Here is a 46,261-nt window from a genome sequence, read left to right on the forward strand (position 1 = left end):
CGAACGGTGCCTTACCGAACGGTGCCTTACCGAACGGTGCCTTACCGAACGGTGCCTTACCGAACGGTGCCTTACCGAACGGTGCCTTACCGAACAAGTGACTGAGCCAGGACCAGACCGAAGGGCGTGGCCGAATATTACGCAACACAAAGCGGCAATTTGGGAAAAACGTCCGGTTCCGTTTTAGTTGAGAGTGACCATCCCGAGCGGCCGAGAGACTTGGATCGATGAAGCCGCAGCAACCCTGGTCGCCGGAATCCGCCCTCGGACTCCGACGATAGCAAGGAAATGAGTCACGGGAACCGCCGGACTGACCACCCGGCGCAAAGGCTCTTTCCATAGGTGCTACCGCCAGGACCGATGGAGTATCCCTATGACTGCTGTCCTGTCCCCCTCCGCTCCGGAGACGTCCCCGGACGCCTCCGACGCGTCTTCCACCAGAACCTCGGCGCTGCCGGGTCCCGCTTCGGCGCTGCCGGTTTCCTTCCGCGCACTGCGGCGTACCTTCGGCACGGGCTCCGGGGCCCACACCGTCCTCAGGGACGTCGACTTCGAGGTCCGCTCCGGCGAAGTCCTGGCGATTCTCGGCACCTCGGGCTGCGGCAAATCCACCCTCCTCCGTGCGACGGCCGGACTCGACTCCCCCAGTTCCGGCAGCGTCGACATCGACGGCACCCCCGTCCAGGGCATTGACTCCCGCTGCGCCTTCGCCTTCCAGGAACCCCGCCTGCTGCCGTGGCACACCCTGCAGGCCAACATCGCGATCGGCCTGCCCAGAGGTATCAGTGCCAAGGACGGCAAGGCCAAGGTGTCCCGGCTGCTCGACCTCGTGGGCCTCAAGGACTTCGCCAAGCACCGGCCCCGCGAAGTCTCCGGGGGCATGGCCCAGCGCGCCTCACTGGCCAGGGCTCTCGCCCGCAACCCGGGGGTTCTCCTGCTCGATGAGCCGTTCGGCGCGCTCGACGCCCTGACCCGGATCAAGATGCAGGACCTGCTCCTCGATATTCACCGCGCCGAGCCCACCACGGTGCTGCTGGTGACGCACGACGTCGACGAGGCCCTCCAGCTTGCCGACCGCATCATCATCCTGGGCAAGGAACCGACGCCGGCAACTCCGGCCGACGGCGGCGCACCGGCCGCCGCGGCTCCCGGTGGGACGATCGTGCGCACCGTCGTCGTGCCCGGCGAGCGCCCACGGGACCGCGGTTCCGTGGAACTTGCCGGCATGCGGGCCTCGCTCCTGGAAAGCCTCGGCGTCGACGGCCACTAGCGGACCCCTCCACTTCCTTTTCACCCGGGCTGACGCGCAGCAGCCGTGCTGTCCGCACACTTTGCTGCAGCCCGCCATTTACCCACGATTCGCATCATTCGCCTTTTATCCTCAAAGGATTCTCATGTCATTCGCCCGCAAAGCCACCAGCCGTCCAGTCACCCGCCGCTCGGTGATGGGAGCTGCCGCAGTCACCGCCGCCCTCGTCCTCTCGGGCTGCGTCGCCGGTGAGGGTTCGGGCGGCGCCCCGGCGGCGAGCGGCGCCGTCGAGGGCGGCACCCTCAACATCGACTTCGCCACCTACAACCCGCTGAGCCTCGTCATCAAGAAGAAGGGCTGGCTGGAGGCCTCGCTCAAGGAGCAGGGCGTCACCGTCAACTGGGTGCAGTCCGCGGGCTCCAACAAGGCGAACGAGGCGCTGCGCTCGGGCGCGGTAGACGTCGGTTCCACGGCCGGATCCGCCGCGCTGCTGGCGCGTGCCAACGGCTCGCCGATCAAGACGATCGACATCTACTCCCAGCCCGAATGGGCGGCGCTCGTGGCCAAGCCCTCGTCCGGGATCACCACCGTGGCTGACCTCACGGGCAAGTCCGTGGCTGCGACGAAGGGCACCGACCCGTACTTCTTCCTGCTGCAGTCCCTCGCCGAAGCGGGCATCTCCGCCAAGGACGTCACCGTGCAGAACCTGCAGCACGCCGACGGCCGTGCCGCCCTGGAAAACGGATCCGTGGACGCCTGGTCCGGACTGGACCCGATCATGGCCGGCGCCGAGCAGAAGGGCGCCACGCTGTTCTACCGGAACCTGTCCTTCAACACCTACGGCTTCCTCAACGCCACGGAAACCTTCCTGAAGAACAAGCCGAAGCAGGCGCAGGCCGTAGTCAACGCCTACGAGAAGGCCCGTGCCTGGGCCGTGGCGAACCCGGACGAGACCGCGCAGATCCTCGCCGACGTCGCGGGCCTGGACCTCGCCGTGGCGAAGACTGTGGTGCTGGAGCGCAGCAACCTGAACGTCGACCCGGCACCGGGTGAGGCGCAGCGCAAGGTCCTCACCAAGATCGGCCCGACCTTCGTGGAAACCGGCGACGTGGCCAGCCAGAAGCAGATCGACGACGCGGTGGCCTCCCTTCTTGATGACTCGCTGGTGAAGAAGGCGGATGCTTCCGCCATCAAGGATTCCTGATGACCCACCTCGGAAATCCTTACCTCACCGGCAACAGTGTTGCGGACGGACGCGCTGCAGCCGTCCCCGCAACTCCGGCAGACGCCGCCCGGCCGGGCTCGCCCGATTCGGGACCGAGCGGCTCCCCGGCGAACGGATGGTCCCCCGCCGGGATCCTGGCCAACGGCTGGGCGCGTCTGCTCCTTGGACTGATCATTCCGGCGGCGGTGCTGGCGGCCTGGCAGCTGTCCACCGCCGCCGGGGTCTTCAGCGTGGTCCAGCTCCCGCCGCCGGCCATGGCGCTGGAGGCCGGGCTCGATCTGCTCGAGCGCGGACAGCTCGGCCAGCACATTGCCATCTCCACCCAGCGAGTCCTGATCGGTTTCGCCGCCGGCGCCGCCCTGGGTCTGCTGTTCGGGTCCTTCGTGGGCCTGTCCCGCTTCGCGGACGCCCTGCTGGCCCCGACCATCGGCGCCCTGCGCGCAGTTCCGTCGCTGGCGTGGGTGCCGCTGCTCATCCTCTGGATGAAGATCGGCGAAGACTCCAAGATCACCCTGATCCTGATCGGTGCGTTCTTCCCGGTCTTCACCACCGTCTCCCTGGCCCTGCGCCATGTGGACCGGAACCTGGTGGAAGCGGCACGGGCCTTCGGGCTCAAGGGCGTGAAGCTGCTGACCACCGTCCAGCTTCCGGCCGTGGTTCCGGCCGTCTTCTCCGGGCTCCGGCTCGCCCTGGCCCAGGCCTGGCTGTTCCTGGTGGCCGCCGAACTCATCGCCTCCTCGATGGGGCTCGGCTTCCTGCTGACCGATTCGCAGAACAACGGCCGCACGGACCGGCTCCTGCTGGCGATCGTGCTGCTCGCGGTGATCGGCAAGATCACCGACGCGCTGTTGGGTGTTGCCGAGAAATGGGCGGTGAAACGATGGGCGTAACAGTGACCGATACAGCCGTGGCTGCAGCCCCGGCCAATCACCCGGCCATCCCTGTCACCGAAGAGGAGCGTCTCTCCTTCTGGGAGTCCGCCGCCCTCCGCCTCGATTGGGAGGATGTGCCCGGGCAGGACAAGCCGTGGCACACGGCGCACCGCCTCATCCCGGCCGACGTCGAGGCCGGCACCGGCCCGGACATCACCTGGTTCGAAGGCGGCAAGCTCAACGTCGCCTACAACTGCGTGGACCGCCACGTCGACGCCGGGCGGGGCGACAAGGTGGCCCTCCACTTCGAGGGCGAACCCGGCGACCGCCGCACCATCACTTACGCGGACCTGCAGCGCGAGGTGTCCCAGGCCGCCAACGCGCTGCTGGACCTCGGCATTTCCAAGGGCGACCGCGTGGTCATCTACCTCCCGGTCATCCCCGAGACCGTGATCATCACCCTCGCCGTGGCCCGCATCGGCGCCATCCACTCACTCGTCTTCGGCGGCTTTTCCGCCGAAGCGCTCAAGTTCCGGGTGGAGGACACCGGGGCCAAACTGCTCGTCACCACCGACGGCCAGTTCCGCCGCGGCGCCACCGTGCCGGTCAAGGACAACGCGGACCACGCCGTCTCCGGCGAGAACGCCATCGAGCACGTCCTGGTGGTCAACCGCACCACCGCCCCCGAGCTGCTGGACACCGTCCCGATGACCGCCGGCCGCGACGTGTGGTGGCACCACGCCGTCGGGCCGGCCTCCGAGGTCCACACCCCCGAGGCGTTCGACGCCGAGACGCCGCTGTTCATCATGTACACCTCAGGCACCACCGGGAAGCCCAAGGGCCTGGTCCACACCTCCGGCGGCTACCTGACCCAGGCGTCCTGGAGCTACGAGCACCTCTTCAGCCATCCGGACCCGGACCTCCGGGACCAGGACGTGCACTGGTGCACCGCGGACCTCGCCTGGGTCACGGCCCACACCTATGAGCTGTACGGCCCGCTCTCCAACGGCGTCAGCCAGGTGATCTTCGAGGGCACCCCGAACACCCCGCACCCGGGCCGGCACCTCGAGATCATCGAACGCTACGGGGTCACGCAGTACTACACGGCCCCCACGCTGGTCCGGTCCCTGATGGGCTGGTTCCCCGACGGCGTCCCGGCCGGCTACGATCTCTCCTCCATCCGCCTGCTCGGCACCGTCGGCGAGGCCGTCAACCCGGAGGCGTGGCGCTGGTTCCGGAAGAACATCGGCGCCGGCACCGCCCCCGTGGTGGACACCTGGTGGCAGTCCGAAACCGGCGCCACCATCCTCTCCCCCGCGCCCACCGACACCGAGTTCAAGCCCGGCTGCGCGTCCCGGCCGCTGCCCGGCGTCGGCACCCGGATCGTGGACGACGCCGGCAACACCGTGCCGCCGGGCGTCCAGGGCTTCATCGTGGTCGACGCCCCCGGCCCCGCCATCGCGCGGACCGTGTGGGGGAACCCGCAGCGTTACTTCGATTCGTACTGGCGCAAATACGCCGAGCAGGGCTGGTTCCTCGCCGGGGACGGCGCCAAATACGACGACGACGGCGACATCTGGATCCTCGGGCGGGTGGATGACACCCTCAACGTCTCCGGGCACCTGCTCTCCACGATCGAGATCGAATCGGCCCTCGTGTCCCACCCGGACGTGGTGGAGGCCGGCGTCTGCCCCGTCGCCGACCCGAAGACCGGGCACGCGATCGTGGCGTTCGTCGTGCTCAAGCGGACCGCCGGCGCCGACGGGATCCAGGACCGGCTCAAGGCGCATGTCGCGCGGGAAATCGGGCCGATCGCGAAGCCGCGCGACGTCGTCGTCGTCCCCGATGTGCCGAAGACCCGCAGCGGCAAGATCATGCGCCGGCTGCTCACGCAGCTGTTCGAGGGCACCACGCTCGGTGACACCACCTCGCTCCAGAACGAACCATCCATCGCAGCCATCCAGGATGTCCTGCGCACCCGATTAACCACCCGGAAGTAAAGGAACACTCATGACCGAGATCAGCAACGTCGCACGCCTGTCCGAACCGCTCAAGTTCGCCTACTGGGTTCCCAATGTCTCCGGCGGCCTGGTGGTATCCACCATCGAACAGCGCACCGGCTGGGACTTCGACTACAACAAGAAGCTCGCCCGGATCGCCGAGAACTCGGGCTTCGAATATGCCCTGGCCCAGACCCGGTACGCCGCATCCTACGGCGCCGACAAGCAGCACGAGGCGACCTCGTTCAGCCTGGCGCTGCTGGCGGCCACCGAGCGGCTCAAGGTGATTGCCGCAGTCCACCCGGGCATGTGGCACCCGGGCGTGCTCGCCAAATACATCATCACCGCGGACCACATCTCCAACGGCCGCGCCGCCGTGAACATCGTCTCCGGCTGGCTCAAGAACGAGTTCACCAACTTCGGCCTCGACTGGCTCGAGCACGACGAACGCTATGTCCGCACCGAGGAGTTCATCAAGATCCTCCGCGGGCTGTGGACCGAGCAGGAGTTCAGCCAGGCCGGCAAGTACTACAACATCACCGACTTCACCCTGCAGCCGGCCCCGGTGGACGTGCCGGGCCGCGCGCACCCGGAAATCTTCTTCGGCGGCAACTCCACCGCAGCGCAGGCCACGGCCGGACGCGTGGCGGACTGGTACTTCTCCAACGGCAAGGACCTCGACGGCTTCAAGGAAAACATCGCCGGCGTCGTCGCCGCGTCCGGTGCAGCCGGGCGCGGGACTGACGGCGCACTCCCCGCTCCCAAGTTCGGCCTCAACGGCTTCGTCATCGCCCGCGATTCGGAGAAGGAGGCCCGCGACACCCTCCGGGAGATCGTCGCGAAAGCGCACAAGCCGGCAGTGCAGGGTTTCCGCGACGCGGTCCAGGAAGCCGGAGCGTCCACACAGGACGGCAAGGGCATGTGGGCGGATTCCTCCTTCGAGGACCTGATCCAGTACAACGACGGCTTCAAGACCCAGCTGATCGGCACCCCGGAGCAGATCGCCGAGCGGATCGTGGAGTACAAGAAGATCGGCGTGAACCTGATGCTGACCTGCTACCTGCACTTCCAGGAGGAGGTGGCGGCGTTCGGCCAGGACATCCTGCCGATCGTCCGCGAACTCGAAGCGGACCTGGCCCGCAAGCACGGTGCCGAGCTGGACCTCTCCAACACCCCGGTAGCAAACGCGGAGGTGGCCGCGTAATGGCTGACCGTAAGTTCGGATTCCGCACTCGCGCCCTGCACGCCGGCGGCACCCCCGACGCCGAGCACGGCGCCCGCGCCGTGCCGATCTACCAGACCACGTCCTTCGTGTTCAAGGACACCCAGGACGCCGCGAACCTCTTCGCGCTGCAGAAGTACGGCAACATCTACTCCCGGATCGGCAACCCCACGGTCGCCGCGTTCGAGGAACGCATTGCGTCCCTGGAAGGCGGCATCGGCGCGGTGGCCACGTCCTCGGGCATGGCCGCGGAGTTCATCACTTTCGCCGCGCTCACCCAGTCAGGCGACCACATCGTGGCGTCCTCCCAGCTCTACGGCGGCACCATCACCCAGCTCGATGTCACCCTGCGGCGCTTCGGCGTGGACACCACCTTCGTCCCCGGCACCGATCCGGCGGACTACGCCGCCGCTGTGCAGGAGAACACCAAGGCGATCTTCGTCGAGGTGGTGGCCAACCCGTCGTCGGAAGTCCAGGACCTGGAGGGGCTGGCAAAGGTGGCGCACGACGCCGGCATCCCCCTTGTCGTCGACGCCACCTTGAGCACGCCGTACCTCGTGCGGCCGATCGAGCACGGGGCGGACATCGTGATCCACTCCGCCACCAAGTTCCTCGGCGGGCACGGCACCACCCTGGGCGGCGTGATCGTCGAAAGCGGCCGCTTCAACTGGGGCAACGGCAAGTTCCCCACCATGACCGAACCGGTGGCCGCCTACGGGAACGTCTCCTGGTGGGGGAACTTCGGTGAGTACGGTTTCCTGACCAAACTGCGCTGCGAGCAGCTGCGTGACATCGGCCCCGCCCTGTCTCCGATGTCCGCGTTCCAGCTGCTGCAGGGCGTCGAAACCCTCCCCCAGCGCCTGGACGAGCACCTGAAGAACGCACAGGCAGTGGCGGAATGGCTCGAGGCGGACCAGCGTGTGGCCTACGTGAACTTCTCCGGCCTGCCCTCGCACCCGCACTTCGAGCGGGCCAAGAAGTACCTGCCGCTGGGTCCGGGCTCGGTCTTCTCCTTCGGCGTCAAGGGCGGACGCGCCGCGGGCCAGAAGTTCATCGAGTCCCTCCAGCTGGCCTCGCATCTGGCCAATGTGGGTGACTCGCGGACCCTCGTGATCCACCCCGGGTCCACCACCCACCAGCAACTCAGCCCCGAACAGCTCGAGTCCGCAGGTGTTCCCGAGGACCTGGTCCGGATCTCGATCGGGCTCGAAGACATCGAGGACATCCTCTGGGACCTCGACCAGGCCCTGGACGCCGCGTCTGTAGGCACGGCCGACGGTGTATCCGCGGAAGCGGCGCATCGCGCCGCCGAGGAACGAGGCGGTGAAGAGACCGGCTCGGGGTCCCCAGACGAGCTTGCGAGTCCGGGGAAAGCCGGGAACGCTAAGCCGCGTGCGGATGCACTGTCGGCCGACTCTTGCACGATCGGAGCGAACTGATGACTGTTGAAGAACGAACCTGGACCGGGCCGTCGGCGCCGGAGCGGCTGAACCTGCTGCGGCAGGCGAAGTCGATCGCAATCGTGGGTGCCTCGGACAAGCCGTCCCGGGCCAGCTACTTCGTGGCGACCTACCTGCAGTCCTCCACCCGGTACAAGGTGTATTTCGTGAACCCGGTGGTGAAGGAGATCCTGGGCCAGCCGACCTACGCGTCCCTGGCTGACCTCCCGGAGAGCCCGGACATTGTGGATGTCTTCCGGAAGCACGATGATCTACCGGGCGTCCTGGACGAGGCCATCGCCGTGGGCGCCAAGACGCTGTGGCTGCAGCTCGGATCCTGGCATGAGGACGTTGCCAGGGATGCGGCAGCCGCCGGGCTCGACGTCGTCATGGACCGCTGCGTGAAAATTGAGCATGCCCGCTTCCACGGCGGCCTGCACCTGGCCGGGTTCGACACCGGGGTCATCTCTTCCAAGCGGCAGGTGCTGGCCTAAGGGACGACGGCCTAGCCGGCTTCCTCGTCCTCTGCTGTACCGGGGGCGGGCAAGCCGTCCGCCGTCGTGTCCTCGAAATCTGCGCCCTCGGCGGGGTCTTCGGAATGGACCCGGATCTCCGACACGTCGGCGCTCGGATCACCCTCAGCCGGCGCCTCGCTATGGCGGCGTTCGAATGCCTCAGGCGTTTCGCTCATGTCGTGTCCTTTCGTGTCCCTGCCCTGGCGCCGCTCCACTGCCCGCTACCGGGAAGCCTGTAGCCGGGCCTGTCGATTTTTCCGGAACGGTACTGCTTTTCTCATGGTGGCTTGGACACGTTTCATGGTCAAGGCCTTCCTGAAGCCGGTGCGTCCTGGCCTCCGCAAGCGGGCCCGGATCCGGCACCGGACAGGGTTTCCTCGCCCGCGGGGAATCGCCTAAGGCCTGCCCGGGAGCTTCGTGGGAATTGCATCCGGGAGCGTGGGCGGCGCCGGAAGCGGGCTGACGGGGGTGCCCCTCCCATCCGGTGGGCCGGGCACCGCCGGCATACCGGGCACGCCCGGCGAAGCCGGATTGACCGGACGGCGGGGTGGGTATGGCAGGATTCCGCCACGTCCGCCGGCGGGCGGCGTGGCAGCGGGCGGCGTGGCTGCGGGCGCCGTGGCAGCAGCGGCCGGGGAGGCGGGCGGCGCCCCGGCGGACCCTGGGCCCGCCGGCGCGGCTTCCGCCGTCGGCGTCGTGCTTGCGCTGGCGGCTGCCGTTGGTACCGGAGCGGCCGGAACGTTGGAAGGTGAGGGACTGGCTGGCTTCGGAGCCAAGTCGGGTGCCGTGTCTGGGCGCTGGAGGATAACTCCCACGGTGTGGCTGACGCCCTGGCGGAAGTCCTCGCTGGAGGCAGCTACGGCGCCCGCGCCGAGGCTCATCGCACCGATGACTGCTCCGCCGACTACCGCCAGCCGGCGCTTCCGGCCACGGCGTTCCGCCAGGCTCCCGACGCCGGCAGGCAGCGTTTCGTCCCCGGAAGCACCGGCCGCCAACAGGGCTGCCAGGTCGGCCCGGGGAGCCGGGGCCTGGTCCGGGACCAGGGCGCGGAGCTGTTCGAGCGAGCCACGGAGTTCGGTGGCAGCTTCGAGGCCGGACTCGCGGAGCATCGCCTGGATGCTGTCATCCTGCTGGGGTTCGCGTGTGCCGGTCATGATGCTGCGTGGTCCTTTTCCGTGACGAGTTCGCGCAGGGCACTGAGCCCGCGCCGCTGAAGCTGTTTGATGGCCCCCGGTGTCTTGTCCATGATGCCGGCGACCTGCTCGATCGAGAGGTCCGCGACGATCCGCAGGACCAGGACCTCCCGCTGCTCCTCGTTGAGCTGTGAGAGGGTGCCGGAGATGCCGCCCAGGGAGCCCAGGGCTTCGTCCTCGGCGGAGGCGGAAAACCGCGTGTCATCCCGGGGATCGTATTCGGCCAAATACGGCGTACGCTCTGAGCGCCGCCGCTGGTCGACCAGCCTCGCGTGGGCGACGGAGAAGATGAAGGTCCGCAGACCGGCGTGACCGCCGCTGACATTGGCCAGTTTCGGCAGGACGTCCACGAAGACGTCCTGCGTGAGTGCCTCCGCGTCGTCCACGCCGCGGGCCCGGAAGTAGCCGAGGACCGCGGGCGAAATCGCGGTGTAGACAGCGCTGAAGCCTGACGGGTCGCCAGCTAAGGCTGCTGACAATTCGTCATCGCTTAGCTGTTCTGCCAAGAGGCTGTCCTTCCGTGACTGCCGGGGGTGCGGCCCCAGATAGTCTAGTGGCCGCACCCCGATGCCTCCGGTGGGAGGCGTGCGCTACCTACTTGTCGAGCTCAGGCAGCTCAACGGACGGCTGGGCAGGAACGGCAGGCACGGCCGGCACACGCTTGGCGCCCGGGACAGCGGGGACGGCCGGGACGGCCGGAACCGCGGGCTTCAGTTCGGCATTGGCGTGGGCGGCAGCCGCGGCGGCAGCACCGTGGGCGACGGCGTTGCCCTTGACGCTGGCACCGTCCTTGCCGGCCGTGACGGAGCCCTCGGCTGCGCCCTCGAGGCCCTCGACGCCCGCCTCGCCGTCAACCGAAGCGCCGGCCTTGCCGTCAGCCGAACCGTCAACCGAAGGCGCGGCCGGGACAGCGGGGGTTGCAGGAACGGCAGGAACGGCAGGAACTGCCGGCAGCTTTGGAGTTGCCGGGACGGCGGGCGTAGCGTGGGTCACGTCAGCCTGCTGGGTGCTGGACACCTGGGCTGCGTTGGCCAGTCCGATGCCGGAGAAGCCCCCGACTGCGAGGATGGCGGCGCCGACAGCAATCTTGGTGGTCTTGCTAACACTCTTCATAAGAAACGTACATCCTTTGGTTTGTTGGAAGGCCGGCCGGCGCCTGATGGGGGCAGGCGCCGGCCCGCACTTGCATTGAAAGGCCGGCCGGATCCCTGATGGGGGGCCAGGTTCCGGCGGCGCTTACAAAGGAGTAATCGCTGGGGCACCCCGAAAAGTTACGCAGCTACCCGATTTTCTTTTTTCTTTTCCGCAATGACTCCAGACAGGATTAACGACGACGGCGGCGGGCCACCTTTTCAGGTGACCCGCCGCCGTCGAGCGTCGGCTGTCAGTGAGTCAGTCAGTGTCAGTCAAGGATCAAATCGTTGATCACGATGGTCTGGTCGCGGTCCGGGCCGACGCCGATCGCCGAGAAGCGGGTGCCGGAGAGCTTCTCCAGGGCCAGCACGTAGTTCCTGGCGTTCTCCGGCAGGTCGTCCAGGGTGCGGGCGCCGGTGATGTCCTCGGTCCAGCCGTCGAAGAACTCGAAAATCGGCTTGGCGTGGTGGAACTCGGTCTGGGTCATCGGCATTTCGTCGTGCCGGACGCCGTCGACGTCGTAGGCCACGCAGACCGGGATCTGCTCGATGCCCGTGAGCACGTCGAGCTTGGTGACGAAGTAGTCCGTGAAGCCGTTGACCCGGGAGGCGTGGCGGGCCAGCACGGCGTCGTACCAGCCGCAACGGCGGGGGCGGCCGGTGTTGACGCCGAACTCGCCGCCGGTCTTCTGCAGGTACAGGCCCATCTCATCGAACAGTTCCGTGGGGAACGGCCCGGCGCCCACACGGGTGGTGTACGCCTTGATGATGCCGATGGAGCGCGTGATCCGGGTGGGGCCGATGCCGGAGCCCACCGAGGCCCCGCCCGCCGTCGGGTTCGAGGACGTCACGAAGGGGTACGTGCCGTGGTCAACGTCCAGGAACGTGGCCTGGCCGCCTTCCATCAGGACCACCTTGCCCTCGTCCAGGGCGGTGTTCAGGACAAAGGTGCTGTCGATGACCAGCGGGCGGAGCCGCTCGGCGAAGGAGAGGAAGTACTCCACGATCTCGTCCACCTCGATGTCGCGGCGGTTGTAGACCTTGACCAGCAGTTCGTTCTTCTGGCGCAGCGAGCCCTCGACCTTCTGGCGCAGGATCGAGGCGTCAAAGACGTCCTGCACCCGGATGCCCAGGCGGGCCACCTTGTCCATGTAGGCCGGGCCGATGCCGCGGCCGGTGGTGCCGATCGCGCGGCTGCCGAGGAAACGCTCGGTGACCTTGTCCAGGACCTGGTGGTAGGGCGCAACCAGGTGCGCGTTGGCGGAGATGCGCAGCTTGGAGGTGTCCGCACCGCGGGCTTCCAGGCCGTCGATCTCCTGGAACAGCGCCTCGAGGTTCACCACGCAGCCGTTGCCGATGATCGGGACCGCGTTCGGGCTCAGGATGCCGGCCGGAAGGAGCTTGAGCTCATACTTCTCACCGCCTACGACGACGGTGTGGCCGGCGTTGTTGCCGCCGTTGGGCTTGACGACGTAGTCGACGCGGTGGCCGAGCAGGTCAGTGGCCTTACCTTTGCCTTCGTCGCCCCATTGGGCGCCGACGATCACGATTGCTGGCATGGGATCCTCCCCCATTCGTTCGGGCCGAGCTGCATTTGATTCACCAGGTGGTTCCCGCAGCTCAGCGCCGTTCATGAGAATGCCCCGAATTCTGCCGCTGCTCTTTAACCAACGCCAGAGTTCCGGGGCTCTTACCACCCAAGTTTAGCCGATTACAGTGCCGGGCACTCATTCGACCATCCAAGGGGCGGGCGCGGTGGCTGCACAGTGGCGGTTAGGCCGCTGTGAACGCGAGGGCCGCCTCGGCCAGCACCGTCCACTCCTCCGCAGAGCTGGCCGGCACTTCGACCCAGTCCTTGAACGGCCGCCCCATCCCCGAGGGATCGAAGGGCCGTGCATCCGGAAGCCCGAGCGCCCGGGCATGCTCCGGCGAGTCCCGGCCCAGTTTGAACGCCATGCCGTCGCCGTTGAGGCAGGCGATGGCCTTGCGGTTGACCATCAGGGCGCGGGCACCAAAGGTCTGGCCGAGGGCGACGCCGGCACCGGCCAGGTCCGCGGCCACGCCCTCGAAGGCCTCGACGGCTGCTGGTGATGACTCTTTGTTCTTCATCACTGCATCATCCACCAGCTTCCGGGCAGGTGAGGTCCCGCAGCGACACATTGCACCCCCGACTTGCGGAACATTCCGCAGTGGAATTGAGTGAGAGTTGACCATCCCGAGCGGCCGAGGGACCTGGACCGTTGACGCCGCAGCAACCCTGAGCGGCACCCAACGGTGACCGGCCAGGGTGCTACCGCCAGGACCGATGGAAGGAAACGCCGCATGCTCCCGAACACAGACCACATCCGCGTCACCCACGCCGGCTCGCTGCCCCGCACCCCCGAGCTGATCGCCGCGAACGAGGCCAAGGAAGCGGACGGCATGACGCCCGAATTCCTGGACCTGCTGGAGACCTCGGTGGTGGACGTGGTCCAGCGCCAGAAGGACCTCGGCATCGACATCCCCAACGACGGCGAATTCGGTCACACCATGTCCAGCTCCGTGGACTACGGGGCCTGGTGGAACTACTCCTTTTCCCGCCTCGGAGGCCTGGAGCCGACCGACGTGGACCGCTGGGCCGACGCCAAAGTGCACCGCTCCAGCCCCGGGAACATCGTCCTGACGTCCTTCCCGGACCGCCGCGACCGGCAGAAGTTCGCCGAGGCGTACAGCGAGCCCTCCGCCGGAATCCTGGCGCACCGCAAGAGCGTTACCCAGCCCAAGATCGCCGGGCCCCTGACCTACACCGGGCAGGCACTCGTGGGTTCGGACATCGCCAATCTCAAGACCGGGCTGGCCGCCGCCGGACTGGCCGAGGGGTTCGTGGCGTCCCTGTCCCCCGGTTCCTGCGCCCGCGTCGCCAACGAGTACTACGCGAGCGACGAGGAGCTCCTGTACGCCTGCGCCGACGCCATGCGCGAGGAGTACAAGGCCATCATCGATGCCGGGCTCACGGTCCAGCTCGATGACCCGTCACTGGCTGAAAGCTGGGACCAGATCAACCCCGAACCAAGCCTGGCGGACTACCTCAAGTTCATCCAGCTCCGCGTCGAGGCCACAAACTGGGCCCTGCGCGACCTCCCGGCGGAGCAGATCCGGCTGCACGTCTGCTGGGGCTCCTGGCACGGACCGCACACTACCGACATTCCCTTTGCGGACATCGTCGACTCTGTCCTGCAGATCAATGCCGGCGGCTACTCCTTCGAGGCCGCGAACGTCCGGCACGAACACGAATGGCGCGTCTGGGAGGACATGACGCTTCCCGAAGGGAAGGTCATCATCCCCGGCGTGGTCTCGCACGCCACCAACGTCGTCGAACATCCGGACCTCGTAGCGGACCGGATCGTGCGTTTTGCGGAGCTCGTGGGTAGGGACAATGTGATTGCCTCCACAGATTGCGGCCTCGGCGGCCGGGTGCACCCGCAGATTGCTTTCGCCAAGCTGGAAGCCCTGGGCGAAGGCGCACGGCGCGCCACCCGGCGGCTCTGGTAGCCGACGCGAGCTGACACGGGGTCCCTGCCGGTCCCGGGACTGCACCCCGCTCGGGGCCTGCCGGGACCGGGCTGGGGCCCGCCTGACGTGGCCGCCGCCCCGGGCCTGCCCGTCATTTCGCAAGGCTTGATAGACTAGATAAGGATCGACCAGGAACCGGTCCACATCACATTTTCAAACCACACCGTATTTGGCGTGCCCGCGTACGGCCTGGCAGCGTTACCAATCCCGCAGGAGACTCAGCAATATATGACAGCCTTGGCCACCGAAAATTCCCGCGAACAGCTTCTGAGCCGTCGCTACGAAGCTAGCGTCGCGGCAGTCAACGAGCTGTGCGACACGCTGCAGGCCGCCAAAGCTGGCACCAATGTGCCCTACGTGGACCCGATCCACGACGTCGACGAGTGCCGCATCATCAGCCTCTTCTCCAACATCGGGACCGAGGACGAGTCCGGCTTCATCACCGCCGGCGACGAAGAAGCGGCCACCCGGATGCTCGGCGTCCAGTGGAAGCTGGGCCTTCGCCCGGAGTACGTCATGCCGTGGAACGTTCACCCCTGGCACATCGCCGGCGAGCCCAACGGCAAGTTCACGCCGGACCAGATCTCCGCCGGGCTCAAGCCCCTGCTGAAGTTCCTGGCCCTCGTTCCCCGCGCCTCCGTCATCGTTGCCCACGGCACCGAGGCGAACCGCCTGGCCAACCTGCTGCTCAAGACCGAGGTGCCCATGATCTGGCGCCGCGGCCTCAAGACCTACAAGGTCCGCTCGCTCAGCGGCCGCGCGTTCGCCGGCACCCCGGCCCGCCAGGAGCAGTACCTTGAGGAAATGCACACCGTCTACCAGGACGCCATGGCCCGCACCGGTCTGGCCAAGGCCAGCTAGTTTCTTTCCCAAACGACGACGGCGGGCGCTCACCGAAAGGTGGGCGCCCGCCGTCGTCGTTAATGCGGTTATTTTGCTTCGATCGCTGCCTTGGCGGTGGGATCGGAGTCCTTGAGGAACTTCTCGATCCGCTCCGGTTCCTCGGCTTCGCCGATCGCCGCGGAGGCGCGGCCCAGCGAGTACAGGGCGCGCAGGAAACCGCGGTTGGGCTCGTGCTCCCACGGGATGGGCCCGACGCCGCGCCAGCCGTTACGCCGCAGCGAATCGAGGCCGCGGTGGTAGCCGACGCGGGAGTAGGCGTAGGAATCGATGGTCCGGCCCTCGTCCCAGGCCTCCTCGGCCAGCACGGCCCAGAGCAGCGAGGACGTCGGGTGCTTCTCCACCAGGTCCAGCGCTTCCGCGCCCGCGTCCAGCGCCGCGTAGACCTCGGTCTCGGCAGGCAGGAGCGTGGGCTCGGGACCCATCAGGTTCTTGCGGAACTCGTCGGACACTACTTGAGCGTCTTGCCGGTGGAGCCAAGCTGCTGGGTGGCCTCGACGACGCGGGCAGCGAGGCCTGCTTCGGCGGACGTGCCCCAGACGCGGGGATCGTAGAGCTTCTTGCTGCCCACCTCGCCGTCGACCTTGAGCACGCCGTCGTAGTTGCGCAGCATGTGGTCCACCACCGGGCGCGTGTAGGCGTACTGGGTGTCCGTGTCGATGTTCATCTTGATGACGCCGTAGGAGACCGCGTCGGCGATTTCTTTCTCTGAGGAGCCGGAGCCGCCGTGGAAGACGAGGTCGAACGGGTTGGCCTTGCCGATCTTGGCCCCCACCTGCTCCTGGATGTCCTTGAGGATTTCCGGGCGGAGCTTGACGCCGCCGGGCTTGTAGACGCCGTGCACGTTGCCGAAGGTCAGCGCGGTGATGTAGCGGCCGTTTTCGCCGGTGCCGAGCGCGTCGATGGTGGCGAGGGCGTCCTCGACCGTGGTGTAGAGCTTGTCGTTGATGGCGTTCTCGACGCCGTCCTCCTCGCCGCCAACGGTGCCGATCTCGACCTCGAGGATCATCTTGGCGGCCGCGGTGCGCTCGAGCAGTTCACGGGCGATGCGCAGGTTTTCCTGCAGGGTCTCGGCTGAACCGTCCCACATGTGCGAGCTGAACAGCGGGTTGCGGCCGGCCTTCACCTCGGCCTCGGACGCGGCGAGCAGCGGCAGCACGAAGCCGTCGAGCTTGTCTTTCGGGCAGTGGTCCGTGTGCAGGGCGATGTTGACGCCGTAGTTCTTGGCGACTTCGCGGGCGAACGCGGCGAAGCCCAGCGAACCGGCCACCATGTCCTTGGTGGAGGCGCCGGACCAGTACGCCGCGCCGCCGGTGGAGACCTGGACGATGCCGTCGGACTCCGCCTCGGCGAATCCGCGGAGGGCCGCATTCAGGGTCTGGGAGGAGGTGACGTTGACAGCCGGGAACGCGAAGCCGCTGGCCTTGGCGCGGTCGATCATCTCGGAGTAGATCTCTGGGGTTGCAATGGGCATGCTGACTCCTAAAGTGAATGTCGTCTGCGGGCTGGGTTGGCCCTGGAGTGAACCTCGTCGGCTACGAACCATCCTAGCCATTCCTGCGCCGGGGCCGTGTTTCGGGTCACGCGGGCCGGTAACACTTAAGCTCACGGCGCCCACCGAGGTGGCAGTTCGCGGCAGTGTTGCCGCGCCGGCACTGCTGCGAAGTGTCATCTCGCGCGCCAGCCTCGGCTTTCCAGCGCGGCCCGAACTTTACGCACGACGGCTGGCCGGTCGCCGGCGAGGTCGTCTTTGGACACGCGCACCTCAAGCCAGCCGTACTCTGCTGTCACTGATTCGCGGCGGATGTCCCTGAGGTACTGCTCTGGACCGCCATGGCCGGCTCCGTCGTACTGGATCGAGATGCGCCACTCCAGATAGGCCGCATCAGGCCACAGGACCGGGGCACCATGCACGCCCCACAGCACATGGTTCAGCTCCGGCTCTGGCAGGCCTGCCCGCACCAACGCCAGGCGCATCGACGTTTCGGGCTGGGAGTCGGCGCCCACGCGGATCAGCTCCAACGCAGCCCTGGCCAACCTGGCTCCCCTGACTCCGGGATGCTTCGAAACCATGGCGCGCAGATCCTCCACCGTGCACAGCGGTTCACGTGGCGCGGGGAACTCGGGGCCGTGGGAGCAGACCAGGGAGTCTCCCGCTATGACAAGCTCATCCACGCCGGCCATTGATGCCAAGTCCAGCCACGTCCGGGCAGGCGAGGTGAGCCGGACGCCGTCGTACTCCACGAGCTCGCCGGGAAGGAAGGTCAACAGGTGACCCACCACGTTGACCCTGCGGGGCATGCTGAATCCCGGCCGACGGGACAGGTGGATGCGCCAGTCATCCTCAAGCCTCCATGAAAGGGCCGCCCGCCAGACACGGGCGGCGGAAACGTGGGTCAGCGCCGATGAGTCGTCCAGCTCTGTGTACGCCCGCAAAGCCGCACCATTTTTGGCCTCTGAGCCCAGGTCAACTCGGACGCCGCGGGAAACGGTGGAAAGGTCCTTGGCCACTGTGCGCGTCCTGCTGACGCCGGCCTTGTCGGACATACGAAGCGAGAACGATCCGGCCGTCAAGTGTTCAGGAAGGGGAGCCCTGTGCATCCCCAAATTCTTCCCGATCCGGACGCGCCGTGGAGAGTTATCCACAGGCAGGCGTCCCGCCCCGCGCCGAGATGGCATATCACGGCAGTGTAGGCGCGCAACACTGCCGTGAAATGCCATCTCGGTGCGCGCGTCAGCCCGGCAGCTGGTTGAAAACGTGCCGGCGGATCCAGGCGTGCATCGCGATGGCCGCGGCGGAGGCGGCGTTCATGGACCGGGTGGAGCCGAACTGCTCGATGGACAGGGTGTCCAGGGCGGCCTCATGGACCTCGGGCGTCAGCCCGGGCCCCTCCTGGCCGAACACCAGCACGCAGTCCTTGGGCAATTCGTAGGTCTCCAGCGGCACCGAGTCCGGGAAGATGTCGATCCCGATGATCGCGAGCCCTTCGCCCTGGGCCCAGGCGACGAAGTCGTCCACCGTGGGGTGGTGGCGGACGTGCTGGTAGCGGTCGGTGACCATGGCCCCGCGGCGGTTCCACCGGCGTCGCCCGATGATGTGGACCTCTTTGGCGAGGAAGGCGTTGGCGGTGCGGACCACGGTGCCGATGTTGAGGTCGTGCTGCCAGTTCTCGATCGCGATGTGGAAGTTGTGCCGCCGGGAGTCGAGGTCCGCCACGATCGCCTCGTGCTTCCAGTAGCGGTATTTGTCGACGACGTTGCGGCGGTCACCATCCGCCAGGAGGTCCGGATCCCAGTGCCCGCCGGGCGGCAACTCCCCTTCCCAGGGGCCGACGCCGACTTCCGCCTTGGTCTCTGCCCCCGCCTCTGGCTCGCCCGCATTCCCGGCCCCTTCATTCTCGGCCCCTTTGCCGGCCGGCGGGATGGCGGGGGCTTCGCTGGGGGTCTCGGGTTCAGTCACGACTCAACCTTAGACTTAGGACACAGGAAGCGGCACACTTACAGCGGAGGACACCATGGCGGACCAGCGCAAAGCCCAGCGGACAGATGCAGACCAAGTACGGTCCTCGTCGTCGGTGTACCGCAGCGGCCAGGACATCGAATGCTGGCTGACCGACATGGACGGCGTGCTGGTGCACGAAAACCAGCCCATCCCCGGCGCCGCGGACCTCATCCAGCGCTGGGTGGACACCTCCCGGCGCTTCCTCGTCCTGACCAACAACTCCATCTACACGCCCCGGGACCTCGCCGCCCGGCTCAAGAGCTCCGGCCTGGAAATCCCCGAGGAGAACATCTGGACCTCGGCGCTGGCCACGGCGCAGTTCCTCAAGGACCAGGTGCATGGCTCGGAATCCGGCAACCGGGCCTACACCATCGGCGAAGCAGGGCTCACGACGGCGCTGCACGAGGCCGGCTTCATCCTCACCGACCAGGACCCGGACTTTGTGGTGCTCGGCGAGACCCGCACCTACTCCTTCGAAGCGATCACGATGGCCATCCGCCTGATCCTGGGCGGCGCGCGGTTCATCGCCACCAACCCGGACGCCACCGGGCCGTCGAAGGACGGGCCGATGCCGGCCACGGGGGCGATCGCCGCGCTCATCACCAAGGCGACCGGCCGCGAGCCCTACATTGTCGGCAAGCCGAATCCGATGATGTTCCGCTCGGCGATGAACCAGATCGATGCGCACTCCGAGACCACGGCGATGATCGGTGACCGCATGGACACGGACATCATCGCCGGCATGGAAGCGGGGCTGCATACGGTGCTGGTGCTCAGCGGCATCACGCACCGGGACGACATCGCCTCTTACCCGTTCCGGCCCAACCAGATCCTGAACTCGGTGGCGGACCTGAAGAACCAGATCTGATCCGCAGGAACATCACTAGAACGCGGTTTTCCTGCCTCCACCGGAGGGCAGCGGGAACAGTTCATCCTGCAGTTCCTCGATGATCGGGCGGTAGACGAACGGGTTCCAGCCCGGGCTGGCGTGCGCCGGGCGGGCGCCGTCGGTGCGCAGCTCGTCGGAGACCATATTTGCCTTAAAGGTCAGCATCCAGGCATCCCGCGCAGTGTCATAGTCCACGGTGCGGTCCCGCGGGTTGCCGATGAACGCCATCCGCGTGCCGTCGAGCTTCCCGGCGAAGCGGCCGGCGTCAAAGTGATAAATGTAGGCGGACTCCGACTGGACCAGCACGCTGGAGGGGGCGATCGGCGAGAGCTGCTCCAGGGACTGGTCCAGGACCTGGCCCCAGCTGCGCTCGTCCTTGTGGAGCATCCGTTCACCGAGTTCATAGCCGCCGCGCAGCACCGAGGGAAAGCGGAATCCGGACTCATAGAGGAACACCACCCCGTCGAACCAGCTCTGGTCCAGCACGTCGTATCTGCTGTTGGGGCTGGAATCGAGCAGAATGAACGCCACTTCGAATCCGTGCAGCTCGCGGAGCCGGGCCGCGACCTGCGTCGCCACCATGCCGCCGAAGCTGTGGCCATAGAAATACAGGGTGGTGAGCTTCCGGGCGCGCACGTGCTCGATCACGGCGATCACGATCTGGTCGATGTCCAGGCCCAGATTGGAATACCCGACGGCGGCCAGCTGACCCCGCTTGGTCAGGGCGCCGCGCAGGGCGTTGAGGATCCACTGGGCTTCCTCCCAGCTGGTCTTGTAGCCGGGAAACAGGATCCAGCTGGCCGTGGGGAAATACATTTCGGCGGTGTCGTCCGGCACAGTGAGGATCTTGTTCACCCGGCGGGCGGCCTGGACCCGCCGGGTGAGCAGCATGTCCGCAGCCAGGAGCGAGGCGGAGCCCGTGCCAAGGAGGAAATTCCGGCGCGAAAACCGCTTCAGTTCTGCGGCGTGCCGGAGTATGCGGGCCTCGGCGGAACCGGGACCGCGCCCACTGTTTTCTTCCGTCTCACGCGGCACACCCCTACCGTATCCACTGCTGAACACGGATCAGAAACGCGGCCGGATAACAGCTCAGCCACAGTCTCCGGGCGGAATCCGGCCCAGTAGTACAAGGCCGGCGAGGGCCGCCAGCGTTGAGGCACATCAGCGGGGCACGCGAGGCGGCTGCGCGGCGAGCGGTAGGTGGCCCTCAAGGCTTGGGGGCCGGTCCGAGACAGTACTGGCCCAGAGCCGTGAGCCTCAGTGCTTGCAGCCCGTCATAGCGGCTGAGGCGCGGCAGCCAATCGGCGCCCCAGTGGTCGCGGAAATCGGTGCGTGCGCCGTCCGGATCGATGTAGCGGACATCGATCAGTCCCAGCGTGGCGGCATACTCAAAAAGCACCGCAAGAACATACCGTCCCTCGAGCAGTTCCCACTTGTGCGCACCGTCATAGCCGAAGCTGCCGTACTGCGGGTCCTCCACGTAGAGTTTCCAGCGCCCGCGTTCACTCCGGTGGACGGTAGGCTCCATACCCGCTTTCTGCATCCGGGCAAAGAGTTCATCGACCTCAACCCACTCACCGGCAGGCAGCAGGCGCAGGCTGTCGGCGGCGGTTGCACGCCGCCGTCCGGCCGCGCTGAGTACATTGGTGGACCGCTGTCCCTTCACCGCCTCGACACGGCTGAACTCGTCGATGACACCGTTTTTGATCCACCGCCGCCACAGCAGCCTCAGCACCTCTGCCGGCTCTTTCCGCAGCGCCGTACGCCCCCGCGGGGTCAGCTGCAGCCGGCTGCCGTCCGCAAGACCACCGGCCTGGATCAGCAAAGGCCAGGCGAGGCTCGCAATGGCCTCGTGGTCATAGAAGTCGCCGTTCGGAAGCGCTTCCGCCAGCAGCTTGACGGTCGCCGCAGAGGGCCGCCGCGTCTTCGCGCTGCACCGGAGCGCGCCGCCTTCAGCCAGCGCAAGCACGGCGGCGAGCTGCTCCGTGGCCCTCGTCTCGGTCAGGGCTTCGCTTGTTGCCGTGCCGGCGGCATGTGGCTTGCCGTTGCTCGATTTAGGTAAATGCGTCACTCGTTCTCTCCTTCGGACCTCGCGGCCGGGGCAGCGTCGAAGTGCCGGCCGTCAGCGCAGTGCGGCCAGCGCGGGCGGGGGTTCTTCGTGGACGTCGATGCCGAAGCTGTCCTCGAACGCCTCGGCGATGCACCTCACCAGGGCCGGCAGCACCCGGTAGTGCGTGTCCACCTGGATCAGCCCAAGCGCGGCCAGCTCCTCAATCCGTCCGTGGACCGTCTCGGAGACGACGGCGGCCATGGCTTTGTCCTCCGCCGGTGCACGGTCTGCGGCAGTCATCACCAGCTTCACCGCTGGAGGATCCGCCGTTGTAGCCGCCGCCAGGACCCCCACCTGCAGGACGGCCGCCTCCGCGCCCCACGGGTGATCTAGGAGGTCACCCATCACGGCCTGCCGCAGGAACTCGCTGGTGAAGTATTCCAGCTCCTCGAGCCCGGCGGCACCAGTCCCGGCCAGGATGTCCGCGGCATCGGGGGAAACAGCGGCTCGGGTCGACGAGATGGTGATCAGTTCCGCAGCCTCAAGTGTGGCCCAGACCCGGCGCAGGAGCGGCACGTCCAGCATGGACCGCACCTCGGGAACTGCCGTTGCCGGATCCTCCAGGCCGGGCAGCATGATGTTGTACTTCTTGGCCTTCGCCGATCCCCGGGCGGCTACACCCACGCAGGCGGCCGCCGCCTCAATATCCTTCAGCCGCAGCACAGCGGTGGACGTGACCTCCTTCCCCTCGCCAAGCCACCGCAGCAGCGCGCGGGCGTGCAGGATCAGCGGCAGCGAGTTGAGGACCGCCGTCGCCTCGGCGTCGTCGAGCGCGGGGACGTGGATCACCGGAAGGGCCTCCGAGGTCGGGTCCCGGTCGCCCATGCTGAATAGTGCATTGACATCAGCGAGTTCTTCTGCGCTGCCGGTCCAGCGGCCTGTTTCGGCCAGGAACCCGATGAAGACGTAGCAGCAATCGATGGTGAATACCGCGTCCTGCTCGTCCATTTCTTCAGGGATCAGCTCTTCCAGCACGTCATCGAGTGCGTCCGCCTCAAACGCGGTCACCGCCTGCGAGCCGGTCACTTCGCAGTACCGGCCGGCAACATCCCTGATAACTTCCAGGCATTCAAGGGCGGAGGTACCTGCGCCGGGCGAGCCGTCGTCGAACCAGCGGACAAAATCCGGGGTCAGCACATCCACTGCGTTTGCCGCGCGGGCCTTGGCCAGCGACGCAGCAGCCGGAACGCCACGGCTTCCGGTCGCGGAATTCCGGCCCGCTTTTCTCCCCGATTTCTTGCTAGCCATACGTATCCACCCTCTTCGCCCGATGTGCCAGTTGCCATAAATACAGTACGTGCCAGCATTGCGTCCTTCAATCGAGAATCCGTAGAGTCTTGTGCCTTTGTCCCGCGGAACTGAGCGGACCATCAGAGGAGCTTCCACCATTTCGCCAGAACGGAAGATCCTGGCCGAAGGCATCGACGTCGACCCTTCCGCCCCGCCGGGGCTCATGATCACCGAGCGCAAAACACCTGCGACGCAGGGTGTCAGCTACTACCGCACGGCCAGCGCGGGCTCGCGGATTCCTCGGCCGACGTCAATGAGCTGCCCTGCTTCCGATCTCCCCACCGGCTGCCTGCGCCGTTGGCCCTTGCTGGCGTGGCGGCCTTGGTGGCCGTCCCGCTGGGTGTTTGGTGACAGCAAGGACTCGGCTTCAGCGCTTATTGGCATGGCGGCAAAATCCTCCAGCAGGCGGGCCCGGCGGCGTCGGACCTCTACGGATCCTCCGTTGCCTGGGCCGGCGGACCGCTGGCCGTAGCAGCACCGGTCAAACTCAAGCCGGGCTGTGCCGACGCCCCCAAACATGCACGCCGACACAGCCCCGTCTTTTCCTGCGGGAGCCTTCAACAGATCCGAGACAATGGTAGATGATCAGTGTCAATAAAACAATACGGCCGTCCGGTTTATTGGATGCAGCCTGATGGCGTGGCTTTCCTGTTTCCAGAGCCTATTTCTGGGCCAAGGGAACGCGCCAGGAACTCACCGCTTTCCGCACCCGCCGCTACGCCGGTGACGCAGCCTAACCTTGCCATGGGCCAGGACATCCGGTGGAAACCAGTCCGGAGAGGGCCTGCGGGTCCTCGTGAAAATCTTCATGCATGATCCCGGGCAGCAGGATGGCCCACATCTCTTCAATCCGCTGCATGACATCAGCGCGCCCGGTCAGGACGCCGGAGACCATCTGAACCCCGGTGAACGATGCAACAAGGTATCTGGCGAATGCCGCCGAGTCGACGGAGGATCGCACCTGCTTTTCTCTCTTGGCCCGATCAGTCAACTGCTCCATGACGGTGATCCAGTCCTCGTAGGGACCTTGCACCGGCCGGCCAAATGCGGTCGCTTCCAGCGTGAGACGGATGCCCGCCCTGACGACAGGTTCGTGCACTAACTTGAGGCCGAATGCGCGGCACATGAGGATCATAGTTGGCAGGGCCGGCCGGTTCTCGGCGAGGAGAATTTCGCTCCCTGCCACCACGATCCGGTGCTGCTCCTCGATGACCGATCTGGCCAGGTCTTCCTTGGAGTGGAAGTGAAAGTACAGCGCCCCCTTGGTCACCTTGGCCGCATCGGACACCTGGGTCAGGCTGGCGCTGCCGTAGCCGTGCTCCTCGAAAACCGCGGCAGCCCCGAAAATTATCGCCTCACGGGTGGCCTTTGCGCGATCCTGAAGGACCATAAACGTACCTCAACTCAACTATTCGGCGTGCTGCGCGTACCCTCACCCATTCGCCGCCCGCAGCAAGCCGGCTTCATCGTTTCGATCCTAGCAAGACGGTCAACCGGTCTGATTCGCGGGCATTACCCAAGACTCCATAGGATGCGAGGGAAGAGCGGCACGCCAAGCTCCTTTTCCAGTCCGGCGATGGTCTGGGAAAGGGAGGGCTGGGCGATGAGGAGATGCTCGGCCGCGCGATTGAATCCGTCGTGGTCAACGACGGCCAGAAAATACTTCAGCTTTCGCGTGTCCACGCCAGCTCCTTCAGCGGCTCGGGCTGCGGTCTACGCGAGGCCAAGTTCGTCCTTGCCGAAGGCGAACAGGTAGGGAACGCCGGCCTCGGCTTCGATCTTTTCCTTGGCTCCGGTCGCGCGGTCCACGATCACTGCGACGGCAACCACGTTGCCGCCGGCCTTGCGGACGCCCTCGACGGCGGTCAGCGCGGAACCGCCCGTTGTGGAGGTGTCCTCCAGGACCAGCACCTTGCGGCCGTCGACGGAGGGGCCCTCCACCTGGCGGCCCATGCCGTAGGACTTCTGCGCCTTGCGGACGACGAAGGCATCCACGGGGCGTCCGGCGTCGGCGGCGGCGTGCATCACGGCGGTACCGACGGGGTCCGCCCCCATGGTGAGGCCGCCGGCGCACTCAAAGTCGATCCCGGCGTCGGCCAGCAGCGAGAGCATGACCTGCCCCACCAGCTTCGACGCCTCGTGGTGCAGGGTGATGCGGCGCAGGTCGATGTAGTAGTCCGCCTCGGCGCCGCTGGAGAGGATGACCTTGCCGCGGACCACGGCCAGTTCCTTAATGAGTTCCAGCAGGCGGGCGCGGGCAGCGGCAGTGTCAGAGGCAGAGTCAGGGGTGGCAGTCATGGCTCCCAGTTTAGTGCTCAGCGGGGTCCGGTTTCCCAGCCGGGCGCCAGTGCTACGTCGGCGTCCGTTGGGCGCGGCGGGCAAACGCGGGAGCATGCTCGGGCCGCGGTCCGAACGCGATGAACCGGGGCATGATGCGCCGGACCGCCGGGACGCGCCGGCCCACATACAGCACGGCCGGAGGCAGCCGTGACTTCTTACCGGTCATGATGGGTGCGAAGACCGTGCGGTGCATCAAGCGCTGGACGGTCTGCACGACAACGGTGGGCATGCGCCGCCGTCGTTCGACTTTCACCAGATCCTCAACGGTCACCCGGCCGCGGAGGAGCGCGGGGGCGAGGCACTCCGCGGCGGCCACGGCGTCCTGGACGGCGAGGTTGATCCCGACCCCGCCCGCCGGGGACATGGCGTGGGCGGCGTCGCCTATGCAGAGCAGGCCGTTGATGTGCCATGAACGGAGCCGGTCCATGCGGACGTCCAGCCAGTGCAGGTCCTCGAGCGACGCGATGGCGTCCACGCGGTCGGCGAGGTCCGGGCGGAGTGCCGCGATCCGCCGTCGGAAGCCCTCGAGGCCTTCGGCACGGATCCGGACGTCCGTGCCCTTCGGCGCGAGATAGCCCATCTGGTAGTAGTCGTTGCGGAGCAGGGCCACGAGGGCCTCGCCCCGGCCGAACGCCGGGACGATCCCTGCTACCGCTCCGTGCTCGGAGGCATGGCGGGGCAGCCGGAACCACCAGGCGTCGAACGGCACGGGGAACTCCTTCGGGGCGAGCCCGGCCGCGCTGCGGAGCGTGGAGTGCCGCCCGTCCGTGGCGATGACCAGGTCCGCCAGGAGTTCGTCCTCGGCGCCGTCGGGGGTCCGGACGCGGATTCCCCGGACGCGTCCGCCGTTGCGTACCAGTCCCGTGGCGGCGTGGCTCATGAGCAGGGTGAACCCCGGTTCCCTGGCGGCGGCGTCGGCAAGGAAGTTCAGGAAGTCCCATTGCGGCATCATGGCGACGTAATTGTAGGGGGCAGGCAGGGCGTCAAAGTCGCCCATGGTCACGGGCGGTCCGCCCGGCACCGGGAAGGCCACGTTGCTGAGGCGGCTCTGCGGCAGCCGGCGGAATTCGGCCCCCAGACCGAGCTCGTCGATCAGGCGGATGGTGGAGGGGTGCACGGTGTCGCCGCGGAAGTCCCGCAGGAAATCGGAGTGCTTCTCCAGCACTGTCACCTTCACCCCGGCCCGTGCCAGCAGCAGGCCGAGCATCATGCCGGCGGGACCGCCGCCCACCACAGCGCATCCGGTAGTTTCCATGGCCCCACGGTACGCCTGCGCGGGCAGGCGCGGGAGTGGTCTGTGCGCGACGTCAGTTAGACGGAGGGAAGGAGGCGGCCGCTGGAGCCGCGCAGCACGAGCTCCGTTTCCACCCGCAGGAGGGCTGTCGGATGTTCGATGCCCTGCAGGGCGTCCAGGAGCAGGCTTGCCGCTTCCGTGCCGCACTCCGTCATCGGCGATCGCACGGTGGTCAGCGGCGGAGTGGTGAAGTCTGCCCCGAAAATATCGTCGAAGCCGACAATGCTGATCCGGTCCGGCACCACGACGGCGGCGGCCTGAAGCTCCTGCATGAGGCCGATGGCCAGGAGGTCGTTGTAGGTCAGGACAGCCGTGGCTCCGCTGGCCAGGACGCCGCGGGCCACCTCCCGGCCACCGGAAACCGTCGGCCGGGAGGATTCAAGCCGCACGGCCTCCAGCCGGGACCATTCGCACGCGGTCTGCACGCCTTCCCAGCGGCGGCGTGACATCCACGACTCCGGCGGGCCGGCCACGTAGGCGATCCTGCGGTGGCCGTTGGCGGCGAGGCTGCGGATGGCTTCGGCGATTCCTGTGTTGACGTCTGGCACCACGCACGGCACGCCTTCCACCTCGCGGTTGATGACCACCACGGGCTTGCCCTTGGCGAGTGCACGGATATTCTCGTCATCCATGCGGGGGCTGGCCAGGATGAGCCCGTCCACGGTCGTCATCATGCGCCGGGCCGCGGTCAGCTCGGTTTCGGGCGACTCTGAGGATTCAGCGAGCATCAGCGTGTAGTCCCGCGCTGTGACCGTTGATTCGGCACCCCGGATGACGCCGAAAAAGGTCGGGTTGGTGATGTCGGCGACGATCAGGCCAAGGGTGCTGGTCCGCCCGGTGGGCAGGGCGCGGGCAAAGGGGTTGACGTGATAGTTGAGCTCGGAGGCGGCATTCTCGATCAGCTTCTGTGTCTTGACGCTGACCCGGCCCGGTTTGCTGAGCGCCCTGGAGACCGTGGACGGATTGACTCCGGCAACCCTGGCGACGTCGTAAATGGTGGCGCTGGACTTACCGCGCCGGCCATTCCTGCTGACCGGCCCCGTTGATGCGGCAGCTTCCGGATTCTTAGGTTCAGTCACCGCCCCATCCTAGCGATGAAACCCACCCAACTAGCTGGCAGTTGATGCCGTTTTGAGGGTTCAAAACGGCAACAACTGCGGGCCAGTTGGGCCGGGAGGCCGCCGCGGCGAAGATGCCACTGGTCACCGTCAACCGCGACGTCCCCGGAGTGCCTGCCGTCATCATCGACGACATCTTCGGCGCCGATTTCTGCAACCCGCCGCTGACCACCATGTCGTCACCGATCGAGCAGGCCGGCCGTGTGGCGGTGTCCATGCTGCTGGCCCAGTTGAACCCGCTCAGCGGAGCCGGCAGCCGCAGCCGCTCGGTGATGCCCACCCATCTGACGGTGCGCGGCTCCACCGGGGCTGTGCCGCAGGCTTTGTGATGGCGGGCGTGGTTTTCGCTGCGCAACCCCGCGGGCGCTGCGAAAAATACCCTGCGCTACGGGTATTCGCGTAGCGCAAGGTATTTTGCGCAGCGCCAATCAGAGCGACACAGTTGAGTCCGATTGACACCGCTGGCTAGGCTTTGAGTCATGCGTGAACTCCAGGCGAAGATCATTGAAGAATTGGGCGTGCAGCCCCGGATCGACCCCGCCGAGGAGGTGCGCAAACGCGTCACGTTCCTGAAGGAATACCTGACGGCGACCCACACCAAGGGTTTCGTGCTGGGCATCTCGGGCGGCCTCGATTCATCCCTTGCCGGCCGCCTTGCCCAACTGGCGGTCGAGGAACTGGAAGCCGAGGGAACGGACGCGAACTTCGTGGCCGTCCGGCTTCCCTACGGTGTGCAGCACGACGAACAGGATGCCCAGGCCGCCCTGGACTTCATCGGCGCGGAAACGGAATGGGTGTTCAATGTCGCGCCCGCCGTGGACGGCTTCGAGCAGGAGTTCGAGAAGACCACGGGCGAGCAGGTTTCCGACTTCACCAAGGGCAATATGAAGGCCCGCTCCCGCATGATTGCGCAGTACGCGCTCGCCGGGGAACACAACTACCTGGTGATCGGCACGGACCACGGCGCCGAGTCCGTGACCGGGTTCTTCACCAAGTTCGGCGACGGCGGCGTCGACGTGCTGCCGCTGTTCGGGCTCAACAAGCGCCAGAACCGTGCCCTGCTCGCCGAGCTCGGTGCCCCGGCGCGGATCTGGGACAAGGTACCCACCGCCGACCTGCTCGACGGCAAGCCCGGCCGCACCGACGAGGACGAGCTCGGGCTGAAGTACGACGAGATCGACGACTACCTTGAGGGCCGCGACGTCCCGGCCGAGGTGGCCGAACGGATCGAACAAAAATATCTCCGGACCCGGCACAAGCGCACCGTCCCGGTCACCCTCAGCGACACCTGGTGGAAGCAGTAGGGGCCCAATGGGGCGCCATCGCGGGGCACTTTGAGCCGTGATGCTGTGGTCCACCCGCACGTGGGCGGCGTGTCCGTGTCAAAGTGCCCCGCGACGGCATACGGGACACGGCATACGGGACGTGATCAGTCCCGGACTTCCACTGTGCCCACCATGCCCATGAAGTCGTGCAGGGCGCAGATGTAGTCGAAGTCCCCCGCTTTCTTGAAGGTCACGGTGTAAGTGGTTTTCAGCGGCATGAGCCCGGAGCTGAGGTCCCCGCCGGTGAAGTTGGTGGGATCGCCGAGCGATGCGAACGGATCGGCCGGCTCCGTGCCGAACGTGACGGTGTGCGGGGCACCCATGCCGTTATTCACGAACGTCACGCTCTCACCGACGTGGATCTTGATCTCCTGGTGCACAAACCGCATCACCATGGCGGTTCCGTTGTCCGTGCCGGCGATCACCGTATTGGCGGCCGTGTTCTGGTCCACATGCTCGCGGGCAGCCTCCCATTGCTTTTCGCCGTCGCGCAGGATCTTCCGCTCCTGCTTGTGGGCCTGGTGGTCATATTCGGACTGGCTGTAGGGGTACTCGGTTCCGGCCTCCCGGACGTGGACGGTCCCCTTCATGGCCATCCCGTGCACCAGGCAGTAGTAGGTGAATTCACCCGTGGCCGGGAATTTCAGCGAGTATTCCTTGGTCTGGTCAAAGCCGCTGTTTGACACATTCGTCATGACGCCGGAGTTGTAATAGGACTGCCCGTCATAGCTCTTTCCGCCCTGCTGATGGATGTTCGCGTCCAGCGCCGGGTCGAAAGGCTGGGTGGACTCCAGGGACTGACCGGCCGCCAGGAACGTGACCGTATGGATTTCCGCCGAGTTCGCCTTCCAGGTGATTTTGTCACCCGCATTGATGAAGACATTCTCGGGCAGGAACGCCATTCCCTGGATCGCCTGGTCGGAGGATTCGGAACCGACCTGCACAGTCCAGGTGCGGGCTGACCTACCGCCGTCGGCGACGGCGGCGCCGCTGAGGGCCACCGTCATCAACACGGCAGCAAGGGAGGCGACAAAAACGCGCAACAGACGTTGCATAGACAAGAGTTCTGGATGAGGAGCCACGGGACTCACTCCTTTGACGCTGGGCTAACGGCCGGCTACCGGCCTGGTATTTTTCACGGAAGCCGTCGACCACGACGGCGGCCGGGGCCGGAGGGGTCCGCTTCCGCCAGGCTTCATCCGCTCCCCCAACCGCCCAGCATCGGGTGGGGCAGGAAGCCGCCAGAAACGGGCCCGCTGCCGGGCATAAGCGTTAATGCGGTTTCACATGCATTTCTCATGGTGCTCCGCGGCCCACGTTTTGTCGAGATGATTCCCGGAGACTGCGGGCAATGGCCGGCCTACCCGGTGCCCTGCAGCAGGGTCGAGATCCGGTGGGCTTCGTCCATCAGCAGGCGGCCCAGTTGCGCCTGCCGCTCCGGCCGGAATCGCGGCTCGATGCCGGTCAGGGACAGGGCCCAGGCGGGGCGTCCGCGCTGGTCGAAAACCGCGGCGCCCATCCCCCAGCTTCCTTCCAGCACCAGCCCCGGATTGACCGAATAACCTGCCTGGCGCGTCGCTTCCAGGTTGGTCCGGACCAGCGCCACGGTGTGGGCCGCCGCGAAGCTGCCGGCGTGCTCGGCCCAGTGGGCCAGCAGCTCCTCCTGTTCCTCCGGGGGCAGGAACGCCATGATGGCGGTGCCGGCGGAGGCGACCCCCAGCGGGAAGCGCACCCCTTCGTGCAGTACGAAGGAACGTACCGGGAAGCTTCCCTCCTCCCGCAGCAGGCACACCGTTTCGGCGCCGCGGCGGATGGAGAAGAACGCGCTTTCCCCGGTCTTCTCGGCAAGCCGCCGGAGGCTGGGCCTGGCGATATCTTCCAGGGGAAACCGGGCCGAGGCCACGGAGCCCATCAAGAGAATCTCCGGCCCCAGCACCCAGTTGCCGCTGCCCGGTTCCTGGTCCAGCAGCCCTTCGGCCGCCAGGGAGCTGAGCAGCCGGTGCACGGTGGGACGGGTGAGGCCCGATTCCCGGACCAGCGCCACGAGTGGGGAGCCCTCCGGTTTTCGCCCGACAATGCGCAGCAGGGACGCGACGCGGCTGACGACTTGCGCGCCCTGGACCGGTGAAGAATTCATCTTTTCCTCGAGAGTTTGCGTCGGATTGGCCTAAACAATCCATATTGTGGATAGTCGCAAGTCTACCGTCCACACTGTAAAAACGGCACATCCCAAGCCAGAATCATTCGTTGACAGCCTCCGTTTCGGCACCGTAGGCTCCAATATCAGAGGAACGGTCCACAACGTGGATTGCGTCAAGAGCTCAACGAGGAGATGCAATGTCAAAGGTGAAATCCGGGGCGGCTGCCGCACTGCAGGACGTACTGCGGGACGGCATGACGCTCGCCGTCGGCGGCTTCGGCCTCAGCGGGATCCCGGCGGACCTGATCGAGGCCGTCCGCGATTCCGGCGTCAAGGACCTCACGGTGGTGTCCAACAACATGGGCGTGGACCGCAAGGGCCTCGGCGTGCTGATCGAGGCCGGCCAGGTCCGCAAGGTCATCGCCTCCTATGTGGGCGAGAACAAGCTCTTCGCCGAGCAGTACCTCGCCGGCAAACTGGAAGTGGAGTTCACCCCGCAGGGCACCCTCGCCGAGCGCCTGCGCGCCGGCGGTGCCGGCATCCCCGCTTTCTACACCAAGACCGGCGTCGGCACCCTCGTCGCCGAGGGCAAGCCGCTCGCCGAGTTCGACGGCGAGACGTTCGTCCAGGAACGCGCCATCAAGGCCGACGTCGCCCTGGTCCACGCGCACACCGCGGACACCGACGGCAACCTGATCTACCGCTACACCGCCCAGAACTTCAACCCCGTGGTGGCCACCGCGGGCGCCGTGACCGTCGCGGAGGCCGAGGTAATCGTGGAGCCCGGCGCGCTCGATCCGAACCACATCATCACCCCCGGCGTCTTCATCCAGCGCCTCGTGCAGGCCGGCGGCCGGGTCATGGACATCGAACAGCGGACGGTCCGCCCCCGCGCCGAAGCCGCAGAAGCAGCATCCGCCGCTTTGCCGGCCTGAACAGCACCGGCCTGAACCGCCGCCCCCACACCACCTGAGGAGAATCATCATGGCCTGGACCCGGAATGAAATGGCTGCGATCGCGGCCGAAGAACTGAACGACGGCGATTACGTCAACCTCGGCATCGGCATCCCCACGCTGGTCGCCAACAACCTGCCCGAGGGCGTCCGCGTCGTCCTGCAGAGCGAGAACGGTTTGCTCGGCATGGGCCCGTTCCCCTACGAAGGCGAGGAGGACGCGGACCTCATCAACGCCGGCAAGCAGACCGTCACGGTGCTGCCCGGCGGGAGCATCTTCGACTCCGCCACCTCGTTCGGCATGATCCGCGGCGGGCACGTGAAGGTCGCGATCCTGGGCGCCATGCAGGTCTCCGGCAACGGCGACCTCGCCAACTGGACCATCCCCGGCAAGATGGTCAAGGGCATGGGCGGTGCCATGGACCTCGTCGCCGGCACGCCCCGGGTGGTGGTCCTCACCGAGCACAACGCCAAGGACGGCACCGCCAAAATCGTCAAGGAATGCACCCTGCCCCTCACCGGCCTGAGCTGCGTTGACCGGATCATCAGCGATCTCGCGGTGTTTGACCTGGAGAAGTCTGACGAACGCGACGGCGGCCGGCAGCTCACGCTGACGCGCCTCGCCCCGGGCGTCACCGTGGCGGAGATCCGCCGGAAGACGGAGGCGGAGTTCACCGTCGCCCTTGAAGTACTTGAAGTACCCGAAGAGACAACAGAATTCGAAGGAGCCTCGGCATGAGCCTGCGCGAACAGTTCGGCAAGGATGTCCTGCTCACCGGCTGGGGACACAGCCGTTTCGGCAAGCTGACGGACGAGACCCTGGAGTCCCTCATCGTCCAGGTCGCCACCGAGGCGATCGGCAACGCCGGGATCGAACCCGGGCAGATCGACGAGATCTACCTCGGCCAGTTCAACTCCGGCATGATGCCGCTGGCCTTCCCCTCCTCGCTGTCGCTGCAGGTCTCCGACCAGCTGGCCAACGTCCCGGCCACCCGGGTCGAGAACGCCTGCGCCTCCGGGTCCGCCGCGTTCCAGCAGGGCACCAAGTCGCTGCTGGCCGGCACGGCCAAGACCGTGCTGGTGATCGGTGCCGAGAAAATGACGCAGGCCGGCGCCGACGTCGTGGGCGCCGCCCTCCTGGGCGCGGACTACGACATGGCCGGCAAGGCCTCCACCACCGGCTTCACTGGGCTGTTCGCCGAGGTCGCCAAGCACTACGAGAAGCGCTACGGGCCGGTCTCCGATGTGCTCGGCACCATCGCCGCGAAGAACCACCGCAACGGCGTGGACAACCCCTACGCCCAGCTCCGCAAGGACCTCGGCGAGGAGTTCTGCCGCACGGTCTCGGACAAAAACCCGATGGTGGCCGATCCGCTGCGCCGCACCGACTGCTCCCCCGTGTCCGACGGCGCCGCCGCCGTCGTTCTGAGCCTCGCCCCGACCGGTGGGGCCACCGCCCCGGTCCGGCTCGCCGGCTTCGGCCAGGCCAACGACTTCTTGCCCGCCGACCGCCGGGATCCCACCGCGTTCGCCGCCACCCGGGTGTCCTGGCAGCGCGCGCTGGCGATGGCCGGCGTCGGGCTGGACGAGCTGGACTTCGCGGAGGTGCACGACTGCTTCACCATCGCCGAACTGCTGATGTACGAGGCCATGGGGCTGACCGGACCCGGCCAGGGCGCCCGCGCGGTCCAGGAGGGCTGGGTCTTCAAGGACGGCAAGCTGCCCGTCAACGTCTCCGGCGGGCTCAAGGCCAAGGGCCACCCGGTGGGCGCCACCGGCGTCTCCCAGCACGTCGTCGCCGCAATGCAGCTCAGCGGCACCGCCGGCGCGATGCAACTGACCAACCCGCGCCGCGCCGCGGTGCAGAACATGGGCGGCGTCGGCATCGCCAACTACGTCAGCGTGCTCGAGGCGGTCTAGAGATATGAGGTGGGTTTCGCGTCTAGCGTCCACAGAACCACAAGCGTAGGGTCATAGAACCAACGTGTTCCCGGTGGAGGCCCGCCGTGACAGATTCGTTGCCAATTAGGCGCCGTTGGAGGCCGATGAGGACGAAGATCCCACGACTGCTCGATCCGCGGTGGCAGCCCTTCTGATCCACCGTGGGGTCCACAGGAACGGGCCCCGGAGCGTTGCCTACCGGATTAGCGTCAAAGGAGCCAGGGATGGCTGGATGGAATGCTGACACCGCGGCTGGCCCCCTGGGGGCCACCGTGACACTTGTGGATGGCTCGAACTTCTGCATCTCCGGCCTGGCCGGCGACATGTACTCCGACCGCCCCCATGGTGTGTTCCATGAGGACACCCGCATCGTCTCCCGCTGGAGACTGACGGTCAATGATGCGACTTTGGAGCCGCTGGCCGCCCGTGCCCTCGAACCGTACCGGGCCGTCTTCATCGGCCGTCCGGCCCGGGCAGCCGGCAATGCGGACAGCCCTTTGATCGTGGAACGAAACCGCGAGGTGGGTGCTGGCATCCTGGAGGAGATCACCGTCCGGAACCATTCCCGCGAGCCTGCCGTGTGCGTGCTGGACCTGGCGATGGACGCGGACTTCGCGGACCTCTTCGAGGTGAAGAACGCCCGGATCATCCGGCACTGGGACCAGTCCCGGCACCCGGAAGGCGACTCCCTCACCATCCAGGGCGTCTGGCGGGGAATTCACAAGGGGGTTGTCCTGCAGGCTCCCGACGCGACTTTCAGCCACGAAGGCCTGGGCTACCGCACCGTGGTGCCGCCGCACGGCCAGTGGCGCACAACGGTGACGGTGTCGCCGCTACTGGATGCAGCCGGAACGCCCGCGCCCTTCCAGCGCCAGGCAACCGGCACCTCGCCTGCGGAAATACGGCGCCAGGAGTGGATCCGGAATATCCCCGCGACGCACGTCAGCAACGTGTCGGTTGCCCGCACCCTGCAGCGCAGCCATGATGACATCGGCGCCCTCCAGATCGAGGACCCGCTGCATCCGGACCGGACCGTCGTCGCGGCGGGAGCTCCATGGTTCATGGCCCTCTTCGGCCGCGACTCGCTTCTCTCGTCCTATATGGCGCTGTCTGTGGACCCGTCGCTGGCCATGGATACCTTGCAGACGCTGGCCGAAAGGCAGGGCAACGTGGTGGACGCGCTGACCGAAGAGCAGCCCGGCCGGATCCTCCATGAGGTCCGGCTGGGCGTCAGCACGGGCCTGGCACTGGGCGGCAAGTCCGCCTACTACGGCACGGCCGACGCCACGCCGTTGTTCGTCACGCTGCTCGGCGAAGTCAGCCGCTGGGGCCTCGCCGCGGACCAGGTGGCCGCACTGCTGCCCAACGCTGACAGGGCGCTGGAATGGATCAGGGATTACGGGGACCGCGACGGCGACGGCTTTGTGGAGTATCAGCGGCTCAACAACCAGGGGCTGATCAACCAGGGATGGAAGGATTCCTGGGACGGCATAAATTTCGCGGACGGCCGCATGGCAGAACCGCCGATCGCCCTCTGCGAAGTGCAGGGTTACGTGTACGGCGCCTACATCTCCCGGGCGTGGATGGCGTACGACGCCGGGGACCTGGCTTTGGCACGGGAGTTGCGGGAACGCGCGGCGCGGCTAAAAAAGCAGTTCAACGAACAGTTCTGGCTGCCGGACCGCGGCTACTACGCCATCGCACTGGACCGGGACAAGAGACCGGTGGATGCCTGTGCCTCCAATATGGGGCACTGCTTGTGGAACGGGATTATCGACGCCGACAAGGCGCCCCTGGTGGCTGCCCGGCTGATGTCGCCGGAAATGTTCAGCGGCTGGGGGATCCGCACCCTGGCCACGGACATGGGCGCCTACAACCCGGCGAGCTACCACAACGGATCCGTGTGGCCGCATGATAACGCGATGATTGCTACGGGCCTGATGAGGTACGGATTCGTGGACGAGGCCCGGCGGGTTGCCCTCGGGCTTATTGAGGCGGCGGATTTCACGGACCACCGCTTGCCTGAATTGTTCTGCGGATTTGACCGCACTGATTTCCCGGAACCGGTGCCTTACCCGACGGCGTGCTCGCCCCAGGCCTGGGCTGCCACCACCCCGGTGCATCTGCTGCGCACACTGCTGCGGTATGACCCCCACGTCTCCATGAACGGTATGTGGATGGACCCGGTGCTGCCGGAGTCCTGGGGCCGGGTCCACATCACCAACTGCCCCATAGGCGATGGCCGGATCACCATCGACGTGACCGGCAGCCAGGCCACGATCGAGGGGCTCCCGCCGGGCATGACGTTCCACCGCGGGACACGTCCCCCCCTTGCCGATCTGGTTGAGCTCGCCGAGAAGCTGGACAAGACGGGCTAAACCCCGAGCAGGAGCGCGCATCTTGCGGATAGGACTGATATCTCCACCATGGCTCCCCGTCCCGCCGATAGGCTACGGCGGAACGGAGGCGATGATCCATGCGCTGGCCACCTCGCTGGCGGCGGCCGGGCACAGCGTGGTGCTTGCCGCGGCGGCCGACAGCACCTGCCCGGTCGAACGGATCGGCGGTTTCGCCCGGGCAGAGCGTGCCGCCATGGGCAGAACAAGCTCAGAGCTGCCGCACGTGATCAGGGCCTACGCCGGACTGGACGACGTCGATATCATCCATGACCACACCCTGGCGGGACCGTTGTACCGGCACCGCCCACCCGGGATTCCAGTGGTAAGCACCATTCATACGGTCATGACGCCGGCGCTGTGCCGGGTCTATGAAGCCTTCAGCCGGGACGTGTCACTGGTGGCCATCTCGCAGCATCAGGCCAACAGCGCCCCGGACGTGAAAATCCGACGGGTCATCCACCACGGCATCGATCCCGCAACTGTTCCACCCGGTGCCGGAGCCGGCGGCTACGCGTGTTTTCTGGGCCGAATGGCGCCGTGCAAAGGCATTGCTGAGGCCATAGCGGTGGCCCGCGGAGCGGGAATGCAGCTCAAGATCGCCGCAAAAATGTCCGACCCGGCCGAAGTGGATTATTTCCGCTCCGTGGTGGCTCCCTTGCTCGGGCCTGATGAAGAGTTCCTCGGAGAACTGGACGCCGACGGAAAGTTCGCCCTGCTGGGCAATGCCGTCGCACTGCTCAACCCTGTGCAGTGGGACGAGCCCTTTGGAATGGTCATGATCGAGGCGCTGGCCGCCGGCACCCCCGTTGTGGCCACTCCGCGGGGCTCCGCACCGGAAATCATCGAGGACGGAGTCACCGGTTTCCTCGCCGCGGGTACCGATGAACTGGCCAACTGCCTGCAGCGCGCGTCCGGCCTGGACCGGCATGACTGCCGGTCCGCCGTCGAAACCCGATTCAGCGCGGAGGCGATGACGCGGAAATACGTGGCATTGTTCGAGGACGTGCTCGCCGGAACGTAGCCCAAGCGGCGCGCCCGGTCAGCGGGCCCGGATCAGGGCAGCGATCTCGGCGAAGCCCAGCCGTTCGGCGTTCTCCAGCGCCGTCCGGCCTTGGGGATCCCGGATGCCCGGGTCCGCACCGGCATCCAGCAGCTGCCGGACCACGTCCTGTTGCCTGGGGCCGCCGCTGTTCAGCAGGATGGCTTCCTGCATGGCGGTCCAGCCCAGGTTGTTGACGTGATCCACCGGCACGCCGGCCGCTATGAGGATCCGAACGGTTTCCACATGCCCGTGTTCGCTCGCCGGGATGAGCGCCGTGCCGCCGTAGCGGTTGGTGCTGGCAACATCGGCGCCGCTGGCGAGCGTCAGCTGCAGGATCTCATTGAAGCCCTCGGCCCCCGCATAGAGGAACGCCGAATCCTGCATGGCGTCCCTGGCGTTGACGTCTCCTCCGGCCTGGATCAGCTGCGTCACGAGCGGCAGATCGTTGGCTTTGGCCGCGAGAATCAGCCGCTGATCAAGCTCCATTTGGGCCGCCGGGGAAAGCGCCGGGCGGGCACTCCCTGCGGCTGCCGTCGCCGGTGAAGCAGTTGCCGTCGCCGGTGAGGCGGCTGCCGCCGTCGGTGAGGCGACTGCCGCCGTCGGGCTCGTTGCGGGGACTGCCGACGACGACGGTTGCGGGGCCGCCGCCGTCCCGCCTTCCGAGGTGCAGCCCGTGAGCAGCACGGCGAATGCCGCTGCCCCGGCCAGTGCCGGCAGACCATGGCGCCGGCCGGGTGTACTGGACCACGTCATGAATCAGAGCCTACTTGGCGGTTCCGGCGATGGCACCGGCGCCTGCAGTTGCGCAGGCTTCGTCCAGCATGCCGTCGGGAGCGCCGCCCACACCGATGCCGGCCACCGACACGCCGTTGACCTTGAGGGGGACGCCGCCGGCCAGGAAAAGCGTGCCGGGGAGGTCGGCGATGCTGGGCCCGTTTCCGTTGATCCGCTTGGCCAGCTCACTCGTGGGCGTTCCGAAGGCAGCTGCCGTGTAAGCCTTCTGCTGGGCGGCTTCGATGGTGTGCTCCGCCGCGTTGTCGCCGCGGAGGAGTGCCTGGACGGTACCGAAGCGGTCCACTAGGGCGACCGTGACGAACGGCAGCTTGTCGGCCTGGCATTTGGCCAGGGCAGCGTTGACTGCGGCCGCAGAGGCGCCTACGCTGATGCGGTTCTGGGCCACCACCGTTTCAGGAACCGGCTGGATATCGACGGCGGGAACCGCCTCCGGAACCGCCGCCGGGGCAGCTACAGATGCTGACGCAACCGGAACGGTACCGGCGTTGGCCGCTGCTGTGACGCCCCCTATCAGGAGCAACGCTCCGGCAGCGGCGATGGCAACAGTCTTGTTGGACTTCTTCATGGGTTTCTCCTCGGAATGCGGTTGCGGGGCCGTGCCCCTGGGCATACCTCCATCCTTCCGGCTGGCCCCGGTCCCGGGCATCAGGCGTTCGCCTGCACCCGCCTCCGCCATCGGGCTTGCCGTGTCAGCCAAAAGGCTGAGAGACCAGCAACGACGCGGGCCCTAGCATGGTGGGTAGCACTCCATCCACCGGAACCGGACACCCCATGCCGTCTTCAGCACCAGCCAGACCCCCGGAACCTGCCCAGGACAACGCAGCCACCCTGCAGAACCACCGCGCGGCGGACGGCTGGCCGCGCGGCCGGATTGACGCCGTCGTCCATCTCGGTTTCGCCGTGCTGATGGTGGCGTCGGCGGTCCGCTACGTGATGCGGCACAGCCCGGCAGACAACGTATGGATCGTGGCGCTGGCCGCAGCGGTGTGTGCGCTCTATGCGGTGACGGCGGTCCTTGCGCAGCGCAGGCGGCCGTGGGCGCTGTGGATGTTTGTGCTCGCGGCGCTGTGGGCGGTCCTGGTCATCGCCGCGCCCAGCTTCGCGTGGTGCTCGTTCGCCGTGTTCTTCCTGTGCCGGACGGCGTTCGCCGGCTGGGTGGCGTACCTGGCGGGAGGCGCGACGGCGGCGGCCACCGCCGTCGGACTGTTCCGGCTCGGCGGCGGCAGCGATGTTGCCATGCTGCTGGGGCCGCTGGCCGTGGCTGTCATGCTGACCCTGATCTACGACCGCATCGAGCACGACGCCGGGGAGCAGCGCCGCCTGCACGCCGAGGTGTCCCTGGCCCAGGGCAGGCTGGCGGCCAGCGAGCGCAGGGCCGGCACCATCGAGGAGCGCGAGCGCGTATCCCGCGAAATCCACGACACCGTGACGCAGGGCCTCGCCAGCAGCCTGCTCCTCCTCGAAGCCGCCAATAGATCCTGGCCGAGCCCCGCTGCGCAGGAGGACGTGCGCCGCGCCAGCGGGATGCTGCGCCAGAACCTGTCCGATACCCGCAGCCTGGTCCACGAACTGGCCTCGCCCGGCCTGGACGCTTCCCCCCTGCCGGACGCAGTGCTTCAGGCGGCGACGCTCTATGTCCCGGGCACCAGGCTGCTGGTCACCGGTGAGCCACGCCCGGTTCCGCCCGATGTCCGGCATGCCCTGCTGCGGGTGGTCCAGAGCGCCGCTGCAAACATCAAACTGCACGCTTCGGCCACCCACGTCACGGTGACGCTCGGTTACCTGCCGGGCGCCGTCACGCTGGACATGTACGACGACGGCATCGGCTTTGACCCGTCGTCGCTGGCCCCGCCGTCGCGCGCGGGAGGCTACGGCCTGCGGGCCATGCGACAGCGGGTGGAGCAGCTGGGTGGCGTCTTCTCGGTGGAAAGCACCCCGGGCGAAGGGACGATTGTGGCCGCACAACTGCCCGCGGAGGAGGATCGGTGAGTGCCATCACCGTGCTCCTGGTGGACGACCACCTGGTGGTCCGGAGCGGGCTCAAGGCGCTGTTGGGAACGCAGCCTGATATCGCCGTCGTGGCCGAGGCCGCCTCCGGCGAGGAAGCCCTGATGGCGGTGGAGGAGCACTCCCCCGCAGTGGTGATGATGGACCTCGCCATGGGTGCCGGCATGGACGGCATCGAGGCCATCAAGCAACTCCGCCGGCGCAACGGCAAACAGGCGGTACTGGTGTTCACCACCTACGATTCCGACGCCGACATTGTCCGGGCGGTGGATGCCGGGGCCATGGGCTACCTGCTCAAGGACGCAGCACCGGAGGAGATCTTCGCTGCCGTCCGCGGCGCGGTCCAGGGCAAGAGCGTCATGAGCGCACCGGTGGCCTCCCGGCTGTTCCAGCAGCTGCGGAATCCGGACGAGGTCCTGACGCCGCGTGAGGCGGAGCTGCTGGGCCTCCTGACGGAGGGGCTCAGCAACCGGGAGCTCGGCCAGCGGCTTTTCATTTCCGAGGCCACGGTCAAGACCCATCTGGCACACATCTACGCCAAGCTGGGCGTGGAGACCCGGGCCGCGGCCATCGCCACCGCGATTCGCCGGGAGGGGATGCGCTAGCTGCTGACCCCCTAGCCGGGCTCCGTCCGGGACTTCCGACGACGGCGGCGCGGGGCTCCCGCAGCACCCTGGCAGCACCTCTTGCACTGCTAACACAGCAGGTCTAGCGTGAGCCGCATCAGCATCCGCCGCCGTCGAGGAGCCGTCATGGCCAGGTTTGTGCAGATCATCGAATTCCAGTCCTCCCGGATCGAGGAAATTGAAGAACTCGGCCGGCCGTCCAGGTCGGAGGGAAGCACCGCACCGACGTTCGGCCGGATCCTGGCCACCGCGGACCGCGACCACCCCGGAACCTACTTCACGATCGTCGAGTTCGAGTCCTACGAGTCGGCCATGGAAAATTCCAGCCGGCCGGAAACCTCCGACTTCGCTGCGAAGATGGCCGGCCTGTGCGACAGTCCTCCTGTCTTCCGCAATCTGGACGTCTTGTGGGAGGACACCGGCGAGGACGCGGACACTTCCTAGGAGTGGGAATAGGAGCGGGAAATGGTTGCTGCAGACCGGACTCCCCCGGTCAGCGATGCGGCGGACGGGTTCCTGGTTGCCCCCCTCGTGGTGGACCTCCAAGAGGCCGGCTCAGTCGCCTTGCGCCTCGTGGGCGGTAAGGCCCTAAACCTCGGCAAGCTTCTGGCCGCCGGCTTTCCGGTCCCGTCCGGGTTCTGCTTGACAACAGAGGCCTACGAGCTGGCGGCGCCGGGAGAACTGGCAGCGCTGGCACAGCAACTCGATACGGCGGCTGCCCGGGCCGTGGCGCATGGGACTGTCCAGGACGGGACGGCGGAGGCCAGGACGGTGCAGTCCGGGACGGTGCAGGCCGGGACGGCGGAGCGCGCCAGCAACCTGGTCGGGTCATCGCCGGTCCCGCCCGAGGTGGACGCCGCACTCCGCGCGGCCTACGCCGGGCTTGGGGCCGCCCCGGGCGACGAGCCCGCCGTCGCTGTACGGTCCTCAGCCACGGCGGAGGACCTGCCGTTCGCCAGTTTCGCCGGCCAGCAGGACTCCTACCTGGACATTGTCGGCGCCGACGCCGTGATCGAGGCCGTCCGCCGCTGCTGGGCCTCCCTCTGGAGCGAGCGGGCGGTCGCCTACCGCTCGGCCACCGGGATCAGCCACCGTGACGTCGGCCTCGCCGTCGTCGTCCAGCGGGTCGCGGACGCCGTCACCGCAGGCGTCCTGTTCACCGCCAATCCCGTCACCGGAACGAGGACGGAGACGGTCATCGACGCCAGCCCCGGCCCCGGTCAGGCCGTGGTCTCCGGGGCGGTCAATCCTGACCACTTCGTCCTGGACACCGCCACGGCCTGGGTCCTGCACCGCACGGCGGGCGGCCCGGAACACGGCCGGCAACCAAGCCTCAGCGACGCGCAGCTGAGCGAGCTCACCTCCCTGGGCGACGCGGTCCAGCGCCTTTTCGACGCCCCGCAGGATGTGGAGTGGGTCATTGATGCTTCGGGCACGATCTGGCTGACCCAGTCCCGGCCGATCACCACGCTGTATCCGCTGTCGGACCCGCCAGCCCGGGAATCGGCAGACGCCGCTGCCGACGCCGACGGCGGAACCCGGGTGTATTTGTGCGGCACCCTGCTCCAGGGGCTGACCCGGCCGATCACGCCGCTGGGGCTCTCGGTCCTCGGCGGGATGCGGCAGGGGCCCTGGAAGTACGTCAATCCCGGGCTGCGCATGTATGTGGACCTGACGTCCGTAGTGCGCAGCAGGCTCGGCCGCCGCTACCTGCTGAGGTTTCTGCCGCTGGCGGACGGGAGATCCGCGGCCGTTTTTCCGGCGCTGTTGGAGGACCCGAGATTCCGGGTTATCAAGAACTCCCGAAAGTTCCCGGCCCAGGCGAAGCGGTCCGGCCGTGCCTGGCAAGTCCGCAGTACAGCGGTGACCGCGAGTCTTGGCCTGATCCTGAAGTTAGTACCGGCGCTCATCGGGGCTGCGCTCCGTCCGGAGGCGGAACTGCGCCGGGCGAAGGCGTATGGAAAGCGGCTCGAAGCGGAGCTGGCGCTGCCCGAGCCTGCCACGCCTTTCCAGCGGCTCGACTACGCCCAGAACATCCTGGACGGGACGGTCGACGGACTGATCCAGGCCACCCTGCCGGGCCCATCGACCGGCTACATCATGCTGGCCGTGGCGCGAAGGCTGTTGCGCGGAATTGCCCAGCCGCGCGAACTGGAAGCGGTGCTGCGCGGGCTGCCGAACAACGTGACCACCGAGATGGATCTTGAACTCTGGGAGCTGGCGGTCTCCATCGGCGCCGATCCGGCTGCACGCGAGGCCTTTCTAGCGAAACGCCCCGACGAGCTCGCCGGGATCTTCCGGGCCGGCGGCCTGCCCGCGCCGGCGCAGTCCGGCGTCCGGAGCTTCCTTGCGCGGTACGGTCACCGCGCCGTAGCGGAAATCGATCTCGGCATGCCGCGGTGGTCGGAGCAGCCGGACCATATCCTCGGCATGATCTCCAACTATCTGCGGGTGGAGGATCCCGAACAGGCTCCGGACCGGCAGTTCGCCCGGGCGGCAGAACACTCCGAGGACCGGATCCACAGCCTCGTGGAGCGGGCGCGGGCCCGCGGCCGCTGGCGGGCGCGCCTCCTGGAACTGTGCCTGCGCCGGGCCCGGGAGCTGTCAGGGCTGCGCGAACTGCCCAAGTTCTACATCGTGATGGCGCTGGCAGAAATGCACCGGCAGCTCGCCGCGGTCGGCGCCGAGCTGGCCGCGACCGGCAGCGTGGCGAGCCAGGACGACGTCTTCTTCCTGGACTTCGATGAGATCCGCGTCGGACTGCGCGGCGCCGATTTATGGGGCCTGGTCGCGGACCGCCGCCGGCTCTACGACGTGGAACTCCGACGGCGGCATATCCCCCGGCTCCTGTTGTCCGACGGCACCGACGTGGAGGCGGCCATGATGGCGAAATCCCCGGCCTCCGATGGCCTGTCCGGCACACCGGCCTCGGCCGGCACGGCCACCGGAACGGTGCGGGTGATTCTGGACCCGGTGGGCGCCCACCTCGAACCCGGCGAAATCCTGGTGGCACCCTCCACGGACCCGGGGTGGACCCCCTTGTTCCTGACCGCCGGTGCCCTCGTGATGGAAATGGGCGGGGTCATCTCACACGGGGCCGTTGTGGCCCGCGAATACGGCATCCCCGCCGTGGTGGGCGTGCCTGAGGCCACCACGCGGCTGCGCACCGGCCAGACTGTCACCGTGGACGGATCCGCCGGCACCGTCCGCCAGTGACGGCGCGGGGAGTTGCCGCCGCACAGCGGGCGAACATCGGCGCCGGGTCTGCCGGGCCCCCGCGGCGGGTCTGCCGGGCCCCGCGTCCAGGCAGGCGACGAGCATTTCAGCCTCCTTCCGGGAGGGGAAAATGACCGGGATTGTGGCCATCGTGGCCTGACCATGGTCTCCATCCGGAACGAAATGGCCCCGCTGGCCTCTTGCACCGCGGCCCGCCGCCCCGTACGTTGGGGGACAGCGGACGAATGTCTCCGCAGCCGTTGGCCGCAGGGCCGCCGGAGATCAGCAGCATTTCAGAAGGATAATGGCATGGCTACAGGCACAGTTAAATGGTTCAACGCCGAAAAGGGTTTTGGCTTCATTGCCCCGGATGACGGGTCAGCCGACGTTTTCGCCCACTACTCGGCAATCTCCAGCAGCGGCTACCGCTCACTGGACGAGAACCAGAAGGTCGAGTTCGACGTCACCCAGGGTCCCAAGGGCCCGCAGGCTGAGAACATCCGCCCGCTCTAATGACTTAGGAGGGCGCTCCCGGCCAGTCCGGGACGCTGTCCGCGAAGACCACAAACGCCCCGCCGGAGGATTCCTCCGGCGGGGCGTTTGTCGTCCGCAGCGGTCAGCACCGTTGCGCCGTGGCGGGTGGAGTTGGATGCTCTTTGGCGGCGTTCTGTGATCGCTGGGTGTCGCCTTCCGGGAGGACGCGCCGAGCGGCTAGTCGGTGAGTGCTCGCGACCGTCTATAACCCGGGTCAAATGCAGTTCCGGCCCGGAACGCAGAAAACGACAGTTCACGTACTGACGAGGCCCTTGGACGGAGGCGACTCACCCTCCGGACAAACGAGCCGATGTTGTTGCCGCTGCTGCAGCAGCAATTCACCCGACCGGTGAAGGTTCCCGTTACGGGATCCGGGCATGCGCCATTTACCGCTGCGAAAACGCGGCCATGTATCGGTGTAAGTCACAGCTTCTGTCCACGGTGAACGTTTGTAGCGGAACGGACGAATATGGCACAGTGCGAAGAGACTACCGGAACGGGATGACAGCCAGATCGCCGTCATCACGGACGCCATTCTCGAAGGCGAGCACATCGACCTCGAGTTCGACTTCCTCCACCCTGCTGAACATCCCTTCCAGCTGGTCAGGTTCGGGCTTCTTCCGGCGGGATCTCAGCCCACATGCCCCGGTAGCCAGTCCACGTAGGGCAGCGGCGTTATGAAGCTTTGATAATGACATCGTCGATATAGCTGTCGCCCACCTGCCGGGGGTGCTCCGCTCCCAGCTGCACCCGGGTCAGCGTCGTGAACCCTGTGCTGACCTGGTTGCTGTAGAGGAGCCTGGCGTCGAACCAGACCTCAACGGTGGAGGCGGCACCGTTGGCCACCACATGCGTCACCACCTTGTGCCAGGAGCCGAGCTGTACCGCCAGTCCAAGGTTGGTGTACCCGTAAGTGCCCGAAGGGGACGCTACGCGCAGCCACAGCTGGCCGTTGCCGTTGTCCCGGAAAACATCGGCCACACGGTTGCCACCGTTGAAGAACCGGAAATACGGGACGTTGTTTCCTACGTTGCCCGCCGCCGTGATGTTGAACCAGCCGTCGGCGTAGGCGCCCGAGGAGCCCCCCGGCAGGGCTGCTGACATGTTTGCCACCGAGCCTGAGTCATCCGTGACGTGCAGGAAGGCCGCGCAGCCCCCTGATTGGTGCTGGTCGGAGGTGACAGAGGCCGTCCCGGTCCCCGACGTGCGGGCAATAAATCCCTCCAGCGTTCCGGATTCGAAACTGGTTGCCACCACGAGTACACCCGGGTACCGGTTGGAAGGTGGCGGCGTGCCGCTCTGGCAGACCGGGGCCGGGGCCTTCTTGTTGTTGTTCTTGTTGTTGTGCGCACGTCAAGTTTCTGAGACAGTTTCATCGTTTTATTTCGGTTACGCTGCCAGGGATTCCTGGTCGCGGATCTGGTGGGCTGTGAGGGCTGC

Annotated in this window: 43 protein-coding genes and 2 pseudogenes; 22 read left to right on the forward strand and 23 right to left on the reverse strand. The window is 67.1% G+C overall.

All coding sequences use genetic code 11. The annotated features are described in order from the left end of the window. The first annotated feature begins 373 nt into the window (after positions 1-373). The 7 genes from ABIB26_RS21020 (at position 374) to ABIB26_RS21050 (ending at position 8,501) form a co-directional block, all read left to right on the forward strand. Positions 374-1,270, forward strand: coding sequence for an ABC transporter ATP-binding protein (locus ABIB26_RS21020; RefSeq protein WP_354247726.1), 897 nt, complete (start codon positions 374-376; stop codon positions 1,268-1,270). A 124-nt stretch (positions 1,271-1,394) separates the two neighbouring features. Then, a complete protein-coding gene (locus tag ABIB26_RS21025; RefSeq protein ID WP_354247729.1) occupies positions 1,395-2,453 on the forward strand; it encodes an aliphatic sulfonate ABC transporter substrate-binding protein in 1,059 nt (352 codons plus the stop codon). Then, complete coding sequence (locus ABIB26_RS21030) at positions 2,453-3,364, forward strand: ABC transporter permease (RefSeq protein ID WP_354247732.1); 912 nt, start codon at positions 2,453-2,455, stop codon at positions 3,362-3,364. The genes ABIB26_RS21025 and ABIB26_RS21030 overlap by 1 nt, the downstream gene beginning before the upstream one ends. Next, a complete protein-coding gene (gene acs, locus ABIB26_RS21035) occupies positions 3,355-5,346 on the forward strand; it encodes an acetate--CoA ligase (protein ID WP_354247735.1) in 1,992 nt (663 codons plus the stop codon). The genes ABIB26_RS21030 and acs overlap by 10 nt, the downstream gene beginning before the upstream one ends. 10 nt (positions 5,347-5,356) lie before the next feature. Continuing rightward, positions 5,357-6,550: a dimethylsulfone monooxygenase SfnG gene (gene sfnG, locus ABIB26_RS21040; protein ID WP_354247738.1), complete on the forward strand. Its 1,194-nt coding sequence runs from the start codon at positions 5,357-5,359 to the stop codon at positions 6,548-6,550. Continuing rightward, entirely contained in the window at positions 6,550-8,007 is a 1,458-nt protein-coding gene (locus ABIB26_RS21045; protein ID WP_354247741.1) for an O-acetylhomoserine aminocarboxypropyltransferase/cysteine synthase family protein, read from the forward strand. The genes sfnG and ABIB26_RS21045 overlap by 1 nt, the downstream gene beginning before the upstream one ends. Beyond that, the gene (locus tag ABIB26_RS21050; protein ID WP_354247744.1) at positions 8,007-8,501 is read left to right on the forward strand and encodes a CoA-binding protein; all 495 of its coding nucleotides are present in this window, start codon (positions 8,007-8,009) and stop codon (positions 8,499-8,501) included. The genes ABIB26_RS21045 and ABIB26_RS21050 overlap by 1 nt, the downstream gene beginning before the upstream one ends. An 11-nt stretch (positions 8,502-8,512) precedes the next feature. Here ABIB26_RS21050 and ABIB26_RS21055 read toward each other — a convergent pair whose 3' ends face one another. From ABIB26_RS21055 to ABIB26_RS21080, 6 genes are all read right to left on the reverse strand, one after another. Then, complete coding sequence (locus ABIB26_RS21055) at positions 8,513-8,698, reverse strand: hypothetical protein (RefSeq protein ID WP_354247746.1); 186 nt, start codon at positions 8,696-8,698, stop codon at positions 8,513-8,515. A gap of 219 nt (positions 8,699-8,917) precedes the next feature. Continuing rightward, complete coding sequence (locus ABIB26_RS21060) at positions 8,918-9,676, reverse strand: hypothetical protein (protein ID WP_354247749.1); 759 nt, start codon at positions 9,674-9,676, stop codon at positions 8,918-8,920. Beyond that, a complete protein-coding gene (locus tag ABIB26_RS21065) occupies positions 9,673-10,221 on the reverse strand; it encodes an RNA polymerase sigma factor (protein ID WP_354247752.1) in 549 nt (182 codons plus the stop codon). The genes ABIB26_RS21060 and ABIB26_RS21065 overlap by 4 nt, the downstream gene beginning before the upstream one ends. Positions 10,222-10,309: 88 nt before the next feature. Then, on the reverse strand, positions 10,310-10,828 hold the full coding sequence (locus ABIB26_RS21070) for a hypothetical protein (protein ID WP_354247755.1): 519 nt from the start codon (positions 10,826-10,828) through the stop codon (positions 10,310-10,312). 289 nt (positions 10,829-11,117) lie between these two features. Continuing rightward, entirely contained in the window at positions 11,118-12,407 is a 1,290-nt protein-coding gene (locus ABIB26_RS21075; protein WP_354247758.1) for an adenylosuccinate synthase, read from the reverse strand. A gap of 214 nt (positions 12,408-12,621) precedes the next feature. Further along, positions 12,622-12,957: a hypothetical protein gene (locus tag ABIB26_RS21080; protein WP_354247760.1), complete on the reverse strand. Its 336-nt coding sequence runs from the start codon at positions 12,955-12,957 to the stop codon at positions 12,622-12,624. 213 nt (positions 12,958-13,170) lie between these two features. On the opposite strand from ABIB26_RS21080, the gene ABIB26_RS21085 reads away from it, so the two are divergent. Together ABIB26_RS21085 and ABIB26_RS21090 are read left to right on the forward strand one after the other, a co-directional pair. Further along, positions 13,171-14,379, forward strand: coding sequence for a cobalamin-independent methionine synthase II family protein (locus ABIB26_RS21085; RefSeq protein ID WP_354247762.1), 1,209 nt, complete (start codon positions 13,171-13,173; stop codon positions 14,377-14,379). Positions 14,380-14,628: 249 nt separating this feature from the next. Beyond that, positions 14,629-15,261, forward strand: coding sequence for a uracil-DNA glycosylase family protein (locus ABIB26_RS21090; protein WP_354247764.1), 633 nt, complete (start codon positions 14,629-14,631; stop codon positions 15,259-15,261). A gap of 68 nt (positions 15,262-15,329) precedes the next feature. Here the strand turns inward: ABIB26_RS21090 and ABIB26_RS21095 are convergent, their stop codons facing one another. The 4 genes from ABIB26_RS21095 to ABIB26_RS21110 all read right to left on the reverse strand — a co-directional run bounded on the left by ABIB26_RS21095 (position 15,330) and on the right by ABIB26_RS21110 (position 18,613). Then, positions 15,330-15,752: a DUF3151 domain-containing protein gene (locus ABIB26_RS21095; protein ID WP_354247767.1), complete on the reverse strand. Its 423-nt coding sequence runs from the start codon at positions 15,750-15,752 to the stop codon at positions 15,330-15,332. Then, positions 15,752-16,774 (reverse strand): class II fructose-bisphosphate aldolase, encoded by a 1,023-nt coding sequence (gene fbaA, locus ABIB26_RS21100; protein WP_354247770.1) that lies wholly within the window; start codon positions 16,772-16,774, stop codon positions 15,752-15,754. Before fbaA ends, ABIB26_RS21095 begins: the two co-directional genes overlap by 1 nt. A 194-nt stretch (positions 16,775-16,968) precedes the next feature. Further along, positions 16,969-17,901 (reverse strand): putative endonuclease domain-containing protein, encoded by a 933-nt coding sequence (locus tag ABIB26_RS21105; protein WP_354247773.1) that lies wholly within the window; start codon positions 17,899-17,901, stop codon positions 16,969-16,971. Between the two features lie 133 nt (positions 17,902-18,034). Then, positions 18,035-18,613: a TrmH family RNA methyltransferase gene (locus ABIB26_RS21110; protein WP_354247842.1), complete on the reverse strand. Its 579-nt coding sequence runs from the start codon at positions 18,611-18,613 to the stop codon at positions 18,035-18,037. 202 nt (positions 18,614-18,815) lie between these two features. Here ABIB26_RS21110 and ABIB26_RS21115 point away from each other — a divergent pair, with 202 nt between their 5' ends. Next, entirely contained in the window at positions 18,816-19,670 is an 855-nt protein-coding gene (locus ABIB26_RS21115) for an HAD-IIA family hydrolase (protein ID WP_354247776.1), read from the forward strand. A 15-nt stretch (positions 19,671-19,685) separates the two neighbouring features. Here the strand turns inward: ABIB26_RS21115 and ABIB26_RS21120 are convergent, their stop codons facing one another. The 8 genes and pseudogenes from ABIB26_RS21120 to ABIB26_RS21155 all read right to left on the reverse strand — a co-directional run bounded on the left by ABIB26_RS21120 (position 19,686) and on the right by ABIB26_RS21155 (position 27,804). Beyond that, positions 19,686-20,726 carry a thioesterase domain-containing protein gene (locus tag ABIB26_RS21120; RefSeq protein WP_354247779.1) on the reverse strand — a complete coding sequence of 347 codons (1,041 nt, stop codon included), beginning with the start codon at positions 20,724-20,726 and terminating at the stop codon, positions 19,686-19,688. Positions 20,727-20,898: 172 nt separating this feature from the next. Beyond that, positions 20,899-21,762: a hypothetical protein gene (locus ABIB26_RS21125; RefSeq protein WP_354247782.1), complete on the reverse strand. Its 864-nt coding sequence runs from the start codon at positions 21,760-21,762 to the stop codon at positions 20,899-20,901. Positions 21,763-21,813: 51 nt separating this feature from the next. Continuing rightward, complete coding sequence (locus ABIB26_RS21130; protein ID WP_354247785.1) at positions 21,814-23,049, reverse strand: hypothetical protein; 1,236 nt, start codon at positions 23,047-23,049, stop codon at positions 21,814-21,816. A gap of 775 nt (positions 23,050-23,824) precedes the next feature. Further along, positions 23,825-24,481 carry a ScbR family autoregulator-binding transcription factor gene (locus ABIB26_RS21135; protein WP_354247788.1) on the reverse strand — a complete coding sequence of 219 codons (657 nt, stop codon included), beginning with the start codon at positions 24,479-24,481 and terminating at the stop codon, positions 23,825-23,827. A 140-nt stretch (positions 24,482-24,621) separates the two neighbouring features. Beyond that, a pseudogene (locus ABIB26_RS21140) lies at positions 24,622-24,774 on the reverse strand (LysR family transcriptional regulator); the annotation flags it as partial. 30 nt (positions 24,775-24,804) lie between these two features. Next, the gene (gene pyrE / locus ABIB26_RS21145) at positions 24,805-25,389 is read right to left on the reverse strand and encodes an orotate phosphoribosyltransferase (protein WP_354247790.1); all 585 of its coding nucleotides are present in this window, start codon (positions 25,387-25,389) and stop codon (positions 24,805-24,807) included. A 52-nt stretch (positions 25,390-25,441) separates the two neighbouring features. Continuing rightward, complete coding sequence (locus ABIB26_RS21150) at positions 25,442-26,686, reverse strand: FAD-dependent oxidoreductase (protein ID WP_354247793.1); 1,245 nt, start codon at positions 26,684-26,686, stop codon at positions 25,442-25,444. Positions 26,687-26,742: 56 nt separating this feature from the next. After that, entirely contained in the window at positions 26,743-27,804 is a 1,062-nt protein-coding gene (locus ABIB26_RS21155) for a LacI family DNA-binding transcriptional regulator (protein ID WP_354247796.1), read from the reverse strand. A gap of 167 nt (positions 27,805-27,971) precedes the next feature. Between ABIB26_RS21155 and ABIB26_RS21160 the strand changes: the two are divergent. Next, positions 27,972-28,172 (forward strand): annotated as a pseudogene (locus tag ABIB26_RS21160) (substrate-binding domain-containing protein); the annotation flags it as partial. 150 nt (positions 28,173-28,322) lie between these two features. Further along, a complete protein-coding gene (nadE, locus tag ABIB26_RS21165; protein WP_354247799.1) occupies positions 28,323-29,147 on the forward strand; it encodes an NAD(+) synthase in 825 nt (274 codons plus the stop codon). Between the two features lie 125 nt (positions 29,148-29,272). Here the strand turns inward: nadE and ABIB26_RS21170 are convergent, their stop codons facing one another. Both ABIB26_RS21170 and ABIB26_RS21175 read right to left on the reverse strand, forming a co-directional pair. After that, complete coding sequence (locus tag ABIB26_RS21170; protein ID WP_354247802.1) at positions 29,273-30,250, reverse strand: plastocyanin/azurin family copper-binding protein; 978 nt, start codon at positions 30,248-30,250, stop codon at positions 29,273-29,275. 278 nt (positions 30,251-30,528) lie between these two features. Further along, positions 30,529-31,305: an IclR family transcriptional regulator gene (locus tag ABIB26_RS21175; protein ID WP_354247805.1), complete on the reverse strand. Its 777-nt coding sequence runs from the start codon at positions 31,303-31,305 to the stop codon at positions 30,529-30,531. Between the two features lie 200 nt (positions 31,306-31,505). Between ABIB26_RS21175 and ABIB26_RS21180 the strand changes: the two genes are divergently transcribed. The 5 genes from ABIB26_RS21180 to ABIB26_RS21200 all read left to right on the forward strand — a co-directional run bounded on the left by ABIB26_RS21180 (position 31,506) and on the right by ABIB26_RS21200 (position 37,622). Continuing rightward, the gene (locus tag ABIB26_RS21180) at positions 31,506-32,243 is read left to right on the forward strand and encodes a CoA transferase subunit A (protein WP_354247808.1); all 738 of its coding nucleotides are present in this window, start codon (positions 31,506-31,508) and stop codon (positions 32,241-32,243) included. A 49-nt stretch (positions 32,244-32,292) separates the two neighbouring features. Beyond that, positions 32,293-33,000: a CoA transferase subunit B gene (locus ABIB26_RS21185; RefSeq protein ID WP_354247811.1), complete on the forward strand. Its 708-nt coding sequence runs from the start codon at positions 32,293-32,295 to the stop codon at positions 32,998-33,000. Next, positions 32,997-34,181 carry an acetyl-CoA acetyltransferase gene (locus ABIB26_RS21190; RefSeq protein WP_354247814.1) on the forward strand — a complete coding sequence of 395 codons (1,185 nt, stop codon included), beginning with the start codon at positions 32,997-32,999 and terminating at the stop codon, positions 34,179-34,181. Before ABIB26_RS21185 ends, ABIB26_RS21190 begins: the two co-directional genes overlap by 4 nt. A 245-nt stretch (positions 34,182-34,426) precedes the next feature. Then, positions 34,427-36,580, forward strand: coding sequence for an amylo-alpha-1,6-glucosidase (locus ABIB26_RS21195; protein WP_354247817.1), 2,154 nt, complete (start codon positions 34,427-34,429; stop codon positions 36,578-36,580). A 91-nt stretch (positions 36,581-36,671) separates the two neighbouring features. Further along, entirely contained in the window at positions 36,672-37,622 is a 951-nt protein-coding gene (locus tag ABIB26_RS21200; RefSeq protein ID WP_354247820.1) for a glycosyltransferase family 4 protein, read from the forward strand. Between the two features lie 18 nt (positions 37,623-37,640). Here ABIB26_RS21200 and ABIB26_RS21205 read toward each other — a convergent pair whose 3' ends face one another. Beyond that, complete coding sequence (locus ABIB26_RS21205; protein ID WP_354247823.1) at positions 37,641-38,396, reverse strand: ankyrin repeat domain-containing protein; 756 nt, start codon at positions 38,394-38,396, stop codon at positions 37,641-37,643. Between the two features lie 10 nt (positions 38,397-38,406). Next, on the reverse strand, positions 38,407-39,003 hold the full coding sequence (locus ABIB26_RS21210; RefSeq protein ID WP_354247825.1) for a GlcG/HbpS family heme-binding protein: 597 nt from the start codon (positions 39,001-39,003) through the stop codon (positions 38,407-38,409). 206 nt (positions 39,004-39,209) lie between these two features. Here ABIB26_RS21210 and ABIB26_RS21215 point away from each other — a divergent pair, with 206 nt between their 5' ends. The 5 genes from ABIB26_RS21215 to ABIB26_RS21235 all read left to right on the forward strand — a co-directional run bounded on the left by ABIB26_RS21215 (position 39,210) and on the right by ABIB26_RS21235 (position 44,800). After that, positions 39,210-40,427: a sensor histidine kinase gene (locus ABIB26_RS21215; protein WP_354247828.1), complete on the forward strand. Its 1,218-nt coding sequence runs from the start codon at positions 39,210-39,212 to the stop codon at positions 40,425-40,427. Beyond that, positions 40,424-41,050, forward strand: coding sequence for a response regulator (locus ABIB26_RS21220; protein ID WP_354247831.1), 627 nt, complete (start codon positions 40,424-40,426; stop codon positions 41,048-41,050). Before ABIB26_RS21215 ends, ABIB26_RS21220 begins: the two co-directional genes overlap by 4 nt. A 108-nt stretch (positions 41,051-41,158) precedes the next feature. Continuing rightward, a complete protein-coding gene (locus tag ABIB26_RS21225; RefSeq protein ID WP_354247833.1) occupies positions 41,159-41,515 on the forward strand; it encodes an NIPSNAP family protein in 357 nt (118 codons plus the stop codon). 21 nt (positions 41,516-41,536) lie between these two features. Then, entirely contained in the window at positions 41,537-44,287 is a 2,751-nt protein-coding gene (locus ABIB26_RS21230; RefSeq protein WP_354247836.1) for a PEP/pyruvate-binding domain-containing protein, read from the forward strand. Positions 44,288-44,596: 309 nt separating this feature from the next. Further along, positions 44,597-44,800, forward strand: coding sequence for a cold-shock protein (locus ABIB26_RS21235; protein ID WP_069950491.1), 204 nt, complete (start codon positions 44,597-44,599; stop codon positions 44,798-44,800). A gap of 696 nt (positions 44,801-45,496) precedes the next feature. Here ABIB26_RS21235 and ABIB26_RS21240 read toward each other — a convergent pair. Beyond that, entirely contained in the window at positions 45,497-46,078 is a 582-nt protein-coding gene (locus tag ABIB26_RS21240) for a hypothetical protein (protein WP_354247839.1), read from the reverse strand. Between the last annotated feature and the right edge of the window lie 183 nt (positions 46,079-46,261).

It is taken from the genome of Arthrobacter sp. UYEF20 (assembly GCF_040546335.1).
Taxonomy (GTDB): domain Bacteria; phylum Actinomycetota; class Actinomycetes; order Actinomycetales; family Micrococcaceae; genus Arthrobacter.

Bases quoted from the DNA above. Each gene is read 5' to 3' on its own strand.
- ABIB26_RS21020 (WP_354247726.1), top strand. From the start codon at position 374: ATGACTGCTGTCCTGTCCCCCTCCGCTCCGGAGACGTCCCCGGACGCC.
- ABIB26_RS21025 (WP_354247729.1), top strand. From the start codon at position 1,395: ATGTCATTCGCCCGCAAAGCCACCAGCCGTCCAGTCACCCGCCGCTCG.
- ABIB26_RS21030 (WP_354247732.1), top strand. From the start codon at position 2,453: ATGACCCACCTCGGAAATCCTTACCTCACCGGCAACAGTGTTGCGGAC.
- acs (WP_354247735.1), top strand. From the start codon at position 3,355: ATGGGCGTAACAGTGACCGATACAGCCGTGGCTGCAGCCCCGGCCAAT.
- sfnG (WP_354247738.1), top strand. From the start codon at position 5,357: ATGACCGAGATCAGCAACGTCGCACGCCTGTCCGAACCGCTCAAGTTC.
- ABIB26_RS21045 (WP_354247741.1), top strand. From the start codon at position 6,550: ATGGCTGACCGTAAGTTCGGATTCCGCACTCGCGCCCTGCACGCCGGC.
- ABIB26_RS21050 (WP_354247744.1), top strand. From the start codon at position 8,007: ATGACTGTTGAAGAACGAACCTGGACCGGGCCGTCGGCGCCGGAGCGG.
- ABIB26_RS21055 (WP_354247746.1), bottom strand. From the start codon at position 8,698: ATGAGCGAAACGCCTGAGGCATTCGAACGCCGCCATAGCGAGGCGCCG.
- ABIB26_RS21060 (WP_354247749.1), bottom strand. From the start codon at position 9,676: ATGACCGGCACACGCGAACCCCAGCAGGATGACAGCATCCAGGCGATG.
- ABIB26_RS21070 (WP_354247755.1), bottom strand. From the start codon at position 10,828: ATGAAGAGTGTTAGCAAGACCACCAAGATTGCTGTCGGCGCCGCCATC.
- ABIB26_RS21075 (WP_354247758.1), bottom strand. From the start codon at position 12,407: ATGCCAGCAATCGTGATCGTCGGCGCCCAATGGGGCGACGAAGGCAAA.
- ABIB26_RS21080 (WP_354247760.1), bottom strand. From the start codon at position 12,957: ATGAAGAACAAAGAGTCATCACCAGCAGCCGTCGAGGCCTTCGAGGGC.
- ABIB26_RS21085 (WP_354247762.1), top strand. From the start codon at position 13,171: ATGCTCCCGAACACAGACCACATCCGCGTCACCCACGCCGGCTCGCTG.
- ABIB26_RS21090 (WP_354247764.1), top strand. From the start codon at position 14,629: ATGACAGCCTTGGCCACCGAAAATTCCCGCGAACAGCTTCTGAGCCGT.
- fbaA (WP_354247770.1), bottom strand. From the start codon at position 16,774: ATGCCCATTGCAACCCCAGAGATCTACTCCGAGATGATCGACCGCGCC.
- ABIB26_RS21105 (WP_354247773.1), bottom strand. From the start codon at position 17,901: ATGCACAGGGCTCCCCTTCCTGAACACTTGACGGCCGGATCGTTCTCG.
- ABIB26_RS21115 (WP_354247776.1), top strand. From the start codon at position 18,816: ATGGCGGACCAGCGCAAAGCCCAGCGGACAGATGCAGACCAAGTACGG.
- ABIB26_RS21130 (WP_354247785.1), bottom strand. From the start codon at position 23,049: ATGGCTAGCAAGAAATCGGGGAGAAAAGCGGGCCGGAATTCCGCGACC.
- ABIB26_RS21135 (WP_354247788.1), bottom strand. From the start codon at position 24,481: ATGGTCCTTCAGGATCGCGCAAAGGCCACCCGTGAGGCGATAATTTTC.
- pyrE (WP_354247790.1), bottom strand. From the start codon at position 25,389: ATGACTGCCACCCCTGACTCTGCCTCTGACACTGCCGCTGCCCGCGCC.
- ABIB26_RS21150 (WP_354247793.1), bottom strand. From the start codon at position 26,686: ATGGAAACTACCGGATGCGCTGTGGTGGGCGGCGGTCCCGCCGGCATG.
- nadE (WP_354247799.1), top strand. From the start codon at position 28,323: ATGCGTGAACTCCAGGCGAAGATCATTGAAGAATTGGGCGTGCAGCCC.
- ABIB26_RS21175 (WP_354247805.1), bottom strand. From the start codon at position 31,305: ATGAATTCTTCACCGGTCCAGGGCGCGCAAGTCGTCAGCCGCGTCGCG.
- ABIB26_RS21180 (WP_354247808.1), top strand. From the start codon at position 31,506: ATGTCAAAGGTGAAATCCGGGGCGGCTGCCGCACTGCAGGACGTACTG.
- ABIB26_RS21185 (WP_354247811.1), top strand. From the start codon at position 32,293: ATGGCCTGGACCCGGAATGAAATGGCTGCGATCGCGGCCGAAGAACTG.
- ABIB26_RS21190 (WP_354247814.1), top strand. From the start codon at position 32,997: ATGAGCCTGCGCGAACAGTTCGGCAAGGATGTCCTGCTCACCGGCTGG.
- ABIB26_RS21195 (WP_354247817.1), top strand. From the start codon at position 34,427: ATGGCTGGATGGAATGCTGACACCGCGGCTGGCCCCCTGGGGGCCACC.
- ABIB26_RS21200 (WP_354247820.1), top strand. From the start codon at position 36,672: ATGATCCATGCGCTGGCCACCTCGCTGGCGGCGGCCGGGCACAGCGTG.
- ABIB26_RS21205 (WP_354247823.1), bottom strand. From the start codon at position 38,396: ATGACGTGGTCCAGTACACCCGGCCGGCGCCATGGTCTGCCGGCACTG.
- ABIB26_RS21210 (WP_354247825.1), bottom strand. From the start codon at position 39,003: ATGAAGAAGTCCAACAAGACTGTTGCCATCGCCGCTGCCGGAGCGTTG.
- ABIB26_RS21215 (WP_354247828.1), top strand. From the start codon at position 39,210: ATGCCGTCTTCAGCACCAGCCAGACCCCCGGAACCTGCCCAGGACAAC.
- ABIB26_RS21230 (WP_354247836.1), top strand. From the start codon at position 41,537: ATGGTTGCTGCAGACCGGACTCCCCCGGTCAGCGATGCGGCGGACGGG.
- ABIB26_RS21235 (WP_069950491.1), top strand. From the start codon at position 44,597: ATGGCTACAGGCACAGTTAAATGGTTCAACGCCGAAAAGGGTTTTGGC.